The 57,671-nt window shown below is 73.5% G+C and carries 47 protein-coding genes, 1 pseudogene and 1 riboswitch (2 of these 49 cut by a window edge); of the genes and pseudogenes, 26 read left to right on the forward strand and 22 right to left on the reverse strand.

Features of this window, described 5'->3' with window-relative positions; all coding sequences use genetic code 11:
* A protein-coding gene (locus tag HCN08_RS23890) for an FUSC family protein (RefSeq protein WP_167985281.1) crosses the window boundary here: on the reverse strand, nt 1-1,727 show its 5' portion. 376 nt of this gene lie to the left of the window's left edge; 1,727 of the gene's 2,103 nt are visible here — the first part of the coding sequence; the start codon lies at nt 1,725-1,727; its stop codon lies beyond the left edge, outside the window.
* A gap of 384 nt (nt 1,728-2,111) precedes the next feature.
* Between HCN08_RS23890 and HCN08_RS23895 the strand changes: the two genes are divergently transcribed.
* Nucleotides 2,112-2,708 (forward strand): winged helix-turn-helix domain-containing protein, encoded by a 597-nt coding sequence (locus HCN08_RS23895; RefSeq protein ID WP_167985282.1) that lies wholly within the window; start codon nt 2,112-2,114, stop codon nt 2,706-2,708.
* Between the two features lie 87 nt (nt 2,709-2,795).
* On the opposite strand, the gene HCN08_RS23900 is transcribed toward HCN08_RS23895, so the two are convergent.
* Nucleotides 2,796-3,260, reverse strand: coding sequence for a universal stress protein (locus HCN08_RS23900; protein ID WP_167985283.1), 465 nt, complete (start codon nt 3,258-3,260; stop codon nt 2,796-2,798).
* A gap of 223 nt (nt 3,261-3,483) precedes the next feature.
* Here HCN08_RS23900 and HCN08_RS23905 point away from each other — a divergent pair, with 223 nt between their 5' ends.
* Nucleotides 3,484-4,071, forward strand: a complete 588-nt coding sequence (locus HCN08_RS23905; protein WP_167985284.1) for an SRPBCC family protein — start codon at nt 3,484-3,486, stop codon at nt 4,069-4,071.
* A gap of 8 nt (nt 4,072-4,079) precedes the next feature.
* Here the strand turns inward: HCN08_RS23905 and sigJ are convergent, their stop codons facing one another.
* Nucleotides 4,080-5,213: an RNA polymerase sigma factor SigJ gene (sigJ, locus tag HCN08_RS23910; RefSeq protein ID WP_322974638.1), complete on the reverse strand. Its 1,134-nt coding sequence runs from the start codon at nt 5,211-5,213 to the stop codon at nt 4,080-4,082.
* Nucleotides 5,214-5,499: 286 nt separating this feature from the next.
* Between sigJ and HCN08_RS23915 the strand changes: the two genes are divergently transcribed.
* On the forward strand, nt 5,500-6,123 hold the full coding sequence (locus HCN08_RS23915; protein ID WP_322974639.1) for a hemerythrin domain-containing protein: 624 nt from the start codon (nt 5,500-5,502) through the stop codon (nt 6,121-6,123).
* A gap of 11 nt (nt 6,124-6,134) precedes the next feature.
* Here the strand turns inward: HCN08_RS23915 and HCN08_RS23920 are convergent, their stop codons facing one another.
* Nucleotides 6,135-7,232 carry a baeRF3 domain-containing protein gene (locus tag HCN08_RS23920; protein ID WP_167985285.1) on the reverse strand — a complete coding sequence of 366 codons (1,098 nt, stop codon included), beginning with the start codon at nt 7,230-7,232 and terminating at the stop codon, nt 6,135-6,137.
* 216 nt (nt 7,233-7,448) lie between these two features.
* On the opposite strand from HCN08_RS23920, the gene HCN08_RS36705 reads away from it, so the two are divergent.
* The 6 genes from HCN08_RS36705 (at nt 7,449) to HCN08_RS23950 (ending at nt 14,733) form a co-directional block, all read left to right on the forward strand.
* Complete coding sequence (locus HCN08_RS36705; protein ID WP_167985286.1) at nt 7,449-8,552, forward strand: DUF4129 domain-containing protein; 1,104 nt, start codon at nt 7,449-7,451, stop codon at nt 8,550-8,552.
* Nucleotides 8,549-9,064: a hypothetical protein gene (locus HCN08_RS23930; protein ID WP_167985287.1), complete on the forward strand. Its 516-nt coding sequence runs from the start codon at nt 8,549-8,551 to the stop codon at nt 9,062-9,064. Before HCN08_RS36705 ends, HCN08_RS23930 begins: the two co-directional genes overlap by 4 nt.
* Before the next feature lie 130 nt (nt 9,065-9,194).
* Nucleotides 9,195-10,166 (forward strand): AAA family ATPase, encoded by a 972-nt coding sequence (locus HCN08_RS23935; RefSeq protein WP_167985329.1) that lies wholly within the window; start codon nt 9,195-9,197, stop codon nt 10,164-10,166.
* Nucleotides 10,163-11,497, forward strand: coding sequence for a DUF58 domain-containing protein (locus tag HCN08_RS23940; RefSeq protein WP_167985288.1), 1,335 nt, complete (start codon nt 10,163-10,165; stop codon nt 11,495-11,497). The genes HCN08_RS23935 and HCN08_RS23940 overlap by 4 nt, the downstream gene beginning before the upstream one ends.
* Nucleotides 11,494-12,084: a hypothetical protein gene (locus HCN08_RS23945; RefSeq protein WP_167985289.1), complete on the forward strand. Its 591-nt coding sequence runs from the start codon at nt 11,494-11,496 to the stop codon at nt 12,082-12,084. The genes HCN08_RS23940 and HCN08_RS23945 overlap by 4 nt, the downstream gene beginning before the upstream one ends.
* Nucleotides 12,085-12,249: 165 nt before the next feature.
* Entirely contained in the window at nt 12,250-14,733 is a 2,484-nt protein-coding gene (locus tag HCN08_RS23950; RefSeq protein ID WP_167985290.1) for a glycoside hydrolase family 2 protein, read from the forward strand.
* Here the strand turns inward: HCN08_RS23950 and HCN08_RS23955 are convergent.
* The 3 genes from HCN08_RS23955 to HCN08_RS23965 are packed head-to-tail and all read right to left on the reverse strand — an operon-like array spanning nt 14,711 to nt 17,732.
* Nucleotides 14,711-15,538, reverse strand: a complete 828-nt coding sequence (locus HCN08_RS23955) for a carbohydrate ABC transporter permease (protein ID WP_167985291.1) — start codon at nt 15,536-15,538, stop codon at nt 14,711-14,713. The genes HCN08_RS23950 and HCN08_RS23955 overlap by 23 nt on opposite strands.
* Nucleotides 15,535-16,440, reverse strand: a complete 906-nt coding sequence (locus HCN08_RS23960; protein ID WP_407648870.1) for a carbohydrate ABC transporter permease — start codon at nt 16,438-16,440, stop codon at nt 15,535-15,537. The genes HCN08_RS23955 and HCN08_RS23960 overlap by 4 nt, the downstream gene beginning before the upstream one ends.
* On the reverse strand, nt 16,407-17,732 hold the full coding sequence (locus tag HCN08_RS23965; RefSeq protein ID WP_167985292.1) for an ABC transporter substrate-binding protein: 1,326 nt from the start codon (nt 17,730-17,732) through the stop codon (nt 16,407-16,409). Before HCN08_RS23965 ends, HCN08_RS23960 begins: the two co-directional genes overlap by 34 nt.
* Nucleotides 17,733-18,034: 302 nt before the next feature.
* On the opposite strand from HCN08_RS23965, the gene HCN08_RS23970 reads away from it, so the two are divergent.
* Nucleotides 18,035-18,913, forward strand: coding sequence for a putative protein N(5)-glutamine methyltransferase (locus HCN08_RS23970; protein WP_167985293.1), 879 nt, complete (start codon nt 18,035-18,037; stop codon nt 18,911-18,913).
* A gap of 7 nt (nt 18,914-18,920) precedes the next feature.
* Here the strand turns inward: HCN08_RS23970 and nicT are convergent, their stop codons facing one another.
* Nucleotides 18,921-19,991, reverse strand: coding sequence for a Nickel transporter NicT (gene nicT / locus HCN08_RS23975; protein WP_167985331.1), 1,071 nt, complete (start codon nt 19,989-19,991; stop codon nt 18,921-18,923).
* A 236-nt stretch (nt 19,992-20,227) separates the two neighbouring features.
* Nucleotides 20,228-20,359, forward strand: a riboswitch (cobalamin riboswitch).
* A 36-nt stretch (nt 20,360-20,395) separates the two neighbouring features.
* Between nicT and HCN08_RS23980 the strand changes: the two genes are divergently transcribed.
* The 6 genes and pseudogenes from HCN08_RS23980 to HCN08_RS24005 all read left to right on the forward strand — a co-directional run bounded on the left by HCN08_RS23980 (nt 20,396) and on the right by HCN08_RS24005 (nt 24,602).
* Nucleotides 20,396-20,611: a CbtB domain-containing protein gene (locus tag HCN08_RS23980; protein ID WP_167985294.1), complete on the forward strand. Its 216-nt coding sequence runs from the start codon at nt 20,396-20,398 to the stop codon at nt 20,609-20,611.
* Nucleotides 20,612-20,670: 59 nt separating this feature from the next.
* Entirely contained in the window at nt 20,671-21,531 is an 861-nt protein-coding gene (locus HCN08_RS23985; protein WP_167985295.1) for a CbtA family protein, read from the forward strand.
* Nucleotides 21,528-22,535, forward strand: coding sequence for a (2Fe-2S)-binding protein (locus tag HCN08_RS23990; RefSeq protein ID WP_167985296.1), 1,008 nt, complete (start codon nt 21,528-21,530; stop codon nt 22,533-22,535). The genes HCN08_RS23985 and HCN08_RS23990 overlap by 4 nt, the downstream gene beginning before the upstream one ends.
* Nucleotides 22,532-23,290 (forward strand): annotated as a pseudogene (gene cobF / locus HCN08_RS23995) (precorrin-6A synthase (deacetylating)); the annotation flags it as partial. The gene HCN08_RS23990 and the pseudogene cobF, both read left to right, overlap by 4 nt.
* 257 nt (nt 23,291-23,547) lie before the next feature.
* Nucleotides 23,548-24,276, forward strand: coding sequence for a cobalt-precorrin-6A reductase (locus HCN08_RS24000; protein ID WP_167985332.1), 729 nt, complete (start codon nt 23,548-23,550; stop codon nt 24,274-24,276).
* A 95-nt stretch (nt 24,277-24,371) separates the two neighbouring features.
* A complete protein-coding gene (locus tag HCN08_RS24005) occupies nt 24,372-24,602 on the forward strand; it encodes a DUF6296 family protein (RefSeq protein ID WP_167985297.1) in 231 nt (76 codons plus the stop codon).
* Nucleotides 24,603-24,664: 62 nt separating this feature from the next.
* Here HCN08_RS24005 and nhaA read toward each other — a convergent pair whose 3' ends face one another.
* Nucleotides 24,665-26,572: a Na+/H+ antiporter NhaA gene (gene nhaA, locus HCN08_RS24010; protein ID WP_167985298.1), complete on the reverse strand. Its 1,908-nt coding sequence runs from the start codon at nt 26,570-26,572 to the stop codon at nt 24,665-24,667.
* 165 nt (nt 26,573-26,737) lie between these two features.
* Here nhaA and HCN08_RS24015 point away from each other — a divergent pair, with 165 nt between their 5' ends.
* From HCN08_RS24015 to HCN08_RS24025, 3 genes are all read left to right on the forward strand, one after another.
* Complete coding sequence (locus HCN08_RS24015; RefSeq protein WP_167985299.1) at nt 26,738-26,989, forward strand: hypothetical protein; 252 nt, start codon at nt 26,738-26,740, stop codon at nt 26,987-26,989.
* A 55-nt stretch (nt 26,990-27,044) separates the two neighbouring features.
* Nucleotides 27,045-28,208 (forward strand): SPFH domain-containing protein, encoded by a 1,164-nt coding sequence (locus HCN08_RS24020; RefSeq protein ID WP_167985300.1) that lies wholly within the window; start codon nt 27,045-27,047, stop codon nt 28,206-28,208.
* Between the two features lie 305 nt (nt 28,209-28,513).
* Nucleotides 28,514-28,942, forward strand: coding sequence for an Asp23/Gls24 family envelope stress response protein (locus HCN08_RS24025; protein ID WP_167985301.1), 429 nt, complete (start codon nt 28,514-28,516; stop codon nt 28,940-28,942).
* 105 nt (nt 28,943-29,047) lie between these two features.
* On the opposite strand, the gene HCN08_RS24030 is transcribed toward HCN08_RS24025, so the two are convergent.
* Both HCN08_RS24030 and HCN08_RS24035 read right to left on the reverse strand, forming a co-directional pair.
* Nucleotides 29,048-29,596: a cysteine hydrolase family protein gene (locus HCN08_RS24030; protein ID WP_167985302.1), complete on the reverse strand. Its 549-nt coding sequence runs from the start codon at nt 29,594-29,596 to the stop codon at nt 29,048-29,050.
* A gap of 15 nt (nt 29,597-29,611) precedes the next feature.
* Nucleotides 29,612-30,235 carry a TetR/AcrR family transcriptional regulator gene (locus HCN08_RS24035; RefSeq protein ID WP_167985303.1) on the reverse strand — a complete coding sequence of 208 codons (624 nt, stop codon included), beginning with the start codon at nt 30,233-30,235 and terminating at the stop codon, nt 29,612-29,614.
* A 78-nt stretch (nt 30,236-30,313) separates the two neighbouring features.
* Between HCN08_RS24035 and HCN08_RS24040 the strand changes: the two genes are divergently transcribed.
* Nucleotides 30,314-31,195, forward strand: coding sequence for an NmrA family NAD(P)-binding protein (locus tag HCN08_RS24040; protein WP_167985304.1), 882 nt, complete (start codon nt 30,314-30,316; stop codon nt 31,193-31,195).
* 77 nt (nt 31,196-31,272) lie between these two features.
* Here the strand turns inward: HCN08_RS24040 and HCN08_RS24045 are convergent, their stop codons facing one another.
* The 9 genes from HCN08_RS24045 to HCN08_RS24085 form a co-directional block, all read right to left on the reverse strand.
* Nucleotides 31,273-33,075: a glycoside hydrolase family protein gene (locus tag HCN08_RS24045; RefSeq protein ID WP_167985305.1), complete on the reverse strand. Its 1,803-nt coding sequence runs from the start codon at nt 33,073-33,075 to the stop codon at nt 31,273-31,275.
* Between the two features lie 90 nt (nt 33,076-33,165).
* A complete protein-coding gene (locus tag HCN08_RS24050; protein ID WP_167985306.1) occupies nt 33,166-35,169 on the reverse strand; it encodes a glycoside hydrolase family 31 protein in 2,004 nt (667 codons plus the stop codon).
* A 64-nt stretch (nt 35,170-35,233) separates the two neighbouring features.
* A complete protein-coding gene (locus HCN08_RS24055) occupies nt 35,234-35,995 on the reverse strand; it encodes a carbohydrate ABC transporter permease (RefSeq protein WP_167985333.1) in 762 nt (253 codons plus the stop codon).
* A 98-nt stretch (nt 35,996-36,093) separates the two neighbouring features.
* Nucleotides 36,094-37,104 (reverse strand): carbohydrate ABC transporter permease, encoded by a 1,011-nt coding sequence (locus tag HCN08_RS24060; protein WP_167985307.1) that lies wholly within the window; start codon nt 37,102-37,104, stop codon nt 36,094-36,096.
* Nucleotides 37,104-38,348, reverse strand: coding sequence for a sugar ABC transporter substrate-binding protein (locus HCN08_RS24065; protein WP_167985308.1), 1,245 nt, complete (start codon nt 38,346-38,348; stop codon nt 37,104-37,106). The genes HCN08_RS24060 and HCN08_RS24065 overlap by 1 nt, the downstream gene beginning before the upstream one ends.
* A 239-nt stretch (nt 38,349-38,587) precedes the next feature.
* Nucleotides 38,588-39,598 carry a LacI family DNA-binding transcriptional regulator gene (locus HCN08_RS24070; protein WP_167985309.1) on the reverse strand — a complete coding sequence of 337 codons (1,011 nt, stop codon included), beginning with the start codon at nt 39,596-39,598 and terminating at the stop codon, nt 38,588-38,590.
* Between the two features lie 135 nt (nt 39,599-39,733).
* Nucleotides 39,734-40,333 (reverse strand): hypothetical protein, encoded by a 600-nt coding sequence (locus tag HCN08_RS24075; RefSeq protein WP_167985310.1) that lies wholly within the window; start codon nt 40,331-40,333, stop codon nt 39,734-39,736.
* 90 nt (nt 40,334-40,423) lie between these two features.
* Nucleotides 40,424-41,434, reverse strand: a complete 1,011-nt coding sequence (locus tag HCN08_RS24080; protein ID WP_167985334.1) for a DUF3533 domain-containing protein — start codon at nt 41,432-41,434, stop codon at nt 40,424-40,426.
* Nucleotides 41,435-41,732: 298 nt separating this feature from the next.
* Complete coding sequence (locus HCN08_RS24085; RefSeq protein WP_167985311.1) at nt 41,733-41,891, reverse strand: hypothetical protein; 159 nt, start codon at nt 41,889-41,891, stop codon at nt 41,733-41,735.
* Nucleotides 41,892-42,265: 374 nt separating this feature from the next.
* Here HCN08_RS24085 and HCN08_RS24090 point away from each other — a divergent pair, with 374 nt between their 5' ends.
* Nucleotides 42,266-42,619, forward strand: a complete 354-nt coding sequence (locus tag HCN08_RS24090; RefSeq protein ID WP_167985312.1) for a hypothetical protein — start codon at nt 42,266-42,268, stop codon at nt 42,617-42,619.
* A gap of 585 nt (nt 42,620-43,204) precedes the next feature.
* Here the strand turns inward: HCN08_RS24090 and HCN08_RS34820 are convergent.
* Both HCN08_RS34820 and HCN08_RS34825 read right to left on the reverse strand, forming a co-directional pair.
* A complete protein-coding gene (locus HCN08_RS34820; protein ID WP_206319154.1) occupies nt 43,205-43,735 on the reverse strand; it encodes a DUF4126 family protein in 531 nt (176 codons plus the stop codon).
* A complete protein-coding gene (locus tag HCN08_RS34825) occupies nt 43,732-44,196 on the reverse strand; it encodes a hypothetical protein (protein WP_206319155.1) in 465 nt (154 codons plus the stop codon). Before HCN08_RS34825 ends, HCN08_RS34820 begins: the two co-directional genes overlap by 4 nt.
* Before the next feature lie 106 nt (nt 44,197-44,302).
* Between HCN08_RS34825 and HCN08_RS24100 the strand changes: the two genes are divergently transcribed.
* The 5 genes from HCN08_RS24100 to HCN08_RS36275 all read left to right on the forward strand — a co-directional run.
* Nucleotides 44,303-44,692, forward strand: coding sequence for a TraR/DksA family transcriptional regulator (locus tag HCN08_RS24100; protein ID WP_167985313.1), 390 nt, complete (start codon nt 44,303-44,305; stop codon nt 44,690-44,692).
* Nucleotides 44,693-44,783: 91 nt separating this feature from the next.
* The gene (locus tag HCN08_RS24105) at nt 44,784-45,740 is read left to right on the forward strand and encodes a GlxA family transcriptional regulator (RefSeq protein WP_167985314.1); all 957 of its coding nucleotides are present in this window, start codon (nt 44,784-44,786) and stop codon (nt 45,738-45,740) included.
* Between the two features lie 123 nt (nt 45,741-45,863).
* Entirely contained in the window at nt 45,864-46,862 is a 999-nt protein-coding gene (gap, locus tag HCN08_RS24110; protein ID WP_167985315.1) for a type I glyceraldehyde-3-phosphate dehydrogenase, read from the forward strand.
* Between the two features lie 882 nt (nt 46,863-47,744).
* Complete coding sequence (locus tag HCN08_RS24115; protein ID WP_322974642.1) at nt 47,745-51,389, forward strand: LamG domain-containing protein; 3,645 nt, start codon at nt 47,745-47,747, stop codon at nt 51,387-51,389.
* A 144-nt stretch (nt 51,390-51,533) separates the two neighbouring features.
* Nucleotides 51,534-57,671, forward strand: the 5' portion of a protein-coding gene (locus HCN08_RS36275; protein WP_167985317.1) for an RHS repeat-associated core domain-containing protein. 876 nt of this gene lie beyond the right edge of the window; 6,138 of the gene's 7,014 nt are visible here — the first part of the coding sequence; the start codon lies at nt 51,534-51,536; its stop codon lies beyond the right edge, outside the window.

A 57,671-nucleotide genomic window follows, 5' to 3' on the forward strand; every position in this document is an offset into this window, starting at 1 on the left:
TGCCGCACCGGCTCCGCGTCCGCCCTGGCCACCGCCTGGTCCCAGGCCGCGCCCGCCGCCCGCAGGTCCAGCAGCGCCCCGCGCACCGCGCCCGGCCGCCGCCGCGCGGGGTCGGCGTGCGCGTCCATCACCGCCGCCACATAGCCGCATGTCGCCTCGGTCCACTCCGCGAGCCGGTCGCGCAGCCGCGGCGTCTCCCACGCCGGGAAGACCGCGTACGCCAGCATCGCCAGCAGCCCGCCCAGCAGCGTCAGCAGCACCCGGTCGCGTACGGTCTGCTCCAGCTGCGTGCCGCCCATGCCCAGCAGGAAGACCACATACGCGCCCACGCACGCCTGCGCGACGACGTAACCGCTGCGCATCAGCAGGTACATCAGCCCGATGCTCAGCACCGCCAGGCCCGCCAGCGCGTAGGTGCCCGGATGCGCGGTCTGGGTGATCGCGCTGGCCAGCGCGACGCCCACCAGCGAACCGGCGAAGCGGGCCACCCCGCGCTCGTAGGTCTGGGAGAAGTCCGGGCGCATCACCATCACCGAGGCCATCGGCGCCCAGTAGCCGTGCCCCAGCGGCAGCGCGGCGCCCAGCACATAACCGGCCGCGGCCACCACCGACACCCGCAGCGCGTGCCGCAGCACCGGCGAGTCCCAGCGCACCTGGCGGCGGACCGTGCGTACCGCGGTCGGCAGCAGCTCGCCGACCGAGGGGCGCAGCAGGTGCGCGGTCCCGGTCGCGTCCGAGGGCCCGGAGCCCTCCGCCCGCTCCACCGCCGCCGACAGCAGCGCCACCAGCCGGGTCGCCGACCGGCGTGCCGCGCCGGTCAGTTCCGCGCCGGGCGCGTCCGCGCTCAGCAGCGCGTCGGCGCGCTCGGGCAGCTCCAGCGGGCCGCCGGTGCGGATCGAGTGCGCCACCGCGTCCAGCACCGACGCGGCCACCGCCAGCACCTCGCGGGCCCGCTCGCGTTCCGGCCCCTCGGCCGCCGCGCCCACCGTCGGGTCGGCGAGCGAGGCCAGCACCGGGCGGATCCGCTCGGCCAGCGTCCGCTGCCCGTGCAACTCCTCCGGGCGCCGCCGGGCCTGGCGCGGCGTCAGCTCGGCCGCCTGGCGCGCGGCCATCAGCGCGTCGGCGTCGAAGGGCGCGACCGGCTCGTACCGCAGCCGCCGCGCGTAGTCCGCCTCGGCCGCAAACGCGTCGGCCAGCGCGTCGCGCTGCGCGCCCCACCGGCGGACCGGGAAGAGCACGATGAGCGCGGCCTGCACCAGCGCGCCGAGCGCCACCAGCCCCGCGTGGTGCAGCGCGCTGAGCACCGACGTCGGCAGCGTGACCGTCACCAGCATCACCGCGATGGTCAGCGACGCCACCATGCCGGTCGTCGGGCCCAGCGCCCACGCCATCCCCGCGCCGAACGACCACACCGCCAGCAGCAGCACGAACAGCACCACATGGGACGCGGCCAGATACCCCAGGAACGTGCTCACCGCGAGCCCCGCGCCGCTCGCCAGCGCCAGTAGCGGACGGGGCCGCCAGCTGCGCTGGAAGGTCGCCACCCCCGCCGCGAACGCCCCGAAGGCCGAGGACGCCGCGACCGGCGGCGACCACAGCCACAGCGCGAGCCCGACCACGATCGCGACGCCGGCCGCCGCGCGCAGCGCCACCAGCGGCTCCAGCCGGGGCCGTTCGACCCGCAGGCCCGACCGCGCGGTCCTCCGCAGCGCACGCAACCACGTCATGCAGCAGAGAATAGGCAGATCAGCCGCGCCCAGGGCGCCGCGCGGCCCGCCCGGGCCGCGCCGCCGGCCCGCCGCGAGCCGCGACGTGACGCCCGCCACGCCCCGGGAGGCCCGCACCCCTCACACCCGCCCGCCGCCTTCTGCTTCAATGGGGGACATGGCCGGCACTACTGACCCCGGGACAGGTCGCAACGACCTCGAACCCTTCTGGCCGTCCCGGCAGGAGCACCACTTCGACCGCTGGTGTTGCCGCGCGATCCCCGCGCGGACCGGCGAGCCCCGCTGACCTGCCCCCAGACCCGGCCCGAAGCGGCCCGGCGGCAGCAGACGACGCCTCCCGCGCACAACGGAGTCCCACGACCCTTCGCGCGAAAGAGCCGAGCCATGTCGAACGTGCCCACCGCACCCCACCTTTCCCCCGGCACCGCCCGCACCACCGTGCCCGCGCCGCACGCCGCCCGGCAGCGGCTGCGCGCGGTGCGCCCCGACGAGGTGCCGCCCGCCCCCGACTTCCTGCCGCCCGGCGCCACCTGGCTGCCCGCCCCGGGCCATGTCCTGCCGGCCGTCCCGGGCGGCGCCCCGATGGTCGGCTACCTGGTGCTGGTGCCCGCCGAGACCGCGGCGCCCGCCCCGGCCCCGGCCGCCGACCCCGTACCGGCGCCCTCCCCGCAGCCGCCGGCCGCGCCCGGCGCACCGGCGCTGCGCATCGACCCCGACCGCCGCACCGCCGAGGTGGACGGCCGTCAGCTGGACCTGACCTACCTGGAGTTCGAGCTGCTCGCGCACCTGGTGGCGCATCCGCACCGGGTGCACTCGCGCGACCAGCTCGTCACCACGGTGTGGGGCTACGGCCACGTCGGCGACGGCCGGACCGTCGACGTCCACATCGCCCGGCTGCGCCGCAAGCTCGGCGCCGCCCACCGCGGCAGCATCGTCACGGTGCGCAGGGTCGGCTACAAGTACACCCCCGCCCACCCGTAGGCCCCGCCGCGGCACCCCGCCGCGCGGGCCCGGGCAGGCACCCCGGCCCCCGCGGCGTCCCGGTTACGGCTATGCCTACGGCCCCGGCTACGGCACGACGGTGACGGGCCACTTGCCCGCCTTCACCAGCCGGACGGCCACCGAGCCCACCAGCCGGTGGCCGGCCCGCTCCGAGGCGCCGACCACGACCGCGTCGGCCTTGAGCTCGTCGGCCGCCGCGGCCAGCCCGCCGAAGGCGTCGCCGCGGAAGGTGTGGAACTCCCACCGCACCTGGAAGGTGCCGCGCAGCCGCTCCACCGAGCGGCGGATCTCGGCCACCAGCTGATCGGCGATCCCGGTGTCCACCTCGGAGACCGGGACGCCGAGCGCGGCCCCGCCCGGCAGGTACGGCTGGACGTAGACGAGCGCCAGCAGCGCGTTCTGCCGGCGGGCGAGCCCCGCGGCATAGGCGGCGGCGCGCCAGGACGAGTCGGTGCCGTCGAGTCCGGCCACGATGACCTTCGGCCCGTCGGTACCGCGTTCGAACCGCACGGGGGATTTCTGCTCGTCCACGCGGCCAGGCTATCGGCCTGCGGCCTGCGGTTTCATCCCCGAGCACACAGCGTGTTCACCCCAATGGGTGTATTGCCACGACATGTGCACCTTTGCGGGGCACGCTTCTCGGGAGGAGTGAAACAGGCGGCGCCCCTGCGCCCGGCGCGCACCACGGTCAGGTCCGCGCCCCGCGCCCGGCACGCCGCCCACGCCGCTACCGGGGAGGTTTGTCATGCCGAGCGTGTCCACGAGTGTTTTCGTGCCGAGGCCGGACACCGAGGTCTTCGACTTTCTCGCCGACGCCCGCAACCTCGCCCTGTGGAGCTCCGGCGTGAGCTCCGTCGATCCCGACGACGTCGTGCCGGGCCGCGATGCCCAGTACCGCTACCGCTACCCCGGCAGGCGCCGGCCGCACCGGCTGGTGTGCGCCGACTTCCAGCCCTCGCGCCGCATAGTCTTCCGCGGCCAGCGCATGTGGAGCCCGCTGGGCACCCAGGTGCCGGTCTACGCGTTCGACCTGATCCCGCGCGCCGACGGCACGATGGTCCGGCTGTCGGTCACCAGCTGCCTGAGCGCCGCGCTGCTGCTGCTCGCCCCCGTCATCGCGATGGCCTGGCGCCGCGACCTGCCCGTCGACGCCCGCAAGTTCCGCGACCTGCTCGGCGGCCCCCTCCCCGCCGCCGCCCCCACCGCCGCGCCCGCACCCACCGCCCCCGCCGCGCTCACCGGACCGCCGCCGCCCGCCGCCGGCCCGCCCGCCGCGGCGCCGGCGGGCGCTGCCGCGCTGCCGGCGTCCTCTGCGCCGGGCGGATTCGACTACGCTCATTGAGTGTTAAACTAATCGTGTGACCGGGCGCCCCCGAGCCCGTCACGGCGACCGCCCCGGCCTGGTCCCCCCGTCCCGGCCGGGGCACCCGCATGTCCGGGCCCGTCCGCCTCCCCGGGCAGCCACGACGCCCCGCCCTCCCCGTCGCGCCCCGGATCGCCCGCGCCCCCTGTGCCCTCCGCGTCCTCCGCGCCCACCCCGGACAGCTTCTCCGGGTTGACCACCAGGTAGATGTCGGTGACCTTGTCGCCGGCCGCGTCCAGGTCGACGACCATGACCGCGCTGGGGGAGTCGTCGGTGACGACGACCACCGACGGGTCGCCGTTCACCTGCCGGTAGCGGATGTCGGCGGTGCGCGGCAGCCGCCGGGAGGCGTAACCGGTCAGCAGCCTGGCCACGTTCTCCCGCCCGGAGACCGGCCGCACCAGCGCCCCCGGCTTGCCGCCGCCGTCCGCCCACAGCGTCACATCGGGCGCCAGCAGGCTCATCAGGCCCGCCAGGTCGCCGCCCAGCGCCGCCGCGATGAACCGCTCGGTCACCTGCTGCTGCAGCCGCCGGTCGGCCTGGTAGCGCGGCCGGCGCGCCTGCACGTGCTCACGCGCCCGGTGCGCCAGCTGCCGCACCGCCGCCGGCGTACGCCCCAGGATCCCGGCGATCTCGCCGTGCGCGTAGCCGAACACCTCGTGCAGCACGAACACCGCCCGCTCCAGCGGCGTCAGCGTCTCCAGCACCACCAGCATCGCCATCGACACCGACTCGCCGCGCAGCACCGACTCCGCCGCGTCCGCCGCCCGCGCCGCCTGCGCGCTGTCCTCGGTCTGCGGCGTGGCACCGGTGGCCAGCGGCTCGGGCAGCCACGGCCCGATGTACGTCTCGCGCCGCCGGCTGATGCTGGCCTGCCGCGCGAGCGCCTGGTTCACCGCGATCCGCACCAGGTACGCGCGCGGGTTGCCGATCGGCTCGCCCGCCGTGTCGCCGGCGCGCCGCGACCACGCGAGCCAGGTCTCCTGGAGCACGTCCTCGGTGTCCGAGACGGAGCCGAGCATGTTGTAGACCACCGAGAACAGCAGTTCGCGATGGCTGACGAAGTCCGCGGTCGCGCGGTCGCCCGCCGCCGGGCCGGCGACGGCCGGTGAGTCGGACACGATGGAGCCTCCTGTGACGCGTTTCCCCGATGCCCATGAGAGGGACGGCGCGCCCTCCAGCGTGACATCGGCGGCCACCGGTGTGACACGTGTCTCGCCGTGCGGCGCGCCGCTGTCACACCCGCGCCCCGCCCGCCCTCTCATCACCGTGGGCCGCACCCGTGGCGGCCCGGCGGTGTACGCCCGGCGACGGGCGGGCAGGGGGGAGCCGCCGGGCCGTCGTGGCCCCGCCGCCGCCCCGCCCGGGACGGCGCGACCGACCACGTACGACAGGGAGCAGGCCACCGTGGCCGACACGCAGCAGGACATCGACTTCACCATCATGATCGCGACGCACCGCGCGTTCCGCCGCGACCTGCGCCGGCTGGCCGCCGCCGCGCAGGCCGGCAAGGCCCAGTCCCCGCACGTCCGGGCGGGCTGGGAGAACTTCAGCCACCAGCTGCACAACCACCACAGCGTCGAGGACGCCGCCCTGTGGCCCCAGGTCGAGGCCAAGATCGGCGGCCGGCCCGACGACCAGCGGCTGATGCAGCAGATGGAGCAGGAGCACGCCGACCTCGGCCCGCGCATCGAGGCCGTCGACACCGCCCTGAAGACCTCCGACCCCGCCCTCCAGGCCCGCGTCGACGAGCTCTACCAGGTGATGGACCACCACTTCCGGCACGAGGAGGACAGCGCCCTGCCGCTCATCGGCGACGTCCTGACCCGCGCCGAATGGAAGAGGTTCGGCCTGGCCAACGCCCGCAACCTCGGCGTCAAGGGCGTCGCCACGTACATCCCGTGGGTCGTCGACGGCGCCACCCCCGCCGAGGAGCGCGAGTTCCTGGGCGCCTTCCCGCCGCCGGTGCGGGTGGTCAACAAGGTCCTGTGGCAGCGCGGCTACCGCAGGAAGGCCCTCTGGCAGCACTGAGCCCGCGCCGCCTAGTAGCGCAGCACCGCCGCGACGTGCCCCACCTCGGCCAGCTCGCCGTCGGGCACGAACCGCACCCGCGCACCGGTGTCCAGGGCCTGCTCGGCGATCTCGTCGACGATGTCGTCCCGCGCGCCCCGGTCGCCGGTGGCGGCCGGCACGAGGTGGTCGCCGTCGTCGCGCACCGTCGTACGGAAACCGTCCTCGATCGCCACCAGGTCCACCCGGGCCTCGGCCACCGACTGCCACACCTCGTCCACGCCGCCCGCGAACGTCCTGCTGCTGCGGGCCTCGTCCAGCTCGTCCAGGACCGACCTGACCTCTTCTTGCGCCCGCCGCCCCGCCGCCTCCGCCAGCGCCTGCCGCAGCGCCTCGGCCGGCCCCTCGGCGAGCCCGCCCTGCACGATCTGCTCGGCCGGCTCCTTGACCAGCTTGCCCGCCTCGTCCAGCGCCGCCAGCGCCTCCGCCTCGGCCACGATGTACAGCGGCTGCGGATCGGCGGCGATGACCACGCCCGCCCGCTCGGTCACCTCCCGCAGGAACTGCCGGGTCCGCTCGTCGTTGAAGGTGCTCGGCGTGTCGCCGATCTGCTCCTGGCGCTCGGGGTCGAACTCCGCCGGCTCCCGACGCACCGGGAAGGTGCCGGTGACCTGTTCGAGCGCCCGCCCCTTCGACCCGCTCCACATCGTGGCGACGTCCGCCGACAGCGCCAGCACCCAGTAGGGCCGGTTCGCCACGTGCGCGGCCACCAGGTTGCGGGTCAGGAACGTCTGCGCGAGCAGCACCCGCGCCGGCACCGTGCGCGCCAGCGTCCACACCTGGTGCTCGCCGGGCGCGGCGAAGATCGCCAGGCCGTCCTCGGCGTGCACCAGGTCGATCTCGCCGAGCGCCTGGTCCAGCTGCCCGATCACATCGATCCGGTCGGCCCGCGAGACCTCCGGGTCGTTGTGCACCGCGTCCTTGGCCTCCTCCAGCAGATTGCGCAGCCGCACTGCGTCCTGCGCGTTGTCCGGCTCGCGGCGGTGGGTCGGCAGCAGGATCGAGACGGCCGGGTAGGGCCGCGGACGGCGCAGGTCGGCGAGGATCGCGGGGCTTATCGGCGCGTGCATAGCGGTGCCCTTTCGGCGGCTGCATCATGTGCCGGAGACGTCCCCCGGGGCGTCTCTTCGTCCCTTCCTGGATATATCAATGTGCCGCCCCCCGCAGCTCGTGGCCGGTGCCGCGGGGTGCCGGGCGGGCCGCCGCGCGCCGGCCACCGGCGGGGCCGCTGCTGACAGTGCCGTACCCGTGTGCGAAGCTTCCGACTTCGACGAGGGGAGGCGGCGGTGAGCGCGCAGGACGCCACAGCCGGCAGGGGAGGGCCCGCGGCGCAGGCGGCCGACACGCCGCCCGCGGGGGCCGCGCCGCCGGGTGCGTACCCGCCCGGCCCGGGGGACGGCCGGTCCCGCCCCGCGGGCGCGGCGGCAGCGGCGGGCGCGGCACTGGCCACCCTCGCCGTCGCCGGGACCGCGCTGGCCGGCGTGCTGCTGCGCCCCAGCCGCGGGCTGTTCGCCGACAGCGCCGGGCCCGCCGGCAACACCGCCGTCGTCATCCTGGTCTCGCTCGGCTGCCTCGCCGCGGGCCTGGCGATCAGCGCCCGCTACCGCAGGAGCCTCGGCTACGACCAGAACCTGCCCGCCGTCGAGCAGCGGCTTGCCGACGCCGTGCGGTTCACGCTCATCGGCGCGGCCCTGCTCGTACCGCTCATGCTGCTGCTGATGCACCGCTTCCCCGGCGGCTCCGGCACCCCGCCCGAGCAGAGCCGCCGCGTCCCGCCCTCCCGCATCCCCGTCGATCCGCCCCCGGTGCACGACCGGCCGCCGCAGGCACCCTCCCACGGCTGGTCGTTCCACGTCCCGCACGCGCTCGGCTACCTCCTGCTCGCCGCGCTGGTCCTCGCGGTGCTGCTCGCCGCCTACCACCTGTGGCGCCAGCTGCGCCGCGGACCGGTCCCGCGGACCGCCGGCACCTACGGCCAGGCGCCCGGCGACCACGACCTGCTCGCCGACGCCGTGGACTCCGGGCGCCGCGCCCTGCTCGACGGCGACGACCCGCGCGCCGCCGTCATCGCCTGCTACGCCGCCATGGAGGACTCGCTGGCCCGCTCCGGCGTCGCCCGCCGCGCCTCCGACAGCCCGCAGGACCTGCTGGAGCGCGCCGCCGGCAGCGGCCTGCTCGACGGCCCGCACGCCACCGACCTGACCGCGCTGTTCCGCGAGGCCCGCTACTCCACCCACCCCATGGACACCGCCCACCGGGACCGCGCCGCCGCGGCCCTCGACGCCATCGCCGCCCAGCTCGCCGAGCACGCCGCCCGGGTGGCGGCGGCCAGGGCCGAGCAGCCCGCGCCCGCGGCCGGCGGACCGAGCCCCGCGGGAGGCGACCGGTGAGCACACCCCCGAAGCCCGGCGCCCCCGGCTCCGTACGCCACTCGCTGCGGGTGCTGCTCGCCACCGGCGCCGCCGCCGTCGTCCTGCCCGGCCTCGCCGCCGGCTGGCCCGGCGCCGCCACCGGGCTGGCCGTCAGCACCGTCGCGGGCCTGGCCGTCGCCCGCTACGTCTCCGGCGCCGCCGCCCAGGACAGCGGCCTGCGCCGCAACGTCCGGCTGCTCGGCAGCCGTGCCCCCGCGCTCGGCGAATGGCAGCGCCTTGTCGACAAGTCGATCGGCGACCGGGCCGACCTCCACTTCGACACCACCCTGCGCCCCCAGCTGCAGCGGCTGTTCGCCGCCCGGCTCGCCCAGCGGCACGGCGTGCAGATGTACCGCGACCCGCGCCGGGCCGCGGCCCTGGTCGGCCCCGATCTGTGGCCGTGGATCGACCCCGGGCACCGCCCCGCACAGCCCCCCGACCACCCCGAGCAGGTGCTGCGCGCCCTGCTCGACCGGCTGGAGGCGCTGTGACCGCGCCGCCCCGGCCGGCCGCGGGCGACCGGGCCGCGCCGCCCGCCCGCACTCCGTACCACGACCAGGCCCGAGGTGAGGACCGCACGTGACCGAAGACCGCACACCCCCGACCGCCGCCGCGTACGGCATGACCCCGCGGGAGGCCGGCGAGCGGGCCGCCGCGGTGCTCGCCGAGGTCCGCACCGCCGTGGTGGGCAAGCCCCGCCCGCTGGGCATGGTCATGCTCGGCATCCTGGCCGGCGGCCACGTCCTGATCGAGGACCTGCCGGGCCTGGGCAAGACGCTGCTGGCCCGCTCCTTCGCCACCGCCCTCGGCCTGGACTTCCGCCGTATCCAGTTCACCCCCGACCTGCTGCCCTCCGACGTCACCGGCGCCCCCTTCTACGACCAGCGCACCGCCGACATGGTCTTCCGCCCCGGCCCCGTCTTCACCCACCTGCTGCTCGCCGACGAGATCAACCGCACCCCGCCCAAGACCCAGGCCTCGCTGCTGGAGGCCATGGCCGAGTCGCAGGTCTCCATCGACGGCAGCACCCGCCCGCTGCCCGACCCCTTCGTCGTCATCGCCACCGCCAACCCCATCGAGTACGAGGGCACCTACTCGCTGCCCGAGGCGCAGCTCGACCGCTTCCTGCTGCGGGTGCGGATGGGCTACCTCACCCCCGAGCAGGAGACCGGGATGCTGCGCGCCCGGGTCGCCCGGGCCGCGCCCGAGGCGGTGCTGCGCACGCTCGGCAACCCCGGGGAGCTGATGGCGATGCGCGCCGCCGTCGAGCAGGTCGAGGTCGACGACGACCTGCTCGCCTACGTCGTCGCGCTGGTCGGCGCCACCCGCGCCCACCAGCACATCCAGGTCGGCGCCTCGCCCCGCGGCGGCCTCGCCCTGGTCCAGCTCGCCCGCGCCCGCGCCGTGCTGGACCTGCGCGACTACGTCACGCCCGAGGACGTCAAGGACGTCGCGGTCGCCGCGCTCGCCCACCGCGTGACCCTCAAGCCGGAACTGTGGGTGCGGCAGATCGACGCCGACGACGTCGTCGCCGAGATCGTCCGCTCCGTCGCCGCCCCGCAGACCCTGCCGCGCAGCCCCGTCGCCTCATGACCGACCGCCACGCCGCCGCCCTGGACCGGGCGCTCGGCGGCGGCACCGGCGAGAACCCGGTCGAGCCGCCGCCCGCGCCGCCCGCCGGCTGGCGCGCCTCGGAGCGCGCCCTGCGCTACGGCACCGTCGCCGCCACCGCCGTGGCCGCCGCGCTGCTCACCGGGCACGCCTGGCTGCTGGCCGCAGCCGCAGCGCCGCTCGCGCTGCTCGCCCTCGCCCTGCCCGCCGGCACCCGCCCCCGGCACGTCGAGGCCGCCGCGGACGTGCAGCCGCGCCGCTGCTTCGAGGGCGAGCAGCTCACCGCCACCGTGACCGTCACCCACGACGGCACCGTCGGACGCCTCGACCCCGGCATCACCCTCGGCCCCGGCGTCCGCCTCGACGACCTCACCACCGGCCCCGAGCACCTCACCCTGACCCTCACCGCGCAGCGCTGGGGCCGCTGGACGGTCGGCACCGTCGACCTCGACGTGTACGACACCGGCGGCGCCGCCCGCCGCACCGTCCGGGTCGACCTCGGCGAGGTCGCCGTCTTCCCCGTCCCCACCGCCGCCGGCGTCACCCCCATCCCGGTCCGGCTCCCGCAGCGCCTGGGCGAGCACACCTCGACCCAGCGCGGCGAGGGCGTCGAGGTCACCGGCGTCCACCCGTACGTCCGCGGCGACCGGCAGCGGCGCATCCACTGGCCGGCCACCACCCGCCGCGGCGAGCTCCAGCTGCAGCAGTTCGCCGCCGAGAGGGCGTCCGACACCGTCGTGCTGCTCGACGTGCTCGCCGACGTCCGCGACCCGGCCACCGGCGCCTCCTCGCTCGACGAGACCTTCCGCGCCGCCGCCGGCCTCGTCCGCGCCTACCTGCGCACCCACGACCGCATCGGCGTCGTGTCCGTCGGCGGCGCCACCCGCTGGCTCCAGCCCGGCAGCGGCCAGGCGTACTTCTACCGCATCGTCGAGAGCGTCCTGGACGTCCGCAAGGACCTCGGCTACCGCACCACCGGCCTGCGCCGCCTGCCGCCGCCCGCGCTGCCCGAGAACGCGCTGGTCTACGTCTTCACCCCGCTCACCGACCAGCGCATCCTCGACGTCCTCGACCAGGTCAGGGCGCGCGCCAACCCCATGGTCGTGGTCGAGATCCCCAGCGGCGACCCCGCCGTCGAACCCGGCGACACCACCGCGGAGCTCGCCCTGCGGCTGTGGCGGGCCGACCGCGAGGCCATGCGCTTCGCCCTGACCGAACGCGGCATCGCCGTCATCACCCACACCCCCGGCGAGACCCTCGACCTCGCCCTCGCACCGCTGCTGCGCACCCGGATCCGCGGAGGAAGCAGATGAGCCACAGCCCGTCGGCCCGGCCCCCGGTCCGCGACGGCCGCCTCCTCGACCCGCCGGCCGCCGGCTTCGTCGCGCCCGGCCGGCCGGCCGCCCGGCTGCTGGGCACCGCGCTGGCCGTGGCCGCCTGCAACCCGCCGCGCACCGTGACCGGGCCGCTCATCGGCTGGGTCCTGGTGCTGGCCGCCGCCGGCGCCGCGTGGTGGGCCGCGCCGATGGTCGACGCCCGCCCGGTGCTCACCTCCATGCGCTGGAGCACCATCGCCTCCCACCGCCGGAACACCCTGCTCCCGGCCGGCGCGGTGGTGCTGGCCGCGCTCACCGCTCCCGCCGCCTGGCTCGCCGGCTGCGTCGTCGGCCTGCTGGTCGCCTACCTGCTGGCCACCGACGCCTGGACGATGAGCGCCGCCGCCCCGCCGGCCACCGACCGCGCCACCCCCGCGGTCGCCGCGACCGCCGCCGCGGCCGTCACCTTCGCCGCCGCCCAGGCCCCCTTCTCCGCCACCGCCTGGTCCCGCCTCCCGGCCGCCCTCGCCCTCGCCGCCACCACCACCTGCGTCGCCCTGGCCCTGCGCCACCGCTCCCGCTGACCGGGCGCCGCGCCGCACACCCCGCCGACCGCACCTGTATCGGTTCAGTAAATCCTCGCCGGCATGCGGAACGCGGCGCTTCCCAGCAGCACTTGGCGTGCTTTACCGTTTAATCGCCCGCCTCGCCGGAGGCGCCGCGCCCGCCGCCGTCGCCAAGGAGAGCCGATGAAGGACGTCACGCCACTGGTCGACGGCTGGACCCTCCGCCTGCCGGGCACCGGCGCGGAGGCCGGCCGGGTGGGGGAGCCGGGCGGGACGGTCCCCGCCGCCGTCCCCGGCTGCGTGCACAGCGACCTGCTGGCTGCGGGGCTGATCCCCGACCCCTTCCTGGACCGCAACGAGACCGAGGTGGCCTGGGTGGGCCGCGCCGACTGGACGTACCGGACGGCGCTCGCCGCGCACCCCACCGCCCACGAGCGCACCGACCTGGTCTTCGACGGCCTCGACACCGTCGCCACCGTCACCCTCGGCGACACCGTGCTCGGCTCCACCCGCAACATGCACCGCTCCTACCGCTTCGACGTCACCGGCGCCCTGGACGCCGGCCCGGTGCCGCTCACCGTCGCGTTCACCTCCGCCTACGAGGAGGCCGAGCGGGTGAAGGCGCTGCTCGGTGACCGCCCGAACTCGTATCCGGAGCCCTTCCCGTACCTGCGCAAGATGGCCTGCTCCTTCGGCTGGGACTGGGGCCCGACCCTGGTCACCGCCGGGATCTGGAAGCCGGCGCGGCTGGAGCACTGGTCGACCGCCCGGCTGGCCCGGGTCACCCCGCTGGTCACCGTCGGCGCGGACGGCACCGGGCGGGTCGAGGCGCGGATCGAGCTGGAGCGCACCGCCGCCGGCGCGGACCGCCCGCTGACGGTGCGGCTGCGGGTGGGGGAGCACACCACGCACACGCCCGTACCCCCCGGCGCGCAGCATGTCACCGCCGTCACGCAGGTCCCCGGCCCCGAGCTGTGGTGGCCGCGCGGCTACGGCGAACAGCCGCTGCACGACTGCGAGATCACCCTCACCGACCCGGACGCCGGCGCGCTCGACCGCTGGCAGCGCCGCGTGGGCTTCCGCACGGTCCGGCTGGACACCGCGGCGGACGCGCACGGCACCGCCTTCACCCTGGTCGTCAACGGCACCCCCGTCTTCGCCCGCGGCGTCAACTGGATCCCGGACGACGTCCTGCCCTCCCGCGTCGACGCCGCCCGCTACCGGCGGCGGCTGGAGCAGGCGGCGGCGGCCGGCGTGGACCTGGTGCGGGTGTGGGGCGGCGGCCTGTACGAGAGCGACGACTTCTACGACGTGTGCGACGAGCTGGGCCTCATGGTGTGGCAGGACTTCCCGTTCGCCTGCGCCGCCTACCCCGAGGAGCAGCCGCTGCGCGGCGAGGTCGAGGCCGAGGCACGCGAGAACGTCAGCCGGCTCGCCCCGCACCCCGCCCTGGTGCTGTGGAACGGCAACAACGAGAACCTGTGGGGCTTCCGCGACTGGGACTGGGAGCCCGAGCTCGCCGGCGACTCCTGGGGCGAGGGCTACTACCTGGGGCTGCTGCCCCGGATCGTCGCCGAGACCGACCCGACGCGGCCCTACTGGCCCGGCAGCCCCTGGTCCGGCTCCTGGGACCACCACCCCAACGACCCCGGCCACGGCACCGCCCACTCCTGGGAGGTGTGGAACCGCCAGGACTACACCGCCTACCGCGACAGCGTCCCGCGCTTCGTCGCCGAGTTCGGCTGGCAGGCACCGTCGGCGTACGCGACCGTCCGCCGCGCCATCGGCGACGACCCGCTCAGCCCCGACTCGCCCGGCATGCTGCACCACCAGAAAGCCGGCGACGGCAACGGCAAGCTCGCCCGCGGACTCGCCCACCACTTCCCCGTGCCCGCCGACTTCGACACCTGGCACTACCTCACCCAGGTCAACCAGGCCCGCGCCGTCGCCACCGGCGTCGAGCACTGGCGCTCGCACTGGCCGCGCTGCGCCGGCACCGTGGTGTGGCAGCTCAACGACTGCTGGCCGGTCACCTCCTGGGCCGCCGTCGACGGCGACGAGCGCGAGAAACCCCTCTACCACGAGCTGGCGCGCCTCTACGCCGACCGCCTCCTCACCGTCCAGGACCGCCCCGGCGGCATGGTCGCCGCCCTGGTCAACCAGTCCGCGCAGCCCTGGTCCGGCGAGGCCGTGCTGCGCCGCACCGCGGTGGACGGCACCGTGCTCGCCGAGGCCCGGCTGCCCTTCGCCGCCGCCCCCCGCACCGTCGCCGAGCTGCCGCTCCCGCCCGAGGTGCTGCCCGCCGCGGACGGCAAGGAGCTGCTGGCGGTACGGGCCGGCGCCGAGCGGGCCCTGTGGTTCCCGGTCCGCGACAAGGACTTCGGCTACCCCGCCCCCGCCTGGGACCTGGAGCTCGCCGTCCGCCCCGACGGCACCGCCCAGGTCACCGTCACCGCCCGGGTCCTGCTGCGCGACCTGCTGCTCCAGGCCGACCGGCTGGACCCGCGGGCACGCACCGACCGCGGCCTGACCACCCTGCTGCCCGGCGAGAGCGCCACCTTCACCGTACGCGGCTGGGCGCACCCCACCGCGCAGGCCGCCGCGGCGGCGCTGCGCACCGTCAACGCCGCCGTCGCGCCGCCGGCTACTTCACCGCCCCGCGCGTGAAGCCGTTGTAGATGAACCGCTGCAGGAACAGGAAGACCACCAGCGTCGGCACGATCACCAGGATCGCGCCCGCCGAGATGTCCTCCCAGTGCGCCCCGAAGGGGCCCTTGAAGCGGAAGAGCGACGTCGAGATCGTCCCCAGGTCCTCCGAGGGCATGTAGAGGAACGGGATGTAGAAGTCGTTGTAGACGGTGATGCCCTTGATGATCACCACGGTGGCGATCGCCGGCTTCAGCAGCGGCAGGATGATCCGCCAGTAGATCGTGAACGCGTTCGCGCCGTCGATCCGCGCCGCCTCGTCCAGCGACACCGGGATGCCCCGGATGAACTGCAGGAAGATGTAGATCGACACGATGTCCGTGCCCATGTAGAGCACGATCGGCGCCCAGCGGCTGTCGAACATCCCGAAGCTGTTCACGATCTTGAACGTCGCCACCTGCGTGGTCACGCTCGGCACCAGCGAGCCGACGAGGAAGAGCGCGACGACCAGCCGGCGCAGCCGGAAGCGGAAGCGGTCGATGGCGTACGCCGCCATCGACCCGATCAGCACCGTCCCGGCGATCGAGAAGACCAGGATGAAGGCGGTGTTCCCCAGGGCGCGCAGCATCTTCCCGGCCCGGAAGGCCGTCACGTAGTTGTGGTAGTTCAGCCAGTCGTGCGGCAGCGTCAGCGCGCCGCTGCCGTCGGCCATCTCCCGGGACGTCTTCAGCGACGTCAGGAACACCGCGGCCAGCGGCAGCAGCACCAGCGCGCTCGCCGCCACCAGCGACAGGTACATCAGCGCCCTGGCCACCCGCGCGGTCATACGAGGTCGCTCCTCTCGTCGGGCACCAGGACCCGCTGGAGCCAGGTCACCAGCAAGATGATCACCAGCAGCGCGACGGCCGCCGCCGACGCGAGCCCCACCTTGCCGAACTCGAAGGCCAGCTTGACCGTCTGGATCACGAAGGTCTGGGTGCCGGCGGCGCCGCTCGTCATGATGTACGGGATCTCGAACGCCGACAGCGACCCGGAGACCGCCAGGATCGCGCTCAGGCTCAGCACCGGCTTGATGCCCGGCGCGATGATGTGCCGGAACTGCTGCCAGCGGTTCGCGCCGTCCAGCTCCGACGCCTCGTACAGCTCACCGGGAATGGACTGGATCGCGCCCAGGAACAGCACGAAGTTCAGCCCCATGAAGCGCCACACCGACACCCCCGCCAGCGAGGTGTTGGCCGTCCGCCCGCCGCTGAGCCAGAAGTGGTGGCCGTGCGCGCCGAAGGCGCCCAGCACGGTGTCGAGGGTGCCGTGCGGCTGGAAGAAGTACAGGAAGACGAAGCCGATGGCGACGCCGTTGAGCAGGTAGGGGAAGAACAGGATGCCCTTGAAGAGGTTGCGCAGCCGTACGTCGAAGCTGAGCACCGTCGCGAAGTACAGCGCGAGGGCGATCTGCACCACCGACGCCACCAGGTAGTACAGGCTCACCGAGAACACCTGGAAGAGCTCGGGCCTGGTGAACAGCTCCACGTAGTTCCTGGTCCCGACGTAGCGGCGGTCCGGGCTGACGCCGTCCCAGTCGGTGAAGCTGTCCCTGATCATGTTCCCGACCGGCACATAGGTGAACGTGATCAGCAGGGCCAGCGGCACCGCCAGGTACAGCCACGGTGTCACCGTCCGCCAGACCCGGGCGCGGCTCACAGGCTCGCGGTCTTCTGCGCGGACGCCCACTTCTTCGCGAGGTCGTCGAAGACGCCCTGGAGGTCGCCGCCGGCCGCGCCGCGCGCGACGTCGATCAGGTGCCGGCGGTAGTCGGGCTTGTCCGTCATGCCGATCTCCGACTGGTTGTCGATCGCGGTGACGGTGGCCGCCTTCGCCTGCGACATCTCGACGAACCGGACACCGGCGTCCTGGAACGGCTTCAGCGCGGTCGGCTGCTGCCCGCCGCGCAGCGTCGGCACGGCCTGGTTGTCCTGCACGTAGCCGGACTTGTCGGTGAACCAGTCGATCCACGCGCGGGCCGCGGCCTTGTGCGAGGAGTGGATGTTCACCGCCTCCTGGTAGTCGGGGGCCACCGGCGTGCAGAACTTGCCGTCCTTCTGCGACGGGAAGGGCATGTAGCCGATCTCGGCCGGGTCCCTGCCGGCCTTCTTCGCCGCGTCCTGCATCTGCACGATCGCCCAGGAGCCGAGCCACATCGTGCCGATCTTGCCGGTGGCCAGCAGGCTCTTGCTGTTCTCCCAGTTGGTGGTGGTCGGGTCCGGCTCGGAGAGCTTGTCGTGCACGATGTCGTACAGCAGGGTGTCGCCAGTGTTGAGGTCGCCGCCGGGCTTCCACGGGTCCGGGTCGCCGGCCGGCTCGTCGGTCGCCGCCGGGTCGCAGGTCACCGCGCCCTGCACCTGGGTCCAGGCGGTGAGCGGCCAGCCGTCCTTGTAGTTGGTGTAGTACGGCGTCGCGCCGGTCTTCGCCTTGACCGCCCTGAGGTCGGCCAGGAACTCCTCGGGCGTCGTCGGCCAGTCGGTGATCCCGGCCTGCTGCCAGACGTCCTTGTTGTAGACGAAGCCGTCGGCGTTGGCGAAGTTGGCGATGCCGTAGACCTTGCCGCCCACGGTGGCCTTCTCGGTGAAGGTGTACTTCTTGGCGAGTTCCCCGGCGCTGCCGAGCGAGGCGAAGAACTTCGGGTAATCGTCGGTCTTGACCGCCGCGGGGATCATGAGCACGTCGCCGTAGTTGGACGTGTTCATCCGGATCTTGACCTCGCCCTCGTAGTCCGTGATCCCCTCGAAGGTCACATGCACCTTCGGGTAGATCTCGTTGAACCGCGCGGCGTACTTCTTGAGCGTGCCGTCCTGCACCAGGTCGGTGCGCTGCGTGAGGACCTTGATGTCGCCGGTCACCGCGGCCGGGTCGGTGGGCGAGGCGGCCGAGTCGCCGCCGGACGACGACGAGCCCCCGCCACCGCAGGACGTCGCCAGCAGCGCCATGGCGGCGAGCAGCGAACCGGCGAGTGCTGTGCGCTTCATGTGCACCAACTCCGTTTCCACGACGCCCGAGCAGGTCCGGGCCTGATGCCCCCGCGATGCGGTACTTAAGCGTTTCAGTGGCAGAACGACCGCACTATTGCATTGGGTTGTGGACCGGTAAAGGGAACGGTTCGGCGCTGATGCTTAACCGTTACATAGGTCGTTCAGTACGAGCCGGCGGCGCACGCTGCGGTAGGTTGGGCGCGAGCGCCGGCCCGCCGCACGGCCGTCAGGGGCACGCGGCACCCGAGAAGGCGTCCCGCGCAGGGCGGGGACCGCCGCCGGCCTGGTGAAAGGCCGTCATGCCGCCGTCCGCGCAGCCACCCGTGACCCCGGGGGACACCGGCGCCCCCGCCGGCCCATCCCTCGCCGCCGGCGCGTCGATCTCCGCCTCCGTCGACGGCGTCGCCGCCCGGCTGCGGGCCGCGGGCTGCGTCTTCGCCGAGGACGAGGCCCGGATCCTCCTCGACAGCGCCCGCGACCCGGCCGAGCTGGCCGCGATGGTGGCCGCCCGGGCAGGCGGCGACCCCCTCGAACACGTCGTCGGCTGGGCGGAGTTCTGCGGGCTGCGGATCGCCGTCGACCGCGGCGTGTTCGTGCCCCGCCGCCGCACCGAGCTGCTGGTCCGCGAGGCCGCCGCGCTCGGCCGCACCCTCGCCGCCGGCGGCGAGCCCGTCGTGGTGGTCGACCTGTGCTGCGGCTCCGGCGCGGTCGGCGCCGCACTGGCCGCGGCCCTGGGCCGTACGGTGCTGCACGCCGCCGACGTCGACCCCGCAGCCGTCGCGTGCGCGGCCCGCAACCTGGGACCCGCGGGCGGGCAGGTGCACCAGGGCGACCTGTTCGACGCGCTGCCCGCCCGGCTGCGCGGCACCGTCGGCCTGCTGGCCGCCAACGTCCCCTACGTGCCCACCGCCGCGGTCGGCCTGCTGCCGTCCGAGGCCCGCGACCACGAGGCCCCGGTCGCCCTCGACGGCGGGCCCGACGGCCTGGACGTCATGCGCCGGGTCGCCGCCCGGGCGGCGCGGTGGCTCGCCCCGGGCGGCTCGCTGCTGGTCGAGGCCGGCGAGCGGCAGGCCCGCACCGCCGCGCGCGTGCTGGCGGCCGGCGGCCTGACGACCCGTACCGCCACCGACGACGACCTCGGCGCCACCGTGCTGATCGGCACCCGCCCCCGCGGATAGCCGCGGGTCAGTCCTGCTGCTCGGCCGGACGCAGCCCCGCCGACCACTTCTCCTCGATGTTGCCGAACTTCCACACCGCGAGCGCCACCGCCCAGGTGACGAAGAACAGCCCGACGATCACATAGCCCACGATGTTCAGGTCCAGGCCCCCCACCCAGTCCCAGAACGCCCCGTGCAGCCCCGCCTTGTCGCTGACCAGCCCCAGCAGCTCCACCGTGCCGATGATCAGCGCGACGGCCACCGACAGGCCGGTGATCGTCAGGTTGTAGTAGACCTTGCGGACCGGCTTGGAGAACGCCCACTCGTAGGCGAAGTTCATGAACGACCCGTCGATCGTGTCCAGCAGGCACATGCCCGCCGCGAACAGCACCGGCAGGCACAAGATCGCGTACCACGGCAGCCCGGACGCCGCGCCCGACCCGGCCAGCACCAGCAGCGCGATCTCCGTCGCGGTGTCGAAGCCCAGCCCGAACAGCAGGCCCAGCGGGTACATCTGCCACGGCTTGGTGATCGACTTCATCAGCCGGCCGAGCAGCCGGTTCATGAACCCGCGGTTGTTCAGCTGCTCCTCCAGCGCGGCCTCGTCGAAGTGGCCGTCGCGCATCTGCCGGAAGACCTTCCAGATCCCGGCCAGGATCAGCAGGTTGATGAACGCGATGACGTAGAGGAACGTCCCCGACACCGTCGTGCCGATCCACCCGGTGACGTCGTGCAGGGTCGAGTCGTCGTTCTGCACCGGGTCCGACAGCGACCTGATGCCCAGCGACAGCAGCAGCGCCAGCCCGAAGACGATGCTGGAGTGGCCCAGCGAGAACCAGAAGCCCACCGACAGCGGTCGCCGGCCCTGCTGCATCAGCTTGCGGGTGGTGTTGTCGATCGCCGCGATGTGGTCGGCGTCGAAGGCGTGCCGCATGCCCAGGGTGTACGCGGTCACGCCGATGCCGATGCCGAACGACTTGGTCCCGAGGCTGTAGTGCTCCGGTGCCACGATCGCCACCAGCGTGAACCAGCCGATCACATGCAGGGCGACGATGAAGGCCGCCATCCCGCCGACCCGGGTCCACTCCGCCCGGGTCATCGAGCCCGCCATACGTCGCAGGCGCGACCCGGTGGCGTCCGGGGCCTCGGTGGTGCTGCTCATGCCTTCGTCCTCCGGGGGAGCGGCCGGTGTGCTTTTCCGCATCAGACTACTAGTTGCGAACGATGTGCAATAGGCCGCCCCCGGCGGCCGGAACCTCCGGAGACCTCGGTCACAAGCTGCGGAATCCCTGGTGATCGACCCTTCGCCGTGATTGACGCATGACAGATCGGAGCCCTACGCTCGCCGGGTAAGTGATGACGTGGGGAAGCTGGTGGAACTCCAGCACGGTCGCGCCACTGTGATCCCGTCCCGCCGCCCGGCGGCACGACGGGAAGTCAGATACCCGCCCATCACGACGCCCAGCACACCAGGGACGCACGATCCCCGAAGGAGGGCTCACCTTGAGCAGCATTTCCACCACCCGCCCCGCCGCCACACCGGTCGTCCTGCCGGTCACCAAGGCCGGGCTGTGGCTGGTCGGCACCGCCGTCCTCGCCCTCATCGCCTACTACTTCATCGGTGTCGACCAGGGGGCCGTCTCGGTGTTCGGCAAGGACATGCACATCCACGAGTTCGTCCACGACGCCCGCCACTTCCTGGGCTTCCCCTGCCACTGACGGCAGGCCGCCCCCAGGAAGCCCACGCGACCGCCCCCTGAAACGACGGACAACTCGACATGGAAAAGAAACTCGTGCTGCGCGGCGTCCTGGCCGGCGCAGTGGCCGGCCTGCTCGCCTTCGTCTTCGCCCGGATCTTCGCCGAGCCGTACATCGGCAAGGCCATCGACTACGAGAGCGGCCGGGACGCCGCCCAGGCGGCCCTCGACAAGGCCGCCGGACTCGCTCCCGAGGCCGCGGGCCCTGACCTGTTCAGCCGCACCGTGCAGGCCGACATCGGCATCGGCGTGGGCCTGATCGTCTTCGGCATGGCGATGGGCGCGCTGTTCGCCGTCGCCTACACCGTCTGCCTCGGCCGCGTCGGGGGGCTGCGCGCCCGCAGCCTCGCGCTGCTGGTGGCCGGCGGCGGATTCGTCGGGATGTACCTCGTGCCGTTCCTGAAGTACCCCGCCAACCCGCCGGCCATCGGCCACGAGGAGACCATCAGGGCCCGCAGCGGGCTCTACCTCATCATGGTGGTCTGCTCCGTCGCCTTCCTCGCCGGCGCGGTCTGGCTCGGCCGCCGGCTCCAGCCGCGCTTCGGCAACTGGAACGCCACGCTGCTGGCCGGCGCCGCGTTCGTCGTCGCCATCGGCGTGGTCATGCTGCTCCTGCCCTCCCTCGGCCACCTCGGCTACAACAAGGAGCACTACGGCAACCACGCCACCGAGACACCGCAGCCGCTGACCGACGGCAAGGGCCACATCGTCTACCCGGGCTTCCCCGCCGACGTGCTCTTCGCCTTCCGCTTCTACTCCGTCGGCGCGCAGCTGCTGCTGTGGTCCGCGATCGGCCTGGTCTTCGCCCCGCTCGCCGAACGCGTCCTGCGCCCCGTCACGGAGGACGGCGCCGTCCGCGGAGCGGCCCCCCTCCCGGCATGACCGAAGCTCCCCACCCGGGCGCGGTGATCGACGCGATCACCGCGCTCGGGCCGTTCTTCGCCTTCACCACCCACCCGGCGGACCCTTCCCGTACGGCCGGCGCGCCGCGCCCGGGGGAGTGGCAGCCCCTGGACGCCGCGGCGGTCGCCGCCCGCGTCACCGCCGTACGGCAGTGGCTCGCGGCGGCGGGCGGGCAGCCGCCCGCGGCGGTCGAACCGCGCGTCGCGGCCTCCGTCGCCCACCTCGGCCTCGCCGCCCGCCTGCTCTCGCCCGCGCTGGCGGCGGCCGTGCTGCACGGCATTCTCCTCGACCACACCCTCGCCCAGGTCCGCTGGCAACCGACGCTGGGCGCCCCGGCGCCCCTGTCCCTGCCGGAGTCCGCCCTGCGCGCGCCCCTTGAGGCGGCCCGCACGCCGGGCGGGCGGCCGGGTCCGGGGGGCGCGACCGGGCGTGCCGCCGTGCCGGAGGGGGAGGCGTCCTGCGACGCCTCGGCCGCCCGCGCGGGGGAAGGGCAGAACCTTGCCGCGCCGCCTGGCGCCGAGCACATCGGGCGCACGGCGCCCGATGCCGCGCCGGAGGGCGGCGCGCCGGCCGGCGCGCAGCGCCACGCCGCCCCGCGCGCGGCCGTACCGCCCGTCACCGCGCCGCAGGCGGAGGCGCCGGCCGATGCCTTCGCCGCCCGGCTCGCGGACGGGCCGCTCGCCGAACTCGCCGCGCTGCACGTACCGTTCGGGCTGTCCCCGCACATCGCGCTGGGCAACACCGCCTCCGCCCTCAACGGCGCCGCCGGCATGATCGCCGCCGCCCGGCCCGACCTCGCCGCGGCCAGCGCCGCCTTCGCCGCGGAGGTCCTGGCCCGCGAGCCGCTGCGCCCGCAGGCCGGCCGCACGGCCACCGGCGGCTTCCGGCGCCGCAGCTGCTGCCTGATCTACCGCGCCGCCCCCGACCGCCGCGGCGCCCTGTGCGGCGACTGCGCCCTGACCCCCTCGGACCGCCGCCCATGAGACACCTGCACGTCATCGGCATCGGCGCCGGCGACCCCGGCCAGCTCACCCTCCAGGCCGTCGAGGCGATCGGCCGCGCCGACGTCTTCTTCCTGCTCGACAAGGGCGAGGCCACCGCCGACCTGACCGCCCTGCGCGAGCTGATCCTGCGCCGGCACGCCCGCGACCCGTACCGCGTGGTCACCGCCCGCGACCCCGAGCGCGACCGCACCGCGCCCACCCCGGGCTACGCGCCCGCCGTCGACGACTGGCGCAGCCGCCGGGCCGCCCTCTACCGCCGGCTCCTCACCGACGAACTGCCCGACGGCGGCCACGGGGCCTTCCTCGTCTGGGGCGACCCGGCCCTCTACGACAGCACGCTCGCCGTCCTGGCGGAGGTGCGCGCGGGCGGCGGCCCGGACCTCGACTGGACGGTCGTGCCCGGCATCAGCTGCATCGCCACCCTCACCGCCCGGCACCGCATCACCCTCAACCAGGTGGGCGCCGCCGTCCAGATCACCACCGGCCGCCGGCTGGCCGACCACGGCCTGCCGGCCGGCGCCGCCGACGTCGTCGTGATGCTCGACGCCCACCAGGCGTTCACCGCCCTCACCGGCCACGGCCTGCACATCTACTGGGGCGCCTACCTCGGCACCCCCGACGAGATCCTGCTCTCCGGCCCGCTGACCCCCGCGCTCGCGGCCCGCATCACCGCGACCCGCGCCGAGGCCCGCGCCCGCAAGGGCTGGATCATGGACACCTACCTGCTCCGCAGGCCCCGCGAAGCCCCCGCCTCCGCAACCCCCGAGCCTGCCTGTCTCGTGCATGCCGTGGCTTCTTCGGCGCCCGCCGGGGAGCCCCGCGCCGGTGCCTCGGCTGCTCCTGCGACCGCCGTTTCTGCGACCTGCGAGCCTGCCTGTCCCACGCCCGCCGCCGCCCCGCCGGCGCCCGCCGGGGAGCCCCCCGCCGGCACTCCGCCCGCGGGGCGCGCCCCCGCGACCCCCGAGCCCGCCGCAGGCGATGCGCGGTGACGTTGCGCGTGCTGCTGCTCGGCGGGACCAGCGAGGCCCGGGTTCTCGCCGGGCTGCTCGCCGCCGAGCCCGGGATCGACGTCACCAGCTCGCTCGCCGGCGCCACCTCCGACCCGCGGCTGCCCCCGGGGCGGACCAGGAGCGGCGGCTTCGGGGGCGCCGCGGGCATGGCCGGCTGGCTGCGCGAGCACCGCGCCGGCGCGCTGGTCGACGCCACGCACCCCTTCGCCGCCACCGTCAGCCGGCACGCCGCCACCGCCGCCCGCACCGCGGACGTACCGCTGCTCGCCCTGCGCAGGCCCGGCTGGACCCCCGGCCCCGGCGACGCGTGGCACTGGGCGGACACCGCGGCGCACGCCGCCGCCCTGCTGCCCGCGCTCGGCCGCCGGCCCTTCCTGACCACCGGCCGCCGCGACCTCGCGGCCTTCGCCGCGCTGCCGCTGGACTTCCTGATCCGCACCGTCACCCCGCCGCCCCCGCCGCTGCCCGCCCGCCACCGCCTGGTCCTGGGCCGCGGCCCGTACCCCCTCGACGGCGAGCGCGCCCTGCTGCGCGCGCACCGCGCCGACGTCCTGGTCACCAAGGACAGCGGCGGCCCCGCCGCCAAGCTCGCCGCCGCCCGCGAGGCCGCCGTCCCCGTCCTGCTGCTGCGCCGCCCGCCCGCACCCCCGGGCGTGCCCGCCGCGGCCACCCCGGAGGCCGCCGCCCAGTGGCTGCGCGACCTGCGCTGACCCCGTGTGCCGCCCGGCATGCCGACCCCCGCCGCGCGCCCCGGCCGCGACGGGGGGATGATGTATGTCGGTTGCCCATGCCTGGAGGTCAAGCCATGGACTATCCGGAAACCTACGAGCTCGTCTTCCATGCCGCCGCCGTCGAGGACGACGCCGTCCTCGTGCACCGCACCGAACGGTCCGGCGCCGGCGGCTACCCCATCTACCAGGACGAGACCGGCATCGTACGGGCGGAGATCAGCGCGGACGGCGAGGTCCGCATGGTCGCCAGCGGAGGCCACCAGTCCCTCGACACCCCGCTCGCGGTCCGCCCCGTCACCGGCTGACACCCGCGGGGCCGCACCGTACGGCCCCGCGCCCCCCACGCGACACCCCGCCGCGGCCCGGATCAGCGTCCGGGCCGCGGCCCCGCGCCGTCGATCAGCACCGCCCGGTCCCGCGCCGCCACCACCGCCGCCGACAGGCTCTGGATGTCGTACGCCCCGTGGTGCCGCCTGCCGTTGATGAAGAACGTCGGCGTGCCCGACACCCCGCTCAGGTCCGCCGACTCCACGTCCATCTCCACCCGCCCCGAGCCCCTGCGCCCGCGCAGCGCCTCCCGGAAGGCGTCCACGTCCAGCCCGAGGTCCCGCGCGTGCCGCAGCAGGTCCTTGACGCCCAGCTCGTTCTGGTGGGTGATCAGCAGGTCCCGCATCTCCCAGAACGCCCCCTGCGCCGCCGCGGCCTCGGCCGCCTCCGCGGCCAGCTGCGCGTTCGGGTGCACGTCCGGCAGCGGCAGGTGCCGCCACACGTACCGTACGTCGCCGAAGTCCGCGAGCAGCTCGCGCACCACCTGCTCGGCCTGGCCGCAGTACGGGCACTCGAAGTCGCCGTACTCCACCACCGTCACCGGCGCGTCGGCCGGCCCGCGCATGTGATCGCGCTCGGGGTCCACCGGCTCGGCCAGGTCCACCACCGACTCCGCCGTGCCCAGCAGCGCCCGCGCCCGCAGTGCCTTCGGCAGCCGGGAGGTCACCAGCGCCACCACCGACGTCGACAGCATCGCGAAGACCACCGCGCTGAGCACCCCGATCTTGGCCTGCTCCAGCTGCCGCCCGTGGAAGGCCAGCGTCGCGATCAGCAGCGACACCGTGAAGCCGATCCCGGCGATCGTGCCGCCGCCCAGCACCGCCGCCCACCCCACCGGCGGGCGCATCCGCCCGCGGCTCAGCCGCGTCGCCACCGCCGACGCGCCCACGATGCCGACCGGCTTGCCCAGCCCGTAGCCCAGCAGGATGCCCCAGGTGACCGGCGAGGTGAAGGCACCGGCGAGCACCGAGCCGTTGATCTCGATGCCCGCGTTGGCCAGCGCGAACACCGGCACGATCGCGTAGCTGCTCCACGGGTGGTACAGCCGCTGCAGCCGGTCGTTGGGCGACAGCGCGAGCGCGATGCCCTGCCGCGCCTCCCGCTCCAGCTCCGCCGTCGGCTGCTCGCGGAAGGACCGGAAGAGACCGCTGGCCCGCTCCAGCGCGTCACGCTGCGCCGGGTACGCGTACGACATCAGGCCCATGAGCAGGCCCACCACCACCGGGTCCACCCCGGAGTGCAGGAACGCCACCCACGCCACGACGCCCAGCAGCGCGTACACCGGCCCGCGCCGCGACCCCGTGCGGCGGAAGAACGCCGCCGCCACCAGCACCCCGAGCCCGATCAGCAGCGGCGTCCACGACAGCGACTCGCTGTACGCGATCGCGATCACCGCGAGCGCGAGGAAGTCGTCCACGACGGCCACGGTGAGGATGAAGGTGTGCAGCCGGCGCGGGAAGCGCGAGCCGAGCAGCGCCAGCATGCCCAGCGCGAACGCGGTGTCGGTGGACATCGCCGCGCCCCAGCCGTGCGTGGTCGACGAGCCGGAGTTCACCGCCAGGTAGATCGCCGCCGGCACCGCCATGCCGCACACCCCCGCCAGCAGGGGCAGCGGGATCCGCCGGCGGTCGCGCAGCTCCCCCATGTCGAACTCGCGCCGCGCCTCCAGGCCCACGACCAGGAAGAACAGCGTCATCAGGCCGCTGTTCACCCACTCGCGCAGGTCCATGTCCACGCCGTGCGAGCCGATCCGCACCGACAGATGCGTCTGCCAGAACGACGCGTAGCCGCCCGGCGTGATGTTCACCCACGCCAGCGCCGCCAGCGTGCCGGCCAGCAGCACCGCCGCGCTGCCCGACTCGGTGCGGATGAACGCCCACGGCGACGACGCCCCGGAACGGTCCCGTTCCGTACGGCCCGTCAAGGGGGTGGTGAAACCCCGGAACATCCAGCCTCCCTGTCATGCGCGCCTGCCACACCTGGCATGATCCGTCCCCCGGGACATTACGGCAGACCAGCAGCCCGCGGGGCGTACCCGGTGGGAGGATGGACCCGGTCCGGCATGCGGACGGCGACGAGGCGACGAGGCGACGACTAGGGGGGGCGGCCGGCGATGGCGCGCGACGAAGCCGTGATCGGCTGCACCGGGCACCTGCTGGTCGCCACCCGCGGTCCCGAGGGCCCCGGCGAGGTGCTGGTACGGGTGCGGGGCGGCACGGAGGCGTTCCTCGCCTGGTCCGACGGGCCGCTGGCCAAGGGCAGCCAGGTGCTCGTGGTGGACTCCCGCGGCAGCCGGCAGGTGGACGTGATCGCGTGGGCCGACCCGCTGGACCCGCTGGACCCGCTGGACGCGACCGGCGGTTGAGCCGCGGCAGACCGCGCGGCCGGCCGCGCGGAGCAGACGAAGGAAGAAGGCAACAATGTTTGGTTACCGCGTTCCCGCGCCCGACGAGGCGATGCTCATATCCGGTGGTCGCCGGGGCCTGGGCGGCGCGCCGTTCCGGGTCGTCACCGGGCACGGCAAGTTCGTGCTGCCCATCCTGCGCAAGACCCGCTTCCTGACCCTCGCGATGTGCGAGGCCGAGGTCGCCGAGACCTGCGTGACCCGGCAGGGCATCTCGCTGACGGTCAAGGCCGTCATCGCCTTCAAGGTCGGCAACGACCACGAGAGCATCGTCAACGCCGGCCAGCGCTTCCTGTCCGACCAGGACCAGATGGCCGTCCTCACCGGCCGGATCTTCGCCGGCCACCTGCGGGCCATCATCGGCTCGATGACGGTGGAGGAGATCGTCACCGAGCGGCAGAAGCTCGCCACCGAGGTGCTGGAGACCTCCAAGACCGAGATGGCCAAGATCGGCCTGACCGTCGACTCGCTGCAGATCCAGTCCATCGACGACGGCGACACCGGCTACATCGAGGCGATGTCCGCCCCGCACCGGGCCGCCATCCAGCGGCAGGCGCAGATCGCCCAGGCGCAGGCCACCCAGGCCGCCGTGGAGGCCCAGCAGGTCGCCGCGCGCAACCAGGCCGAATACGCCAGGCAGACCGCCGTCGTCCAGGCCGACTACTCCGCCCAGGTCGACCGCGCCCAGGCGCAGGCCGCCCAGGCCGGGCCGCTGGCCCAGGCGCACGCACAGCAGGAGGTCATCGCCGCGCAGACCGAACTGGCCCTGCGCGCCGCCGAACTGCGCCAGCAGCAGCTCGTCGCGGAGATCGTCAAGCCCGCCGAGGCCGAGGCCGAGCGCATCCGCACCCTCGCCGCCGCCGAGGCCGAGCGGATGCGGATTCAGGCGGCGGCTGCCGCCTCGCACGACCGGGTCGCGCTGGACCGGATGCTCATCGACCAGCTCCCGCAGATCGTCAAGGAGGCCGCCAACGGCCTGGCCGGCGCCAACGTCAACGTCCTCAACGGCGCCGACGGCCTCGGCGAGATCGCCGCGGGCCTGGTCGGCCAGGGCCTGACGATCCTGGACTCGGTGCGTAAGAACCTGCGCGCCGACCCCGAGGACGGCGGCTCCCCGTCGAACGCGGTCGAGGTGCGCCGCCCGCAGGGGCCCGCGGACGGCCGGGTCGACCTGGACTGACGCGCCCGGCCGGACACCCGCCGCATCACCCCGGGACACCCCGGATCACCTCAGGACGCCGCCGCGGCCCCGCCGGCCCGGCGGCGTCCGCATGCCCGCGCCGGCGCGGGCACCGGGGACGTAATCGTGCTAAGTGGCGCATGCGGGACACCGGTCGCACAGTGGAACAAGAGGGCCGAACCGCCGGTCCGCGCCGCAGGCCCGCCGCCGGGCGGGGGCGCGCAAGGGCGCACGGCCGTACCGCGGCGCGGCCGGGAACGGCCCGGCGGCACGCCGCTCCACCCTGCCCACTGAGGGGATTTCCCATGGCGAACGACAACGCGTCCAGGTCCGTCTCCAGCCGCCGCGACGACATCGGCGGCAAGACCAGCATCGCCGACTCCGTGGTGGCGGTCATCGCCGGCATCGCCGCGCGCGAGGTCGACGGGGTGCACACCATGGGCGGCGGCGCCTCGCGCGCGGTGGGCGCCGTACGCGACACCGTGTCGCGCTCCAAGGACTTCACACGCGGCGTGAAGGTCGAGGTCGGCGAGAAGCAGGCCGCCGTCGACCTGGACGTCGTCGTGCTCTACGGCACCGAGATCGCCGACGCGGCCTCCCAGATACGCTCCCACGTCGCCAACGCGGTGGAGCGCATGACCGGCCTCGAAGTCGTCGAGATCAACATCAACGTCCGCGACGTCTACATCCCCGGCGAGGACAACGACGAGGAATCCGAGTCCCGCGTCCGCTGACCGCTCGGACCCGCCCGGCCCCCGCGCCCCCGACGGCCGGTACGCCCCCACGGCGTGCCGGCCGTCCGCGTGCCACCGGGCGCCGGCACGTCGCCCTGACGCGGTTCAGCCCAGCGTCCGCGCCCACTCGTCCGTGGTCAGCACCTCGCCGCGCCGGCTGAGCACCTTGCCGACCAGCGCGGCGTGCAGCTCCGGGTCCGGGTCGGCGCATGCGTCGGACAGCACGGTGACCCGGTAGTCCAGGTCGGCCGCCTGGAGCGCGGTCGACAGCACGATCCCGCCGGTCGCGATACCGGCGAGCACCAGGTGGCCGACGTCCATGGCCGCGAGGATCTGGTGCAGGTTGTTGCCCGCGAAGGCGCTCACGCGGTTCTTGTGCACGACGAGCTCGCCCTCGCGCGGGGCGGCGTCCGGGTGGATCGCGGCGCCCGGGTCGTCGGCGGTGTAGAGGTGCGGGGCGAGCGCCCCGAAGGTCTTGTTGCGCGGGTGCGCGTCGACGTGGCCGGGCCGGAACCGCAGGACGACGTGCAGCACCGGCACGCCCGCCGCCCGCGCCGTCTCCAGCGCCCGTACGGCCGCCGGCAGGTAGTCGGCGGGCAGCCGCCCGAGGTGGTGCAGCTGGAGGTCCATCGCCAGCAGTGCGGTACGCGACATGCCGGTGCCTTTCGGTTACGCCGCCCCCCGCGCGGCCAGCGCTGCCGCCAGCGCCGCGCGGATCGGGGCGAGATCGACGTCCGCGGCGACCGTCGCCGCGTCGGGCTGCCGGGTGCGGGCCGGCTCGGTGCCGAACAGCGCCCGCAGCAGGCGCGGGTGGACGGCGCGGGCGATCACGTCGTGCGCGGCGTCCTCGGCGTCCTGCGCGGTGAGCCCGCAGCGCCGGGCGAGGAAGTCGGCGAGCCGGCGGTGCGTCGAGTCGAAGACCGCCTCGTAGTACCGCGCGGACGCCTCCGGCAGCCGCTCGGCCTCCGCGATGCCGAGCCGGCACATCCGCAGCGTCGGCTCCCACTGGAGCATCTGCACGAAGCGCCCGCAGTACAGCACCGCCGCCTCCGTGGCGTCCTGCGCGTACGTCTCGGGTGTGCCGAGCCGGTCGAGGTAGAGCTCGCGCACCAGGTCGACGACGGCCAGGAAGAGCTTGTCCTTGCTCTCGAAGTGCGCGTAGAGCGTGCGCTTGGAGGTCGAGGCGCCGGCCGCGACCTGGTCCATCGAGGCGCGCTCGAAGCCGGACTTGAGGAAGACGTCCTTCGCCGTGAACAGGATGTGCTTCCGCAGCTCGTCGCCGCGCCTTGCCATACGTCCTCCCGTGCAGCAAAGTAAACGGTACGGTAGAGTTTACTTCTGGTCGCTTCCCATCAGGTCGAGGAGTCCGACATGATCGTCGTCACCACACCCACCGGCAGTATCGGCCACCAGGCCCTGGAACACCTCATCCGGGCCGATGCCCCGCTCCGGGTGATCGCCCGCGACCCCTCGCGGCTGCCCGCGGCCGTCCACGAGCACGCCGAGGTCGTCAAGGGGGCCTCCCACGACCCGGCCGTGCTCGCCGAGGCGCTCGCCGGAGCCGACAGCCTGCTGTGGGTCATGCCGCCCGACCCCGCCGCGGCCAGCGTCCACGCCCACGCGATCGCCTTCACCGGCCCGCTGTGCGACGCGATCACCGCCCACCGCGTCCCCCGCGTCGTCGGCGTGTCGAGCCTGGGCCGCGCGGTGGCGCGACACGCCGGGCAGATCTCCGCGGTCTTCGCGATGGACCACCTGATCGAGAGCACCGGCGTCCACTACCGCTCCCTCGGCATGCCCGGCTTCATGGACAACATGCTGTGGCAGCTCGAACCGATCAGGTCCCAGGGCGTCTTCTTCGGCTCGCTGCCCGCCGACCGCAAGAGCCCGGCGTGCGCCACCCGCGACATCGCCGCCGTCGCCGCCGGCCTGCTGCTCGACCCCACCTGGACCGGCCAGGAGACCGTCGCGGTGCCCGGCCCCGAGGACCTCTCGCCCGACGACATGGCCCGCGTCATGTCCGAGGAGCTCGGCCGCCCGATCGGCTACCGCCGGCTGCCCGCGCAGGCCCTCCAGGCGTCCATGGTCGAGCGCGGCATGACCCAGGCGTGGGCGCAGGGCCTGACCGACATGACGGCCGCCGTCGAGGCCGGCCTCTACGACGCCGAGCCCTACCCGGACCGCGCCACCACCTCCCCGACGACCTTCCGCACCTGGTGCCGCGAGGTGCTCCGCCCGGCCCTCGGCGCCTGACCTCCCGTCGGCGCCCCCCCGTCGCCCCGCAGGCCCTCCAGGCCGGGACCGCGAGTCCCGCCCGGAGGGCCGCCCGCTCACGGCGCCGTGACGTCCGCCCGGTCGATCGCCACGTTGTTCCCCGAGCTCGCCCCGTTGCGCTGCCCGGTGTTGACGAGGGTCAGCGTGTGCGCGCCCGGCGAGAGCACCGGGCTCGTCCACACCACCCCCGAGGCGTTGCGCGCCGGCGCGTAGCCGTCCACGGCGACCGCCGGCCCGCCGTCCACCGACACCGAGAAGATGCCCTGGTCGACGTCCCGCACCGCGTGCAGCGCCACCCGCGAGCCCTGGAAGTGGAAGCCCGCCGTCGCCCCGGCCACGTACGACCAGTTCGCCGTCCCCGCGTACATGTCCGGCACCCCGGTGGTCACGCCCCAGTTCGCCCCGTACGTGAAGTAGTCCGCGCCGCCGCCGGTCACCGTGCCGTCCACCACCGTCGTCGTCCCGCCGGACCCGGAGCCGTTCCCCGGCGTCAGCGTCACCGCGTACGCGTCCGTACCGCTCACGTAGGAGACCGGCACCGACAGCGTCGAGCCGGCCGACACCGCGACGTCCGCGTCCTGCACCGTCAGCGGCGCGTCCAGCGGCGCCACGTCGGGGATGCGCTGCACCAGCACGTGCACCTTCCCGTTCGCCCCGACCAGCCACGGCGTGGCGGCCAGCCCCGTCACGTTCAGCGTCGTCGCGCCGGACTGGCCGGAGTTGCTGCCGAGCAGCGCGTACGCCGTCGCCGCCGCCTGGTCGCGGCTGCCGGCCACCGCGATCGCGCCGCTGCTCGTCGAGGCGACCGTCGCGCCGCTCATCCGCGCGTACGCCCGGTACGTCCACCACTGCCCGGTCGGCTGGCCGCCGGCGGTCAGCAGCGAGTCCAGCGACGGGCTCGTGCAGCAGTCCGACCAGATCGCGTGCGCCGCCTGCGACACGCCCGACACCGCGAGCCGGTCCAGGAACCACGCCGTGTACCCGGCGTTCTGCTGCTGCGAGAACAGGTACTCGTTGATCGTCGTCGGCCGCGCCGGCACCCCGTGCGCCGCCATCAGCGCGCCGGCGTCCGCGTTGTCGGCGGCCGGATCCGCGCCGAAGTGCCAGTTCACCACGTCCGGCAGCGTCCCGTCGGCCTTGGTCTGCCCCAGGAAGCCGTCCAGCCACCCGTGGTTGTAGCCGCTGTACGACGGCCCGACGACCACCGCCGACGGCTGCAGCCGGCGGATCTCCCGTACCGCCGTGTCCCACATCCGGTAGTACTGCGCGCTGTTGACGCCGCGCTGCCAGAAGCCGGTGCCGTCCGGCTCGTTCCAGATGTCGTACGCGACGCTCACGCCCGACGCCCGCACATCGCCCACCACCCGGTCGACGAACGCCGCCCAGTTGGAGCAGTCCCCGTTGTCGCACGGGTAGACGGTGTCCGCCGGCTGCGTGGTGTCGGCCCCCCAGAGGTCCGACACCAGCAGATGGTAGGTGGCGTGGTAAGGCGCCCCGGTCACCCGCCGGGCCTGCGACAGCGCCGAGTCGATACGCGCCTGGTAGCCGCTGCCGGCCCGGTAGCCGTCACCGAGCCAGCCGCCGCCGGCCAGCCGGGCGCCGCCGCCGCGGAAGAGCGTCGGGGCGAGCGGCTGGAGCAGGCTGTCGGCGGGGCCCGAGCCGTCCTGGCTCAGCCCGTACAGGAATCCGGACCCGGCATGGCTCGGGGCGGCGCCCGGCCGCGACAGGTCGATGCTCACGCTCGTGTCGGCCGCGCCGGCCCGCGCCGGGGCGCTCACCAGCCAGCTTCCGGCGAGCGCCGCCACCGCGAGCCCGGCCATGGCCCGGGCCCGCAGTCGCCGCAAGGGACGGTGGTTCATCGTGCCTCCTGTGGGGGAAGGTGCGCCGCGCGGCGCACAAGGGAAAACGCACGGAACGCAAGAACTCACAACCGGACGAAAAGCTCGCCGTCACGCCAGCGGCGGCTCCGCGTCGCCCCGCACGAACAGCGGGATCCGCTCCAGCGGCGCGTCCACCGTGACGTGGTCCCCGCCCGGATACCGGCGCCCGGTGTGCGCGTCCCGCCACTGCGCCCCGGCCGGCAGGTACACCCGGCGCTCCCGCGCCCCGGCTCGCGTGACCGGCGCGACGAGGATGTCGGGCCCGAAGAGGAACTGGTCCTCGACCTCCCAGGCCACCGGATCGCCGGGGAATTCCAGCAGCAGGGGCCGCATGAGCGGTATCCCGGTGCGCTCGCCGTCCCGCAAATGCGCGTGGACGTAGGGCCGCAGCCGCTCGCGCAGCCGCAGCAGACCGGTCAGGATCCCGTACGCCTGCGATCCGTACGACCACACCTCGTTGGGGCCGCCGCCGTCACCGACCATGCCGTGGCTGGTGCGCGGCTCGCGGTGCCCGTGCAGCCGCAGGATCGGGCAGAAGACGCCGAACTGGAACCAGCGCACGAGCAGTTCGCGGTACGCCTCGTCGTCCGGGTCGCCGCCGTGGAAGCCGCCGATGTCGGTGGTCCACCACGGGATGCCGCTGAGCGCCACGTTCAGCCCCGCCCGGACCGAGTCGGCGAGCGCCGGGAAGGTCGCCGGGATGTCACCGGACCACAGCACGACGCCGTGGGCCTGCGAGCCCGCCCACGCCGAGCGGATCAGCGAGCACACCGCGTCCTCGCCGGCCGCCCGCAGGTGCTCGAAAATCCCGCGGGCGTGGTCGCGCGGGTAGAGGTTCGCCACCTCGCCGCCGGTGCCCGCCGCGAAGTCCAGCTGGTGCGGGCCGGCCGGCCGCATCTCCGGCTCGCACCCGTCCAGCCACAGCGCCCGTATGCCCAGGTCGTAGTAGTGCTCCTTGACGTTGCGCCACAGGAAGGCGCGGGCCCGCTCGTCCGTGGCGTCGTAGAACGACACGTCGATCTCCGCCGTGCCCTCCCCGTCCGGCCACTGCGCGTGCGCCGTCGACCCGCCCGCCGCCGCGGCCAGCAGCCCGGCGTCCCGCATCACCGCGTGGTTGTCCGACAGCGGGCTGACCGACGGCCACACCGACACCGCCGGCTCCACCCCCAGCTCCCGCAGCTCCTCGACCATCGCCCGCGGGTCCGGCCACGCCCGGCGGTCGAAGTCCCAGTCGCCCAGGTGCCGCCAGTGCAGGTAGTCGACCACCAGCACCGACAGCGGCAGCCCGCGCCGGGCGTACTCCCGTGCCACGCCCAGCAGTTCCTCCTGGTCGCGGTAGCGCAGCTTGCTCTGCCAGAAACCCGACGCCCAGTCCGGCAGCCGGGACGGGAAACCGGTCGCGCCGGCGTACGCGGTCAGCACCTCGGCGGGCGTGTCGCCCACCGTCAGCCAGTAGTCGATCTGCCGCGCCCGGTCGGCCACCCACCGGGTGCCGTTCGCGGCGAACTCCACCCGCCCGACCGCCGGGTTGTTCCACAGCAGGCCGTAGCCGCGGCTGGACAGCGCGAACGGGACCGACACCTCGCCGTTGCGCTGCGCCAGCTCCAGCACCATGCCCTTCTGGTCCAGCCGCCCGTGCCCGTGCTGCCCGAGCCCGTAGATGCGCTCGCCGTCGTAGGCCGCGAAGCGCTGCTCGATACGGTGCAGGCCGCCGCCGAGCGGGTCGAAGTGCCGCGGCCCCGGCCACCAGAAGTGCGCCGGCTGCTCCCGCAGCACCTGCGCGCCGGTGCCGGCGTGGTGGAAGGCGACCAGCCCGCTGCGCCCGTCCACCTCGACCCGCACTTTGCCGTACCGGAGCGTCGCGGACGCCCCGTCCGGCGCCACCCGGGCCTCGAAACCGGCCTCGTCCACCGGGGGTTGCCGCGCGCTCAGCGCACCCGGCAGGTCGGGCAGTACACGGTCCAGGCCGGCGCGGACGCGGACGCCGTCGGCGCCCCACGGCTGGACGGCCAGCAGATGGTGGCCGTGGCGCCAGGTCAGGGTGTGGCCGGCGACATCGAACGGGGTGGGCACGGACTCTCCTCGGGGTGAGCTCGGACAAGGGGTGCGGGGGAGGGGGCGCGGGAGGGGGGAGGGGTCAGTCCTTCAGGCCGCCGCTGCCGATCCCCGCGGCGACGTAGCGCTGGGCGAGGACCAGCAGCAGGGCCGCCGGCAGCGAGGCGACGACACCGGTGGCCATCACGCTGTTCCAGTCGGTGAGGTTCGCCCCGATGAAGCGGTAGATCCCCACCGTCACCGGCGCCCGGTCGTCCTGCGTGGTGAGCGTGACGGCGAACAGGAAGTCCGCCCAGGCGAAGAGGAACGAGAACAGCGCCGCGGTGATGACCGCGTTGCGCGCCACCGGCAGCACCACCGACCAGAACGTCCGCAGCCGCGACGCCCCGTCCAGCGCCGCCGCCTCGGTCAGCTCGCCCGGCACGCCGCGCAGGAAGGAGTGCAGGATCAGCGTCGCGAACGGCACGCACAGCGTGGAGTCGGCAAGCACCAGCGCCACCGGCGAGTTGATCAGCCGCAGCCGGTCCGCGGCGACGTACAGCGCGTTCGCCATCACGATCCCCGGGATCATCTGCGCCACCAGCAGCGAGAACAGCAGCGCGCGCCGCCCGGGGCTGCGCAGCGTCGCCATCCCGTACGCGGCGGGCGCGGCGATCAGCAGCGTCACCGCCACCGTGCCCAGCGACACCCCGAGGCTGACCAGCAGATGCCCGCCCTGCGAGTCCAGGACGCTGCGGTAGCCGGCCAGCGTGCCGTGCAGCGGGAACCACGTCGGTGTCGGGCTGACCAGGTCCTGCGTCCGCAGCAGCGAAGCGTCGACCATCCAGTAGAGCGGGAAGAGCATCACCGCCACGATCAGCACCCCGGCGCAAGTGACCACGACCTTGCGGCCCTTGGCCGGCCCGCCGCCCGACACGTAGGCGGGCCTTGCCCGTTCGGCGCTCACCGGGCCCGCCCTTCCTGGTCGCGCACCGCACGCAGATACAGCGCCGCGAAGACCACCGCGAGCAGGATCAGCAGATTGCCCACCGCCGCGCCCCGCCCGAACGTCAGCTGCTGGAAGGAGAGTTGGTAGGCGTATGTGGTCAGCGTCTGCGAGGAGTTCGCCGGCCCGCCCTGCGACACCGTCATGATCACGTCGAAGGCCTTGACCGTGTAGATCAGCCCCAGCGTCAGCACCACCAGCGACACCGGCCGCAGCATCGGCAGCGTGATCCGGGTGAAGCGCTGCCACGCGTTCGCCCCGTCGATCGCCGCCGCCTCGTACAGCTGCTCGGGAATCGCCTGCAGGCCGCCGTACAGGATCACCATGTTGAACGGGATGCCGACCCAGATGTTCACCAGCGTCACCGCCACCAGCGACATGTGCGTGCTGACCAGCCACGGCACCGGCTGGTGGATCAGGTGCAGGTGCAGCAGCGCCTGGTTGACCACGCCGGAGTCGTTGTAGAACATCCAGCGCCACACCGTGCCCGACACCACCAGCGGCAGCAGCCACGGCACCAGCAGCAGCGAGCGCAGCACCCCGCCGAGCGGGAAGGACCGGCGGAAGAACACCGCGAGCCCCAGCCCGACGGCGAACTGCAGCAGCAGCGAACCGGCCGTGAACAGCGCGGTGTTGACCACCGTGCGGGTGAACTGCGGGTCGTGCCACACCGCCCGGTAGTTCGCCAGCCCCACATAGGGCGCAGAGCCGGTGAAGAACGACGCGACGGTGTAGTCCTGGAAGCCCATCCGCACGTTCGACGCCAGCGGGTAGACGTAGAAGGCCGCCACATAGGCCCACGCGGGCAGCACGAAGGCGAACGCCCGCCACCCGGTGCGCCGCCGGCCCGGAGCGCGCCGCGCGCCCCAGGGCAGCAGGCGGCCCCCTGGCGCTCCCGCCGCCCCCGCCCCCGTCGCCCCGGCCGCCGCGGGGGCGGTGCGGCCGGCCTTGCCGAGCAGCGCGGACATCAGCTGCCGGCCTCCTTCTGCGCCTCGGCGAGCGCCGACTGCGGCGACTTCCCGCCGGCCAGGCTCGCCTGGATCGCCGCCCACAGCGCGGCGCTCACCTTCGGGTAGCCGGTGCCGAGTTCGGCGGTACGCGCCTGCGCGGTGCCGATCTCCGCGACGAACGCCGCCAGTTGCGGGTCGGAGCTGCCCAACTGCGCTGCCGCGGACTGGTTGCTGGGGATGTAGCCGGCGTCCTTCGACCACTGCGCGCTGTGCTGCGCGTCGAGCAGGCAGGTGACCACGGCGACCGCCTTGGCCTCCCGGGCCGGACTGCTGTGCCCGACCGTCCACACCTCACCGCCCAGCGGCGTGACGGGCTTGGCCGAGGCCGACGGCACCGGTATCGGCACGATGCCGAAGTGCAGGTCCTGCTTGGCGTTCAACGCCGGGAGCTGCCATGGGCCGTTGACCATCATCGCGGCGTTGCCCGACAGGAACTGCGCGTTGACGTCCGCCTGGCTCCAGTTCACCACCGACTTCGATGCCGCCCCGCTGTCGGCCAGGTCCTTCCACAACGCCAGCGCCTGCACCGCCTGCGGCGAGTCCAGGTCCTTCAAACTCGCGCCCGCGGTCCAGAAGAACGGCTCGAACTGGAAGCTGCCCTCCTCGGTCGCGATGGCGGAGAACGCGATGCCGCGCTGCGCGCCCTTCGTCAGCGCCTTCGCGTCCGCCGCCAACTGCGCCCAGGTGGTGGGCGGTTGCAGCTTCGCGGCGGCGAAGAGGTCCTTGTTGTAGTAGAGCGCCAGGCCGTTGACACCCGGTGCGATCCCGTACGTCTGCCCGTCGTACTGCCCCGCGGAGACGATCGACGGATACAGCCCGGTCGTCGACAGGCCCGCCTTCGACAGCGACACCAGGCCGCCGGTGGAGGCCAGTTGCTGCAGATCCGGGTTGTCGATGAGCGCCAGGTCCGGCATCGAGCGGGCAGCGGCCTGCTGGAGCAGCTTGGGCATGAACTGCTCGCGCGGCACCTGCTGGTGCTTGATCTTCACGCCGGCCTGCGCGCCGCAGGCGTCCAGCACCTTCGGCAGCTGCGTGTTCTGCGGCGCGGAGGTGTAGTAGTCGGTCTCGGTGAGGGTGTCGGCGGATCCCGAACCGGCCGAGGTCGCGCCGCTGCCGCAGGCGGTGAGCACCAGGGCGCAGGCGGTGAGGCCGGCGGCTGCGGCGGGTCTGGACAGCAGGGGAGGGAGGGTGGTGCGGCTCATGAGAGTGGCCTCTTCGAACTGGTCGAACTGATTCGACAGATGACAGGAGGAACGGCGGAACGCCGGGACGGCGGAGCGGCGCACGGCCGCGGACTCAGGACGGTGAACGGGGCTCGGAGGATCCGGGAACCGGATCGGCGGACGGGGGGAGGGCGCGGAGCCCGGGGGCCGGAAGCGGGTGCCGGGGCCAGGGGGTCGGGTGTCGGGGTGCCGGGAGCCAGGGGCCGGGGGAGCGGCGGTCAGCCGGGCGCGGGCGCGGTGCTCGCCCGCTCCGTCCAGGTGGGCGCGAGCAACTGCCGGGCGGGAACCGGCCGGGAGGCGATCATGCCCGCCAGGCTGCGGACCGCCAGCCGTGCCAGCTCCTCCGCCGGCAGCGACAGCGAGGTCACCGGCGGCGTGGTGCGCTCCGCCTCCTCGTCCGTGCACAGCGCGATCACCGACAGGTCCTCGGGGATCCGCCGCCCCATCGCGGCCAGCCGGTCCATCGCCGGCCGCAGGGCACGCTCGTTGTAGACGATCAGCCCGCTCATGTCCGGGAGTTGCTCCAGCAGGGCCGCCAGCGACTGCTCGACCCCGGCCGGCGAACCGTCGCAGGACGCCCACGCCGAGCGCTGCCCGCGCTTGTCCAGCGCCGCCAGCACCTCGTCGCGCGCGTGCGAGGCGTATGCGGCCCGGCGCTCGAACACCTCGGGGGTCTGCCCCAGGTAGCCGACCGCCCGATGTCCCAACTCCAGCAGGTGATCGGCCAGTTCCTGCGCCATGGTGGCGAAGTCGAAGTCCACCCGCGGCAGTCCGTGCGCCCGGTCGGGGCTGCCCACGACGACCGCGGTGCACCCCGACTCGCCCAGCAGCGCCACCCGCGGGTCCTCCTCCTGCACCTCCATGAGCATCACCCCGTCCACCAGCGAGGCGGCGACGACATCCCGGATCGCGGCACCGTCGTCGTCCGCGGTGAGCATCAGCAGCTTCAGCCCCGCCTCCTGGGCCTGCGTCATCGCCGCCCACACGTACGGCATCTGCACCTGGTTGTGCGGCCCGTGCACCATCGGCAGCGCCATCGCGATCACCCCGGTGCGCCGCGTCCGGATCGACCGCGCCCCGGCGTGCGGGGTGAACCCCAGCTCCCTGATGGCCTGTTCGACCCGCTGCGACGTCTCCGCCGAGATGGACCGGTTCCCGCTGAGGACGTACGACACCGTGCTCCGCGACACCCCCGCCTGCCGCGCGACGTCCGCGATGGTGACCGCCATACCCGCCCCCTACGACGCCGGGCCCTCGCCCGAACTCCGTCGAACCGATTCGATGCCGGGGACCGTAGCACCGCCCGCCCCACCCCTCAAGGGTCCGCGCACGACTTGCCCGGCCCTTTCCGGCGCTGCGCGCCCTCAGCCGTCGCCGAGCTCCCCGCGCACCGTCTCCGTAAGCCCGGCCGCCGCACGGAGGTCCACCGCGGCGGCGGTCGGGGCGAGCGCGGCGAAGTCCGTACGGGAGACGACGCCTGCGGTCGACGTGTCCGCCCACGCGCACACCGGCAGATAGACCCGGCGGTCGGCGGCGGAGTCGGTCCCGACCACCTCGCAGGTGACCTGGCGGCCGGCGCCGGGGGCGGCGAACACCTGCGGGGAGACGGCGACCTGCCCCCCGCCGGTGTCCTCGGCGTAGACCAGCAGGCCCCGCACGGCCCGGGCGCCGTCCTCCACCGTGCCGTACCCGCCGTCCACGTCCAGCACATCCCGGGCGCCGGAATTGTCGACATGGCGGTACGAGCCCCCGACCGTGGTCAGGCCGCGGGCCCACGCCCCGGCCGCGGCAGCGGAGCCGGAGTCCCGCACCAGCGCGTACCGCCCGTGGTCGAGCGTCCGGGGCACGCTCAGATGCGCGCCGCCAGCTTCCGCATGCCGGAGCGCCACCCCGGCCCCCACCACCACGACCGCCCCCACGACGACCGCCGCCACCACCCCCGTACGGCGATTGCGCCCCACCATCCCCGCCACCTCATTTCCCGGCCCGCACCTACCGTAACCGGCCCGGCTCAGCCCCCGCGGCCACCCCACCCGCCGGGCCGGGCACGGCCGTTACGCGGGCGCCGCCGGCCTCGAAGCGCGTAGCGCCCGCCGCTCCCGTACCGCCGCCGAGCCGACCGCGACCACGATGCCGCCGGCCGCCCACGCCGCCAGGATCCACAGCGCCCCGGTGATGGCGTTGCCGTGGAAGTAGACGGTGTTGCGCACCACGGTCGTCCCGGCGCCGGGCGGCAGCGCCTGCCCGATCGCCCGCCAGAACGGCGGAAGGAGGGCCGCCGGATACACCCCGCCCGAACTCGGGTTGCCCAGGACGGTGAAGATCAGGATCGTCAGACCGAGCCCGATCGTCCCGGCCACCGACTGCAGCGCGACACTCGCCGCGCCGGACGCGAAGACGATGAGCGTCCCGATCCCGACCAGCTCCCAGAACGCCCCCGGCAGGCTGTGCAGCCCCGGCCCCACGATGATCGCGCCGCCGATGCCCGACAGGAACGCGTACGGCACCATCGCCGCCAGCCGGATCAGCACCCGGCGCAGGTTCGGGCGGTTGGACCCCGCGGCCATGCTCAGCGCCGACGCGGCCAGGTAGCCGCCGATGGTCCAGCTCAGCACGAGGTAGAAGGACGACAGGCCGCGTGCGTCACCGGACGCCGGCGGGCGGATGTCGCGCACCACGACCTGGCGGTGCTGCGCGGTGTTGACGGTCTGCAGCACCTTGACCGCGGCGTCGGAGGCCGAGGGGCCGGCCGCGGACGCGACCAGCAGCGTGTCGGAGGTCCCGCGCGGGTCCACGACGAGGACCGCGTCCGTACGCCGCTGAAGGAGCTTGCGCGTGCCCTGCGCGCGGTCGGCGACCGCACTTGCGTGCACCGGTTCCCCGGGCAGCGCGTCGAGCCGGGCGATCGCCGCCCGCTGCACCTGCGCCGGCGCGACCACGGCGATCGGCACCCGGTGCGGCTGGGGCGCGTGGAAGGCGCCCATGTACGACAGCGCGAAGCCCAGTTGCAGCAGCAGCACCCCGAGCATGACCATCGCCGCCCGCAGCGTGATCGCGTCCCGCAACTCCTGGGGAAGGCTGCGCCTGCGGGCCGGACCGGGCTGGACGTGCCCTTCGCTGCCTGCCAATTCCCTCACCCCTCCAGCGCCGCGCCCCCCGGACCGCGGCCGGGATCGCCACATCGTCCGCCGGACCGCGACGCCGCTCCCCGCGGACGCGCCCGTACGCCCGCCCCCGCCACCCCTTCGGCGCAGTGGCCGCGGCTCCCTCCTGACCAGGTCGGCCGGTCGGCACCCGGTAGCGGTGCCGCGGGCCCACGATGTCGACAAAGCGACTGCCGCTGGCCCCGATATCGCCGACCGCCTACGCCGGCAGCGCCCGGCCGATGCCGCGCCCCGCGGCGAGCATCGCCGCCGCGTACCCCTGCCGCCGGGCCCCGGGTCGTACGTCATGGCCGGTGTGCCCGCCCGCCGCCTCCGGCACGGGCGTCGGCCGATGCCGTACCGCGACCCGGCCGAGCACGCGCTCCCCGCCACGGCGTCGTTGTCGGTACGACCCCGTCCCGGCGCACCCCGCCTTCTTCCGCTCGCCGAGCACCCGCGCGACGTACGCGCCGAACGCCGCGGGGCCGACGTCTCCCGGTCCCGGCGGGACTCGTCCACCGCGGCCAGGAAGGACTCCCGCAACCGGGCGGTCGGGGCGATCAGTTCGGCCATCCGCCCCTAATGCCCAGGGCGAGGGCTGTCCCGGCATGCGACCCACCGTCAAGGACTGAGCACGTACCGTCAAGGACAACGGGCCTCGTCACCCCTATGGTCGTGAGCAAGCGTCGGGCACGGCCTGCCGGGGAGGCGGCCGTCACCCGACCGCGCTCACCGAACACCCAGGGGGACCCGATGAACGACCGTCAGCCCGACAAGCCCGCCGCCGAGGCGACGCCGGACAACTTCTACAACGAGGCGATCCCGGACCACCTCTACACGGACGGAAAGCCGACCGAGCCCGCCGCGGAGGCGTCCCCGGCGAGCTTCTACGCCGACGCGGCTTCGGCGAATGTCCACGCGGAGGCTGCCCCGGACCACTTCTACACGGACGGGAAGCCGGCCGGGCCCGAGGCGGAGGCGTCCCCGGCGAATGTCCACGCGGAGGCGGTCCCGGCGAACTTCTACACGGAGACGCAGCCGGACAACGCCCACGCCGAGGCGGCCCCGGACGCCGCGCCCGAGGCCACGGGCGAGCCGTCACAGTGACCGCCGTGCCCGGCCGCCCCGGAGGGCGAGCACGGGCAGGACAGGCAACGCCCCCGCGGAGCGCCGCACACAGGTGACGGCAGCCCGCGGGAGGTGCGAGCACCTGCGGCCCGCCGTCCGCATCGCGCTCCCCGGCCCTGCCGGGCGGACGCGGGCCGCAGGAATCCCCCCCCGGCAGCTACGCCCGGCGCCCCGCCGACCATGAGCGCACGGCGCCGCGCCCCGCCCTGCCCCGAGGTCAATGGGGCCAGGGCCCTGCCATCCGCGTGGTCGAGGCCCAAGCCATCTCGCCACCACTGCAAGGCAGTCGGCTGCACGCGGCGCCGGACCCCGCCCCACCCCCGCGGCCAGTGGGCTCCGGGCCCCGCCACCTGCGTGGTCGCGGCCCGCGCCGGCGCGACCACCACCCCGCCGAGCACCACCGCAACGCTGTCGGCCGCGCACGGCGCCGTACCCGCCTTGCCCCGAGGCCATGGGCCCAGGGCCCCGCCACCCGCGTGGTCGCGGCCGACGCGCCAGCTCGACCACCACCGCAAGGCGGTGAACCCGGCGCCGACCCCCGCCCCACCCCCCAGGGCAGCGAAGTCAGGGCCCCGCCACTTTCGTGGTCGCGGCCCACGCCAGCGCGAGCGCCACCGCGTCCTCCGCCAGCGCCGCGGGCCAGTCGGCGTGCCCTCCCGCGGCGCGGGCCTGCCGCCAGGCCGCACCCGCGTACGCCCCGCCCACCGCCGCGAGGCTGCCCAGCACGGTCGCGACGGCGACCTCCGGCCACCGCCGGGAGCGCGGCGGCGGCCGGCCGGCGGAAGAGCGGCCGGAAACGGAAGCGTCCGGCGCCCGGGAGGCCAGCGCCGCAGCCGCCGTCGCACCGGCGACCGCGCGCGGGCCGAGGCCCAGCGGCGTACGGCGGTCCGGCGTCGACGGCAGCTTGTCCGTGACGAGCTCCCCCACGGCCAGCGCGGCCGACACGCCCTTGGCGGCGGGATGGGCCAGCGCCGACGTCCCGCCGGGCAGCTGCCCCGGCGCGGTGGTCGCGGCCACTCCCGCCACACCCAGCTGGCTGCGCAGCCCCGAGACGGCCCCGATCAGTACGGCCCCGCCCACCGTCCGCCCGTTCACGGCCGCCCCCGCCCGGCAGCGGCCGTATAGGTGACCAGGCCGTACGCCAGATGCGGGACCACATCCGACAGCCAGTCCTTCGCGGACCACGTCCGCGGATCGCTGATCCCCAGCTGCGCGAGCGGTATGTCGCTCGCGGCCATCGCCAGCCCGGCCGTCACCGCCGCCCCGGCCCACCAGGGCAGCCCCAGCCCCGCGCGCCGCAGCACCGCCGTCGCGGTGCCGGCCCCGACCCCGACGGCGATGCCGTTGAGCGCCCCCAGCCCGGTGAGCCGCGCCTCACGTTGCGCGCCCTTCCCGGGAATGCCGACGCCGGCCTTGCCGGCCAGCAGATCGATCGTCTGCTCGGGCGTACTGCTGGCCGGCCTGCCACGCAGCGCCATGTCCGCGTAGGTCACCGTGTTCAACGCGGTCGTGCCGGCCGCTCCGGCCAGGGCGCCGCGGGTGAGAGTTCGCATCATGAGCTACGGCTGTCCGAATTGTCGGCTCTTATGCCCGGCGGTCGACCCGGCTGCCGCCCCGGCCGCCGGACGGAATGGCGAGCGATACGTCGACGTTGTGCCGTCAATGACCCATTCCGACGAAAATGCGACGCCACCCGCCGCCGGCACCCCGGCGGCCCGTGCCCGCCTGGAGAGCGCCCGCGCGGCGGCCGACGCGCAGATCACCGCCCTGAGCCGCGACTACGACGGGATCGTCGCCGCGAACGCCCTGGCCGCCGTCGACGACGAGCACGACCCCGAGGGGTCCAGCACCGCCTTCGAGCGCGCCCACGTGGGAGCCCTGCTCGGCCAGGCGCGCGAGCACCTGGAGGCGCTCGACCGGGCACTGGACCGCTTCGAGCAGGGCACGTACGGTCGCTGCGAGGTCTGCGGTGAGCCGATCCCCGCCGAGCGCCTGGAAGTGCTCCCGGCCGCGACGACCTGCACCCCCTGCGCGTCCGCCCGCCCCCGCTGACCTCCGGGCAGCCGGAGCAACCCGGAGCAACCCGGAGCGGCCAGGGCGGCTGGAGCGCCCAGCCCCCGCTCCTCCTCGTACGCTGGCTCCCGTGCCGCCCACCCGCCTGCGCCGTATCGCCGTCCTGGTCCTGGAGGGCGCCAAGCCCCTCGACGTCGGTATCCCCGCGCAGGTCTTCACGACCCGGGCGAGCATGCCGTACGCGGTCCGGGTGTGCGGAGCGGCCCCCGGCCTGGTGACGGGCGGCGACGGCCTGGCCTACCACGTCGCCGACGGACTCGACGCCCTGACCTGGGCGGATGTGGTCTTCGTGCCCGGCTACCGGCACCCCGACCGCGAGGACCCGCCGCAGGCCGTGGTGGACGCCCTGGTGGCGGCGCACGACCGCGGCGCGCGGCTCGCCGCGATCTCCACCGGCGCCTTCGCCCTGGCGGCCACCGGCCTGCTCGACGGCCGCCGCGCCACCACCCACTGGCACTACACGCGGGCCCTGGCCGACAAGCACCCCCTCGTCCACGTCGACGAGAACGTCCTCTTCGTCGACGAGGGCAGCGTCCTGACGTCCGCGGGCGCGGCCTCGGGCATCGACCTGTGCCTGCACATCCTGCGCGGCGACCTCGGCGTGGCCGCCTCCAACCACGCCGCCCGGCGCCTGGTCGCGGCCCCGTACCGCAGCGGCGGCCAGGCGCAGTACGTGCCCCGCAGCGTCCCGCAGCCGCTGGGCGAGCGTTTCGCCGCGACCCGCGAATGGGCCCTGCACCGGCTCGGCGAGCACCTCACCCTGGAGTCCCTGGCCCAGCACGCGGCGGTCTCCCCGCGCACGTTCTCCCGGCGTTTCGTCGAGGACACCGGCTATACGCCGATGCAGTGGGTGATGCGGGCCCGTATCGACCTGGCGCGCGAGCTGCTGGAACGCTCCGACCGCACCATCGAGCAGATCGCCAACGACGTTGGCCTGGGCACCGGCGCGAACCTGCGCCTGCATTTCCGCGGCATCCTCGGCACCACGCCGAGCGAATACCGCCGCACTTTCTCCCGCGGCGAATAGCCGGCTCCTCGTTTTCTGGTAGGCCGTGGCGTGATCCTTTCGAACCATGGCGCCCGCGCCACGGCCGTGTCCGCCGCCGGCGGGCGAGGCTGGAGGCATACCCGAGGACGAAGGGACCTTCTCATGACCCGTATCGCCATCAACGGATTCGGCCGTATCGGCCGCAATGTGCTGCGCGCCCTGCTGGAGCGCGGCAGCGACCTGGAGGTCGTCGCCGTCAACGACCTCACCGAACCGGCCACCCTGGCCCGCCTGCTGGCGTACGACACCACCGCCGGCCGGCTCGGCCGCCCGGTGACGGTGGAGGACGACACGCTGGTCGTCGACGGCCGCCGTATCAAGGTGCTGGCCGAACGCGACCCGGCGGACCTGCCGTGGAGGGAGCTGGGCGTCGACATCGTGCTGGAGTCCACCGGCCGCTTCACCTCGGCGAAGGCCGCCCGCGCCCACCTGGACGCGGGAGCCGCCAAGGTCCTGGTGAGCGCCCCGTCGGACGGCGCGGACGTGACGATCGCCTACGGCGTCAACACCGGCGACTACGACCCGGCCGCCCACACGATCGTCTCGAACGCCTCGTGCACGACCAACGCCCTGGCCCCGCTGGCGTCGGTGCTGGACGACCTGGCGGGTATCGAGCACGGCTTCATGACGACGGTGCACGCCTACACCCAGGAGCAGAACCTCCAGGACGGCCCGCACCGCGACGCCCGCCGCGCCCGTGCCGCGGCGGTGAACATCGTCCCGACGACGACCGGCGCCGCCAAGGCCATCGGCCGCGTCCTCCCGCGCCTGGAAGGCAAACTGTCCGGCGACTCGATCCGCGTCCCCGTCCCGGTGGGCTCGATCGTCGAGCTCAACACGACGGTGTCCCGCGAGGTGACCCGCGACGAGGTACTGGCGGCCTACCGCACGGCGGCGAACGGCCCCCTCGCGGGCATCCTGGAATACGCCGATGACCCCCTGGTCTCCTCCGACATCGTCGGCGACCCGGCCTCCTCGATCTTCGACGCCGCCCTCACCCGCGTCGACGGCCCCCACATCAAGGTCGTCGCCTGGTACGACAACGAATGGGGCTTCTCCCACCGCGTAGTAGACACCCTCCACCTCCTCGCCTCCGCCTGACCGCGCGGCTGCTCCGGGCTACCGGGGAGGCGCCGGGCGCGTAGAGCCCTGTCCGGCCGGAGACGGGGCTGCCCGGGCCGCCCACCTGAGCCCGCTTCATAGAAAGGCATGCCAGAAGCCGTTGCCCGAGCCATTGCGCTGAGCATGGGCTCGAGCGTGGGTTCCCGGCCGGGTGATCTTCGGCTGTTGCGTGTATGAAGGCAGGGCCTCTGGTGCATCTCGGAGTCGTCGAGACCGACGCACGCGCCAGGAGGCCCTGTTGCCGCAGTTCTACGCCTTCGTGCCGGACTGACGCGCGCACCGTCCCGAAAACGCGGGCGACCGCCCGGACCGGGAACGTCGGCATCCGTCGGACATGACAGGCGCGAGTGTGCTGCCGTGCAGGACCCGCTGCTGTGGCTGGAAGGCAAGGAACGCCAAGCCGGAGTGTTCTGCCACCGGCACCTGGCCGAGACGGTCCCTTCCCCGGTCGCAAGCGGGATCGCCCGGCGTCCACGCTGCCGTCTCACGAGCGTCTGTACCTGCAGGAGTTCCCGCCCGGATGTCGTCGCCGACTGCACCGGCGCTCCGCTTCTCCGCTGCTCTCATTCACTTCCGAGACGTAATGGTGCCATGCAATGGTCACCCGATCTTCATTCCATAGGGCGCATGGATTCCGCCGTGTTTTTTGCCACATAGGCTGCCCACAGATATTTTCCAAAAATCGCAGGTTTGTCCGTTAAATGCGTGCTGGATTCTGTGTGGTGGGGGCCTTTAGGGTCCGATCCGCTGCGTGTTCGATTAATGCGGGTGGGGTGGGGGCACATGAGGTGGGGAGAAGTGCGTCGTCGTGCGCGGCGCCGGGTTCTGGGAGCCGCGGCGGTCACGGCGTCAGTGGCCGTCGTGGCGGCTGTGCTGCCGGCGCTGGGCGGCGGTTCCTCGGTGGCGCATGCGGATACTGCCGGTGGGCCCGGGGTATCGAAGCCGAAGTCGGCGGAGCAGGCGGCGGCCGTGCAGGCCGCGGCGTCCGGGGACCCGGTGGAGGTCGTCGGAGACCGGACGGAGTATTCGACGACGTATGCCGAGCCGGACGGCATGTCGTTCCGGTTGGACCAGTCGGTGGTTCCGGTGCGGGTGCATCGTGCGGATGGTTCGTGGGTGGCACCGGATCCGACGCTGGAAGTGCGGCCGGACGGTAGCGTCGGGCCGAGGGCTGCGGTGGTGGACCTGGCGTTCTCCGGCGGCGGTGAGGGCGCGGGGCTGGTGAAGGTGACCCGGGACGGCAAGTGGCTGTCGCTGGGCTGGCCGGGAAGTCTGCCGAAACCGGTGCTGGACGGGGCTACCGCCAGCTACCCGGATGTCCTTGACGGGGTCGACCTGCGGATGACCGCGTCGGCCGAGGGGTTCAGCGAACTGCTGGTGGTCAAGACCCCGCAGGCAGCTGCAAATCCGCAGCTGCAAAGGATCGAGTTCGCGCTCCAGTCGGAAGGCGTGACGGTCGGGCCGTCCGGCGGTGGCGGGATGACAGCGGTCGATACCGAAGGCCGCCCCGTGTTCTCGGCGCCTGCGGCGTTGATGTGGGACTCGCGCGGTGACGATGTCGCGGGCGACCCGGTGGGGGCTTCCGGGGACGCATCTGCTGCAACTGGCTCCAGCAGCGCTCCGAGGAGTGATGCGGCCCGGGGAGCAAGTAGCGCGGCGGACGACCCGTCCAGTGGCCCGGGCGACGGCGACGCCTCGGCTGTACTGCCGGTTGAGGTCACCGCCGCCTCCTTGGCGGTGACGCCGGACCCGGAACTGCTGGCGAACCCGGACAGCGGCGCGTACCCCCTCTACATCGATCCGTCCGTCGGATTGGCCCAGTCCGCGCGCACGCAGCTGCGGTCGGACGGCTACACGAACTACAACTGGGGCAACGGCAGCAACAACGAGGGCGAGGGCATGGGCCACTGCTCCTCGTACGCCGGCTACTACTGCGGCCCCGGCTACACCGAGCGGCTGTACTACCAGTTCTCGCCCAGCCAGCTGACGGGCAAGAAGGTCCTGGACGCGACGTTCCGGGACACCGAGTCCTGGTCGTTCACCTGCGACGCGAAGCAGGTGGACCTGGAACGCACCGGCAATATCACCTCCGCCACTTCGTGGTCGACGCGCCCGAACAACCTGGGCGTCGTGGCCACCCGCACGGTCGCGGCCGGCCGCGGCAGCGAGTGCAGCCCCTCCCAGCCCGCCGCGCCGATCGAGTTCCACGACGCGCGGCTGACCACTCAGGTCGCGGACCTCGCGGCGGGCAAGTTCTCCCAGCTGACGCTGCTGCTCCTCGCACACGACGAGTCCGACACATCGGCGTGGAAGCGGTTCCGCAACGACGCGGTGCTGTCGGTGACGTATGTCGGTCTGCCGGCTGTCCCGACGAACTACGGACTCGTTGCCGGCACCGGGGTCGGCTGCGAATCCGATTGGACCGACCCGCAGATCGTGGGTGACACGACGCCGTCGATGACGGCGAAGACGGCGACGCAGTCGGGCGGTGCTTCGGGTGCGAGCCTGCGGATCTACTTCTACGTCGAGCACCAGGCTGCCGACAAGTCGTGGGCCATGGTCACCGAGCCGGTCCGGCCGTCGAGCGGCTATATCGGCAGCGGCGTGACGGAGACGGACCCGACACCGGTCACTTTGAAGGACGGCGATCTGTACCGGCTGGCCGTCTACACCCGTTCGTACTACAACAATGGCGCGAACTACATTCAGTCGAACAGCAACCTGTCCACGACCGGATGGTGTTATTTCCGTGTCGACACCACCGCGCCGAAGCCGCCGGTGATCACTGGGGGCGGCCCGTATTCGGAATGTCTGCCGGACGTGTGCGCCGCAGCGGGTGGCCCAGGCATCCCTGGACAGTTCACCTTCGGCCCGGCCAGCGGTGACGTGAATATCTCATACCAATACAAACTGGTCTCTGATAAGCAGTGGTCGGCCGAGATCGCCGGCGCCACCGTTCAGAAGACCATCACCCCGCAGCTCGCCGGTACCCAGCAGTTGCTGGTGCGGGCGAAGGACGGTGCGGGCTGGGGGCAATCGGCTCCCTTCCTGTTCAACGTCAAGGAGGGACAGGGCCCGGTCGGCCAATGGCACTTCGACGACGGCGTCACCGACCCCACGGTGACGACCGTGGCCGATACGGCCACGGAAGGCATCCGACACAACGCGACGCGGTACACGGCAGGTTCCGGCTGGTCGATCTTCGGCCGGCGAGGCAATCCCGACCAGTCGCTGTGGCTGAACGACACCAGTGTCACTGCGAATCAAACGGGCTACGCAGCCACGGACACGCCCGTGGTGAACACCCAGGCGTCGTTCACGATCTCCGCCTGGGTCTGGCTCAGCGACGACACGCAGTTCCGGGCGGTACTGGCACAGCCGTCCAACGACACCTCGGGGTTCTCGCTGTACTACTCCCCGGGACTGCACCGGTGGGTGTTCTCGTGGAGCTGGAACGAGGGCACGACCCACCAGGCGATGGGTGCCGGCACCAATGTCGGCCTGGTCGCGCCATTGAAGGTGTGGACGCACCTGACCGGCGTGTACGACCGTACGAACCAGACCCTTCTGCTGTACGTCAACGGCCGTCCCCAGGGCGCACCGGTACAACTGCCGGACACGGCCGTGGCCGGCGCCGCGAACGGCGCGTTGCAGTTCGGGCGCTCGGGCGGCGCCACTACCGGCACGTTCACCGACTACTGGCGCGGCCGGCTGGACGAGGTGTCCGTCTGGCAGCGCGCCCTCACCTCGGACGAGATCGCCCTCGACGACGCCATGCAGGGCACCGACGGCACCCCGGCCGTGGAGATGGTGGCCGACTGGAACCCCGACGGCGCCACCGGGACCACCCTCGCGGACACCGTCAGCGGCTACGGGCGCAACCTCGCCCTGACCGGTGGAGCGTCACTGGACGGCCAGGCGCTCGTCCTGGACGGCACCAGCGGCGCCGCCAAGGCCACCCCGGACGGTCCTTTGGTGGACGGCACCGGATCGTTCACGGCCACGACTCTGGCCGATCTCGACAGCGCGGCGCTGGCGAACAAACCGATCGGCTACACCGCCCAGCTCATCGGGCAACGCAGCACCACCGGCTCCTCGTGGGGCATCTGGTACCAGCTGACCAGTGTCGCGACCGAACCGGATCCGGACGGCGGGCCCGATCTCACGGTTCCGCACGGCAAGTGGTGGTTCGGCCGGCTGGGCAGCGACGGGGCCTTCGACGGTGTCGTCTCCGACGACCTCGCCGACTTGGGCAGCCCGGTACGGCTGACGGGCACGTACGACGCCCCGTCCGGCACCGTCCACCTCTACGTGGGCGGCGTGGAAAACGGCGGCGACGGCATCCACTCCTATACCGCTGACGCGGGCTCGGGACTGTTCACGGTCGGCGAGGCCCAAGCCGCCGCCGATACCTCCTTCGCCCACTTCGCCCCCGGCAGGGTCACCGACGTGCGCCTGTGGTCCGGTGCGATGAACAAGCAGCAGATCGACAGCCTCGACGGCTGACTCCCGGCGGGGTGGGCGCGCACCGAACCGTGGTGTGCGCCCGCCCACCACGCACTACCCATGAGTTCCGCACGGGTTTGTCCCCGTGCCTTCAACCGACCGCTGGGAGGACCAGTCGTGAGTGCCCGTAGGGGAGCCAACTGGATGACGGACACCTTCGTCCGCGGCATTCTGTTCCCGCGGAAGAAGGCCGTTCGGCCTGTGCGTCGGCGCCGTCTTCCGGCGGCTGTCGCCATTGTGGTGACCCTTGCTGTCGCGGTGCCGACCGGCGCCACTGTGACACCGGCCGTGGCCGCCTCCCACGGGCTCGGGAAACCTTCCCTGCCCGCAGCGCACTCCGACCGCGTCGACCCGGTGCGCGGGCTCGGCGCCACGGCCGAGCGTCGGCATGTCGCTGAATTGCGGGCCGCCAACACCGCACAGGCCAAGACAGCGCGTGCCGAGCAGAAAGCCGCCTGGCCTGCGGCCGCCGACGCCACAGGCGCGCTGACCACCGGGCAGGCGCTGCACCTGGAGGCCGGGGGGCTTCCCGTCACCATCGAACGCACCACGACCCACCCGGCGTCCGGGCAGATGCGGCTGCACGTCGTAGGCCAGGCCCAGGCGCAGGCGGCGGGCGTGGACGGTGTGCTGCTGTCCGCCACCGCGGACGGGACGGGTACCGCCCGGGTGAGCGTGAACTACGCATCGTTCGCGTCCGCCTACGGGGGCGGCTGGGCCGGCCGGCTGCGACTCGTACAGCTGCCTGCCTGCGCGCTGACCACACCGGCCCGGCCCGCATGCCGCACACAGACCCCGCTGAAGTCGAGCAACGACCCGGTCAGGCAAACCGTTACCGCCGAAGTAGCGCTGAACTCCGCATCCGCCACCTCTGCGGTCGCAGGCCCCGCCACGGTGATGGCCGTCGCAGCCGGTGCGGGGGAGGCCGCCTCGGGCGGCGGCAACTACTCCGCGTCGCCGCTCTCGCCGTCGTTCACCTGGGCGGCGGGCAACAGTTCGGGGTCTTTCACCTGGTCCTACCCGATGACCACCCCGCCGGCGGCGGCCGGCCCCGCCCCCGACCTGTCCTTGACCTACGACTCGGGGAGCATCGACGGCCGCACCGCATCGACGAACAACCAGGGCAGTCAGGTCGGTGAGGGCTTCGATCTGAGCACATCCTCGTACGTGGAGCGCTCGTACGCCTCCTGCGACGACGACGGCGAGACCGGTAAGTACGACGAGTGCTGGAAGTACGACAACGCTTCCCTGGTGCTGAACGGCAAGTCGACGGAGCTGGTCAAGGACGACGCGACCGGGACCTGGCGGCTGAAGGACGACGACGCCTCCACCGTCACCCACTCCACCGGCGCTGCCAACGGCGACGAGGGCGACTCGGGTGTCGACGGGGCGGGTGAGTACTGGACGGTGACCACCGGCGACGGCACCCGGTACGTGTTCGGGCTGAACAAGCTGCCCGGCGCAGGGACCGAGCGCACCAACTCGGTGTGGACGACGCCGGTGTTCGGCAACAACGCCGGCGAACCCGGTTACGCAGACGGCACCGCCTTCTCCGGGCGGTCGCTCACCCAGGCCTGGCGGTGGAACCTGGACTACGTGGTGGACCTGCACGGGAACGCCATGACGTACTGGTACACGCCGGAGACCAACTCCTACGGCAAGAACGGCGCGACCACGGGGACGGCCACGTACACCCGTGGCGGCTACCTCGACCACATCCTGTACGGACAGCGTTCCGACGCCTTGTTCACCGGCACCGCCTCGGACAAGGTGCAGTTCACCTATTCGGAGCGGTGCACGGCGTCGGACTGCTCGTCGCTGACGAAGGACACGGCGCCGAACTGGCCGGACGTGCCCTTCGACTCGATCTGCGCGAGCGGCGCCACCTGCCATGCCGTCAGTCCGACGTTCTTCACGCGTAAGCGCCTGACAAAGGTCGAGACGTTCGCATGGAACGCCGCGGCGAGCCCGGCCGCCTACGCCCCCGCCGACGCCTACGCGTTCGACCAGCAATACCTCGACCCCGGCGACATCGGCAACAGCACCGACCAGACCCTGGTGCTCAGCACCATCCGCCACATCGGTGAGAACGGTGGCACCCTCGCCCTGGACCCGGTGACGTTCCAGTACCAGATGCGGCCGAACCGCGTGGACGCGCCGACCGATGACGTGCTGCCGTTGAACCGGCCGCGGATCGCCTCGGTGACCTCGGAGACCGGCTCCATCACCACCGTGACGTTGTCGAACCCGGAGTGTGTGCGCGGGAGCAGCATGCCGGCGGCCGAGGACGACGACACCACGAGCTGCTATCCGGTGTACTGGCACGTCAACGGTGCCGACGAGGCGACGCTGGACTGGTTCCACAAGTACCGGGTCACGGCGGTGGAGGTCGCCGACCCGACCGGCCACGGCGAGAGCATGGAGACCACCTACGCCTACTCCGGGCCGGCCTGGCACTACAACGACGACCCCTTCACCCCGGCCAAGGAGCGCACCTGGTCGCAGTGGCGCGGCTACCACACGGTGACCACGACCACCGGCTCGGCGGCGGGCACGCAGTCGAAGACCACGACGGTGTACCTGCAGGGCATGGACGGCGACAGGCAGAAGAACGGCACCACCCGCTCGGTGTCCGCCGCCGGCATCGGGTTCACCGGCTTGAGCGTGCCCGGTGTGACCGACAGCGACCAGTACCAGGGCTTCACCCGCGAGGAGATCACCTACAACGGGACCACGCCGGTCTCCGTCACGGTCAGCGACCCGTACTCGGCCAGGACCGCCTCACAGCAGAAGTCGTACGCCGACGTCGACGCGTACTACGTCCGCACCGCCAGAACCCAGACCTCCACCTACCTGACCGCGTCCGGCGGTTGGCGGACCGGCAGCTACAGCACCACCTACGACGGCTACGGCATGGCCGTCGAGCTCGACGACGCCGGCCAGGTCGGCGTGAGCGGCGACGAGTCCTGCACCCGCACCTGGTACGCCCGCAACACCGCCATCGGCGTCACCGCCCTGGTCTCCCGCACCCGCGCGACCTCCCGTGCCTGCTCCACCACCGAAACCGACCTGAACCTGCCCACCACCAGCGCGACCCGCGGCGACGTCCTGTCCGACACCGCGACCGTCTACGACAACACGAGCGCCACCACCTGGACGCCGGCGCAGACCCCCACACTCGGCGAGGCCACCTGGACCGGCCGCGCCGCCGCCTACCCGGCCACCGCCACCAATGGCGAGCGCAACCCCACCACGTGGCAGACCCTGACCAAGACGACGTACGACGACACCACGGCGAAGCTCGGCCGGGTCCTGTCGACCACCGACGCCGCCGGGAACAGCACCAAGACGGCATACGTACCCGCCGCCACGGGACCGGCGACCCGGGTACAGGTCACCAACGCGAAATCCCAGATCACCTACACCTACCTGGACTTCGCCCGCGGCAGCACCCTCAAGGCGTACGACGTCAACGGCAGGATCACCGAGTCGGCGTACGACCCGCTGGGACGGGTGACCAGCCTATGGCTGCCCAACCAGTCCCGCGTCGACGGCTACGGCGCCAACTCCACCTACAGCTACCACCTCAGCAGCACCGCACCGTCCTACGTGGCCACCTCGAGCATCATCGCAGAGGGGTCCTACAACACCAGCTACCAGATCTACGACTCGCTGCTGCGCCCCTTGCAGACGCAAACGCCCACGCCCAACGGGGGGCGGCTGCTGAGCGACACCCGCTACGACGGGCGGGGCCTGGTCTCCGAGTCCTACTCCGACGTCTTCGACTCCACGACCACGCCCGACGGCACCTACACGCGGGCGGAGTCCGGGCGCGCGCCGAAGCAGACCGACACGGTCTTCGACGGCGCCGGCCGCCCCACCACGTCCCGCTTCCTCATCTACGGCGTGCAGAAGTGGAGCACCACCACCTCCTACACCGGTGACTCCACCGCGACCAGCGCACCGGACGGCGGCAGCGCCACCCGCACCATCACCGACGTCTTCGGCCGCACCGTCGAGCAGCGCGAATACGCCGGCACCACCCCCGCCGACACCGACTACGGGTCCGGTGTCGGTATCCCATACACCACGACGGACTTCACCTACACGCGCGACGGCAAGCAGAAGACGGTGACCGGCCCGGACACCACGTGGTCGTACACCTACGACCTGTTCGGCCGACAGGTCTCGGCGACCGATCCCGACAAGGGAACCACCAACACCAGCTACACCGCCCTCGACCAGATCGACACGACCACCGACGCCCGCAACACCACCCTGCTGTACGACTACGACGTCCTCGGCCGCAAGACCGACCTGTGGCAGACCTCGCGCACCGACGCGAACAAGCTCGGCCTCTGGACCTACGACGGCGTGCTCAAGGGCCAACTGGACTCCTCGACCAGCTACGTCGGCGGCACCACCGGGACGGCCTACACCGAGAAGGTCACCGCTTTCGACACCATGAGCCGGCCCACGAAGACCGAGCTCGACCTGCCGGCCACCGACCCGCTGGTCACCTCCGGAGCCGTGGCCGCGAAGCTCGTCACGTCGACCGCGTACAACAAGGACGGCACGCAGCAGTTCGTCGACGATCCGGCAGCAGGCGGCCTGCCCTCCGAGGACGTGGTCACCCACCACAACACCCTCGGCCTGCCCACCGACGTCCAAGGCGCCAGCGGCTACCTGCTGTCCGCCACCTACACCAACCTCAGCCAACCCCAGCAGCTCACCCTCGGCACATCCCCCAGCGAAGGCGTCCTCAAGGCGTACGTCACCAACACCTGGGAAGAGGGCACCGACCGGCTCCTGGCATCCGTGGTCACCGACCAGACCCACCCCTACCAGGACCAGAACCTCAGCTACGGCTACGACACCGCCGGCAACGTCACCCACACCTTCGACCCCACCACCCTCGGCGGCACCGCACAGGCCGACAACGAGTGCTACACCTACGACGGCCACCAGCGCCTGACCGACGCCTGGACCCCCACCACCCCGGACTGCTCCACCACCGGCCGCACCACCGGCAACCTCGGCGGAGCCAGCCCCTACTGGACCTCGTACACCTACAACGACGCCGGCCTGCGCACCACCCAGACCGACCACACCCCCGCCACCAGCACCCTGACCACCTACTGCTACGACCCGGCCCGCCCCCACGCCCTGACCTCCGTACTGACCGCCGCAGCCACCTGCACCGGGACGCCGGCCGCCTACGCCTACGACCCGGACGGCAACACCACCACCCGGCCTGACGGCACCGACACCCAGACCCTCACCTGGACATCCCAGGGCCAGCTCGACACCCTCACCGAGAAAACCAGCACAGGCACGGTGACCGGCACCACCAGCCACGTCTACGACGCCGACGGCAACCTCCTCATCCGCCGCGGCACCACCGACGACACCGTCCTCTACCTCGGCGACACGGAAGTCCACCTCGCCACCGGCACCACGCCCAAGTACTGGGCCCAGCGCTACTACGGCGCCGCCGGCGTCACCCTGGCCTTGCGCAGCAACCAGACCGGCACCAACACCCTCACCTGGCTCGCCGGCGACCAGCACGGCACCGGCACCCTCGCCATCGACGCCACTACCCAAGCCCTCACCAAGCGCTACACCACCCCCTTCGGCGCCCCCCGCGACGGCACCACAGGCACATGGCCCGACGACAACGGCTTCCTCGGCAAACCCACCGACGGCACCACCGGCCTCACCTACATCGGCGCCCGCCAATACGATCCCACCACCGGCCGCTTCATGAGCGTCGACCCCGTCCTCGACACCGGCGACAGCCAATCCCTCAACGGCTACACCTACGCCGACAACAACCCCGCCACCCTCAGCGACCCCTCCGGCCTACGCCCCATCGGCGCAGGCAACGGCGGCTACGACAGCGACCAGTACAACGCATCCCACAACGCCTACTGGACGAACACCGCCAGCGGCGGCTGGACCTACAACCAGGTCAGCCAGACAGAAGACAAAAAACACGTATTCGTAGGCGTCGTCTCCATCCCCACCTACGGGCCGAACGTCGTATACGGAGCGACCTTCAAAAAGCCGAAGAAGAAATCGAGCAACCCGGTCAAGAACTTCTTCGGCGGGGTGGCGGACTCGATCGTCGGCAGTATCCCCAGCCCGGCGGCGGCACTCGCTGATGCTATGAATGAACTGTCTCTTGGGATGACCGGGGGACACGCCGGCAAGGCTGCACCAGATATGCCGATCTATCCGTTCGGCGACCCTGATTTCCTAGGTGTCGACGCGGACTCCAGT

It is taken from the genome of Actinacidiphila epipremni, assembly GCF_012034175.1.
Lineage (GTDB): Bacteria > Actinomycetota > Actinomycetes > Streptomycetales > Streptomycetaceae > Actinacidiphila > Actinacidiphila epipremni.

Excerpts from the sequence above, each read along its gene's own strand:
- HCN08_RS23895 (WP_167985282.1), top strand. The coding sequence starts at position 2,112 with ATGTCGAACGTGCCCACCGCACCCCACCTTTCCCCCGGCACCGCCCGC.
- HCN08_RS23920 (WP_167985285.1), bottom strand. The coding sequence starts at position 7,232 with ATGCACGCGCCGATAAGCCCCGCGATCCTCGCCGACCTGCGCCGTCCG.
- HCN08_RS23935 (WP_167985329.1), top strand. The coding sequence starts at position 9,195 with ATGACCCCGCGGGAGGCCGGCGAGCGGGCCGCCGCGGTGCTCGCCGAG.
- HCN08_RS23940 (WP_167985288.1), top strand. The coding sequence starts at position 10,163 with ATGACCGACCGCCACGCCGCCGCCCTGGACCGGGCGCTCGGCGGCGGC.
- HCN08_RS23945 (WP_167985289.1), top strand. The coding sequence starts at position 11,494 with ATGAGCCACAGCCCGTCGGCCCGGCCCCCGGTCCGCGACGGCCGCCTC.
- HCN08_RS23950 (WP_167985290.1), top strand. The coding sequence starts at position 12,250 with ATGAAGGACGTCACGCCACTGGTCGACGGCTGGACCCTCCGCCTGCCG.
- HCN08_RS23955 (WP_167985291.1), bottom strand. The coding sequence starts at position 15,538 with ATGACCGCGCGGGTGGCCAGGGCGCTGATGTACCTGTCGCTGGTGGCG.
- HCN08_RS23965 (WP_167985292.1), bottom strand. The coding sequence starts at position 17,732 with ATGAAGCGCACAGCACTCGCCGGTTCGCTGCTCGCCGCCATGGCGCTG.
- HCN08_RS23970 (WP_167985293.1), top strand. The coding sequence starts at position 18,035 with ATGCCGCCGTCCGCGCAGCCACCCGTGACCCCGGGGGACACCGGCGCC.
- nicT (WP_167985331.1), bottom strand. The coding sequence starts at position 19,991 with ATGACCCGGGCGGAGTGGACCCGGGTCGGCGGGATGGCGGCCTTCATC.
- HCN08_RS23985 (WP_167985295.1), top strand. The coding sequence starts at position 20,671 with ATGGAAAAGAAACTCGTGCTGCGCGGCGTCCTGGCCGGCGCAGTGGCC.
- HCN08_RS23990 (WP_167985296.1), top strand. The coding sequence starts at position 21,528 with ATGACCGAAGCTCCCCACCCGGGCGCGGTGATCGACGCGATCACCGCG.
- HCN08_RS24005 (WP_167985297.1), top strand. The coding sequence starts at position 24,372 with ATGGACTATCCGGAAACCTACGAGCTCGTCTTCCATGCCGCCGCCGTC.
- nhaA (WP_167985298.1), bottom strand. The coding sequence starts at position 26,572 with ATGTTCCGGGGTTTCACCACCCCCTTGACGGGCCGTACGGAACGGGAC.
- HCN08_RS24015 (WP_167985299.1), top strand. The coding sequence starts at position 26,738 with ATGGCGCGCGACGAAGCCGTGATCGGCTGCACCGGGCACCTGCTGGTC.
- HCN08_RS24020 (WP_167985300.1), top strand. The coding sequence starts at position 27,045 with ATGTTTGGTTACCGCGTTCCCGCGCCCGACGAGGCGATGCTCATATCC.
- HCN08_RS24025 (WP_167985301.1), top strand. The coding sequence starts at position 28,514 with ATGGCGAACGACAACGCGTCCAGGTCCGTCTCCAGCCGCCGCGACGAC.
- HCN08_RS24030 (WP_167985302.1), bottom strand. The coding sequence starts at position 29,596 with ATGTCGCGTACCGCACTGCTGGCGATGGACCTCCAGCTGCACCACCTC.
- HCN08_RS24035 (WP_167985303.1), bottom strand. The coding sequence starts at position 30,235 with ATGGCAAGGCGCGGCGACGAGCTGCGGAAGCACATCCTGTTCACGGCG.
- HCN08_RS24040 (WP_167985304.1), top strand. The coding sequence starts at position 30,314 with ATGATCGTCGTCACCACACCCACCGGCAGTATCGGCCACCAGGCCCTG.
- HCN08_RS24045 (WP_167985305.1), bottom strand. The coding sequence starts at position 33,075 with ATGAACCACCGTCCCTTGCGGCGACTGCGGGCCCGGGCCATGGCCGGG.
- HCN08_RS24055 (WP_167985333.1), bottom strand. The coding sequence starts at position 35,995 with ATGCTCTTCCCGCTCTACTGGATGGTCGACGCTTCGCTGCTGCGGACG.
- HCN08_RS24060 (WP_167985307.1), bottom strand. The coding sequence starts at position 37,104 with ATGTCCGCGCTGCTCGGCAAGGCCGGCCGCACCGCCCCCGCGGCGGCC.
- HCN08_RS24065 (WP_167985308.1), bottom strand. The coding sequence starts at position 38,348 with ATGAGCCGCACCACCCTCCCTCCCCTGCTGTCCAGACCCGCCGCAGCC.
- HCN08_RS24070 (WP_167985309.1), bottom strand. The coding sequence starts at position 39,598 with ATGGCGGTCACCATCGCGGACGTCGCGCGGCAGGCGGGGGTGTCGCGG.
- HCN08_RS24075 (WP_167985310.1), bottom strand. The coding sequence starts at position 40,333 with ATGGTGGGGCGCAATCGCCGTACGGGGGTGGTGGCGGCGGTCGTCGTG.
- HCN08_RS24090 (WP_167985312.1), top strand. The coding sequence starts at position 42,266 with ATGAACGACCGTCAGCCCGACAAGCCCGCCGCCGAGGCGACGCCGGAC.
- HCN08_RS34825 (WP_206319155.1), bottom strand. The coding sequence starts at position 44,196 with ATGATGCGAACTCTCACCCGCGGCGCCCTGGCCGGAGCGGCCGGCACG.
- HCN08_RS24100 (WP_167985313.1), top strand. The coding sequence starts at position 44,303 with ATGACCCATTCCGACGAAAATGCGACGCCACCCGCCGCCGGCACCCCG.
- gap (WP_167985315.1), top strand. The coding sequence starts at position 45,864 with ATGACCCGTATCGCCATCAACGGATTCGGCCGTATCGGCCGCAATGTG.